The organism is Nafulsella turpanensis ZLM-10, assembly GCF_000346615.1.
GTDB classification, from domain to species: Bacteria; Bacteroidota; Bacteroidia; order Cytophagales; family Cyclobacteriaceae; genus Nafulsella; species Nafulsella turpanensis.
On sequence record NZ_ANNU01000008.1, the window covers coordinates 115,344 to 173,014 of the forward strand.

The window sequence follows — 57,671 nt, forward strand, 5'->3', positions numbered from 1 at the left end:
TTAAGGAGAACAATGAGCACCCAAGCGGGCTCTCCATCCCTGGCATTGAAAAGCCATTCCCTGTCGATGAAGAACTTCTTCGTAAAATAGCCAGGCAGTTCCTGCTGGCTAGCCGGGAAGCAGGAAATATTTACCGGCATATACTTCAGCAAAGAGGGGAAGATAACTTTGTGACCGAAGTTTCCATGGACGAGGTGGAAAATCCCCAGAGCCCGGTCGAACTGTACTTTATCCTTAAAATGCTGAACAAGGCTTCTGTCCCCATTCAAACCATTGCGCCAAAATTTACAGGCAACTTCTATAAGGGAATAGATTATGAGGGGCAGCTGGAGCAGTTTACAAAAGAATTTGAGCAGGATATTCTGGTTATTCGTCATGCAGTGGAAAAGTTCGGGCTACCTGAAAACCTCAAACTCAGCATCCATTCCGGCAGCGATAAATTCTCACTCTACCAGCCCATCAAAACCATCCTCCATAAACACAAGGCCGGCATCCACATTAAAACAGCCGGCACTACCTGGCTCGAGGAGCTCATAGGACTGGCCGAAGCTGGCGGCGACGGGCTTGAGCTGGCAAAAAACATTTATGCTGAAGCTTATAGCAGGTACGAAGAATTAACAGAACCTTATAAACCGGTCCTGGATATACAGGAAGAAAACTTACCAGATCCAGATGAAGTAAATGACTGGTCAGGTAAAAAGTTTGCCAAAAGCCTACGCCATCAGCAGGATGCAGCCGATTTCAACCCCGACTTCAGGCAGCTACTCCATTGTGCCTATAAGATTGCCGGCGAAAAAAAGGCTACCTATACGGCCGCACTTAAGAGGCATAAAGAGGTAGTGGAAAAGAATGTAACGGAAAACCTGTGGGAGCGGCATATCCAACCGTTATTTATTAACAGCTAATACCAAAGCAGAAAAATGATATACCTGGAACAAACATGGCGGTGGTACGGACCTAAAGACCCGGTGAGCCTGGCGGACATCCGGCAGGCCGGGGCGACGGGTATTGTAACGGCCCTGCATGAAGTTCCGAACGGGGAAGTCTGGACAAAGGAAGCGATACTGGAGCGAAAAGAGCTGATTGAGAAATTTCAAGCTCCCGGCACCACCCAAGCTGCAGGCCTTCGGTGGTCGGTAGTAGAGAGCGTTCCCGTACACGAGCAAATAAAAACAGGCGGTCCGCAGCGCGATAAGTATATCCGCAACTACCAGGAGTGTATCCGCAACCTGGGTGCCTGCGGTATTAATACCCTCTGCTACAACTTTATGCCGGTGCTGGACTGGACCCGAACCAACCTTGAATATAGAGTGGAAGATGGCTCTGAAGCCTTATTTTTCGATGCAGTAGCCTTTGCTGCCTTTGAACTTTTTATCCTGGAACGGCCCGGAGCTGCGGCTCATTATACCAAAGAAAAAATTAAAGCAGCGGAAAATTACTTCGCCCGGTTAAGTGAAGCAGAAAAGGAAAAGCTGCAAAATAATATTATCGCCGGCCTTCCGGGCTCTGAAGAAAGCTTTACACTCGCAGAGTTTCAGGCTGTACTGGACACCTATGCCAACATAGATGCACAGGCCCTGAAAGAAAACCTCCGCTACTTCCTGGAGGCCGTTATTCCTGTTGCAGAAGAGGCAGGCGTAAGAATGGCCATTCACCCTGATGACCCGCCACGCCCTATTTTAGGCCTGCCACGGGTGGTAAGCACGGCGGACGATGTGCAGGATTTACTCGCCGTGGTTGATTCACCCTACAATGGTATTACCTTCTGTACCGGCTCTTTTGGGGTAAGGCCCGATAATGAGCTGGTGAAAATGGTAGAGCGCTTTGGCCACAGAATCAATTTTATTCACCTGCGCAGCACCAAACGGCTAGCAGATAACCCGGAAAGCTTTTTCGAAGCCAATCACCTCGAAGGAGATGTTGATATGTACGGAGTAATGAAGGCCTTACTTCTGGAACAAAAGAAAAGAGCAAAAGGAGGCCGCCATGACAAACGGCTACCCATGCGCCCTGACCACGGGCACCGGATGCTGGATGACCTGAACAAAATTACAAATCCCGGTTATTCTGCCATTGGCCGCTTAAGAGGACTTGCTGAGCTCCGGGGCCTGGAAATGGGAATTGCCAAAGGAATACAATAGATAGAAATAAAGTACTGATTATTTAACAGAGAATTATGTCCTTTTTAGACGATAACTTTTTACTGGAAACGGAAACCGCACAGCGGCTATACCATGAGCATGCGAAGGATATGCCCATTATCGACTACCACTGCCATTTACCACCTGATGAAATAGCAGCAGACAAAAAGTTTGAGAACCTGACCCGTATCTGGCTCAATGGCGACCATTATAAGTGGCGCGCCATGCGCACCAACGGTATTGATGAGAAGTACATCACCGGCAATGCCTCCGACTACGAGAAATTCGAAAAATGGGCCGCTACCGTACCTTATACCCTCCGCAACCCGCTTTACCACTGGACCCACCTGGAGCTAAAACGCTATTTCGGTGTCGATAAACTCTTAAAGCCGGAAACTGCCCGTGAGATTTACGATGCCTGCACCGAAAAGCTGCAATCTAATGACTACAGCGTTCGTAATATCCTGCGCAAAATGAAGGTGGAAACTGTCTGCACAACTGACGACCCTATTGACAGCCTGGAGTACCACCAGCAGATAAAAGACAGTGACTTTGAAATTAATGTACTCCCTGCTTTCCGCTGCGACAAAATTCTGGCCATCGACAGTCCGGAAGTTTTCCTTCCCTATGTCCAAAAGCTGGAAGCAGCCTCCGGCATTTCCATCAGTAATTTTCAGCAGTTGCTCGATGCGCTGAAGAATCGACACGACTTCTTCCATGAAATGGGCTGCCGCCTCTCCGACCACGGGCTGGAAACCATGTATGCAGAAGAGTATTCGGCTGGCGAAATCACTAAAATATTTGATAAAGCTTTCAACAAGCAAAGCATCAGCAAGGAGGAGGTATTAAAATTCCGCTCTGCCATGCTGGAGCACATGGCCCTGATGGACCACGAAAAAGGCTGGACACAGCAGTTCCACCTGGGAGCGCTCAGAAACAACAGCAAGCGCATGATGCGCGAGCTCGGTCCCGATACCGGCTTCGACTCCATTGGCGATTTTGATGTGGCCCGCCCCCTATCGCGCTTCCTCGACAAGATGGACAACTCCAACCAGCTGGCTAAAACCATTCTTTATAACCTGAACCCCAGCCAGAACGAGCTCTACGCCACCATGATTGGCAACTTTAACGATGGCTCCACGCCCGGTAAAATTCAATATGGCTCGGCCTGGTGGTTCCTCGACCAGAAAGACGGTATGGAAAAGCAAATGAATGCCCTCTCCAATATGGGGCTTCTCAGCCGCTTTGTGGGGATGCTTACCGACTCCCGCAGCTTCCTTTCTTACCCACGCCACGAATACTTCCGCCGGATACTTTGCAACCTGTTGGGTAATGATGTCGAAAATGGCGAATTACCAAAAAGCGAGCTGCCCTGGATAGGAAAGGTGGTTGAAAATATTTGTTATCATAACGCAAAATCTTATTTTAACTTTTAAGATGGAAAAAAAGGTCATCACCTTTGGAGAAATCATGTTGCGCCTTTCTACTCCGGGCCATTCGCGTGTAGTACAGTCCAACCACTTTGAGGCTACGTATGGGGGCGGGGAGGCTAATGTGGCTGTTTCCCTGGCGCAACTCGGCATACCTGCCGCCCATGTTACGCGCTTTCCCGATAATGAACTGGGCAAAGCAGCAGTAAGCCTGCTGGGCAAGTGGGGCGTAGATACCAGCCATATCCTGTATGGGGGCGAGCGAATCGGTATTTATTTCCTGGAAACCGGCGCCAGTGTACGCCCGAGCAAGGTTATTTACGACCGCAGCCACTCTGCTTTTGCAGGCCTGGAGCCGGATATGATTGACTGGGAAAAAGTTTTTGAAGGAGCCGGCTGGTTTCACTGGACAGGCATCTCTCCTGCTATTTCGGCTGGGGCTGCGGCCTGCTGTAAAAAGGCTATAGAGGTCGCTAATCAGAAAGGCATTCCCGTTTCGGCCGATATCAACTACCGCAAAAACCTGTGGCAGTGGGGTAAAACTGCCCAGGAGGTAATGCCGGAACTGATTGCGGGCTGCGACCTTTTAGTCGCCGGTAAAGGCGATGCCCGCGACATACTTGACATCAGACCCGACAAAGAAGATGATGACAAGAATGTATCAGTTTACCAGCAGATTATGGACCGCTTCCCCCGGGTAAAGAAAATAGTTAATACCAGCAGGGGCTCTTTAAGCGCCTCTCATAATACCCTCTCCGGCAAACTTTATAACGGAGAGCAGCTGCTCGATACCCAAACCTACGACATCACTCCTATTGTAGACCGTATTGGCGGTGGCGATGCTTTTATTGCCGGGGTTATTTACGGGCAGCTTACATTGAATGATGACCAGAAGTCCCTGGACTTTGGCGTAGCCGCTTCGGTACTGAAACATACCATTGAGGGAGATGCCAACCTGGCTACCGTAGAAGAAGTAGAATCACTCCTTTCCGGCAATACTTCGGGTAAGCTGGTGCGGTAGATAGGAGACAACAGACTATAGATAATAGACATTGGATAGTGGGTTCTGAAGGCAGAACAATAAACCAAAGAAACAGAAGTTGGAGGTTGGAAGCTGGAAGTTAACAGCTGGAAAAAGAAAGCGGGCATAGCGGAAAAAAGCGCTGCAAAAGCTGAACGCCCCGGCCATCATTCATGAACAACCGACAACTATCAACCAATAACTAAACCAGATAATGGCCAGATTTAGCAGAATAGAAGTAGCCTTAAAAATGAAAGAAACCGGCATGGTACCGGTTTTCTATCACTCCGATATAGAAGTGTGTAAGCAGGTGGTTAAAGCCTCCTATGAGGGAGGCGTACGTGTATTTGAATTTACCAATCGGGGCGATTTCGCCCATGAGGTATTTGCCGGACTGGTAAAATATGCCGCCCAGCATTTTCCCGAGCTTATGCTGGGTGCAGGCTCGGTGGTAGATGCGCCAACGGCAGCACTCTACATACAAAACGGTGCCGATTTTATTGTAGCCCCCGTCATTAAAGAAGACATGGCCGTGGTCTGCAATCGCAGGAAAATCCTCTGGTCGCCCGGCTGTGGCTCCCTTACGGAGATATCAAGAGCCGAAGAGCTTGGCGCTGAAGTGGTAAAAATTTTCCCGGCCCAGCAGGTTGGCGGACCCAAGTTTGTAGCGGCCGTAAAAGGCCCCAGCCCCTGGAGCAGCATTATGCCTACCGGAGGTGTGGAACCGAAAGAAGAGAACCTGCGTGCGTGGTTCGAAGCAGGCGTCCATTGTGTAGGAATGGGTTCACAGCTCATCAGCAAAGATATTATTGCCGCTAAGGATTATGACCTGCTGAAGGAAAGAACCCGTGAGGCAATGGCAATTATTCAGAAAGTGAGAAAGAAATAATGATACAATACCTTTTAAACATCCGTCGCAAAACCTGCAAACCTTTGCAGCTCCTGTGCCATACGGCACTGGCCACTGTCCTGCTCCTGACTACTTCCTGTAGTGAGGTTGATAAAACCAAGGAAATTAAGCTGGCACATGGCCTGGACACCTCCCACCCGGTACATGAAGCCATGGAATTTATGGCACAAAGAGTAAAGGAAAAATCAGATGGTAAACTCACCATCGATATATACCCTAACGGGCAGCTGGGCTCCGAAAGAGAAAGCCTGGAGCTGCTCCAGATAGGCAGCCTGGGAATGACAAAAGTGTCGGCCGCCGTGATGGAGAGCTTTTCCCCAAACTTTAAGGTCCTGAGCCTGCCCTATGTGTTTAAAGATAAAGAGCACTATTACCGCGTGCTCGAAGGAGAAATTGGTCAGGACCTCCTGGATGAGGGAGAAGAGTACTGGCTCCACGGCCTTACCTATTACGATGCCGGCAGCCGTAGCTTTTATACTACTAACAAACCTATTCGCAAGCCCGAAGACCTGAAGGGACTGAAAATACGGGTGCAGGACAGCCCAACAGCTATCAGCATGGTCGATGCTTTTGGTGGTTCCGCCACTCCCATCTCCTGGGGTGAGCTGTATACCGCTCTGCAGCAAGGGGTGGTTGATGGAGCAGAGAACAACCCGCCCAGCTTTTACCTTTCGCGCCACTACGAGGTAAGCAAGTACTACTCCTTAAATGAACATACCATGGTGCCCGATATCTTAATGATTAGCACAAAAGTGTGGGAAGACCTGACAGAACAGGAAAAAGAATGGCTTACCGAGGCAGTGGAGGAATCTGTTCCTGTGCAGCGGAAACTGTGGGCAGAGGCAGAAGCAGAAGCTTTAGAGGCTGTAAAAGAAGCCGGCGTAGAAATCATTCATCCGGACAAAGAGCCTTTTGCCGAGCTGGTAGAGCCCCTTTACGAAACCTATAAAGATGAGCCTGAAGTTTATTCTCTTATTCAGCGAATACAGGCAGAAGAAATTACAGAAGAAAGTCCATCCCTCAACTAAAACCTCTTAGCATGAAATTAAGAAGAGTAATCGATAAGACACTGTTTTGGCTGTTGGTTGTATTAATGGGATTAATGGTCATAAACGTGCTCTGGCAGGTAGCCTCCCGTTTTATCTTACAATCTCCCAGTTCTTTTACCGATGAGCTATCGCGCTACCTGCTTATATGGGTAGGCATTTTAGGGGCCAGCTATGTAACTGGTCAGAAAATGCACCTGGCCATTGATATTTTCCCTAACAGCCTTAAAGGCAAAAAACAAAGAAGGCTTAATATCTTCATTAATATTGTCGTGGCCCTTTTCGCTTTCTTTGCGATGGTGTGGGGCGGCTTTAACCTAATGTATATCACCCTTAAGCTGGAGCAAACCTCCGCCTCCTTAGGCATACCACTGGGGTATGTGTACATGGTGATACCTCTCAGCGGACTGCTGATTATTTACTACAGCATCGTAAACCTTTTTGAAAAAAATACAGAGCCCGAAGAGCTGGGAGAGACCCTCGCTTAATCCGGTTTACCTCATCTAAAAGAGCGAAAGCTCTGCTAAAAAACTAATCACTGGGTCTGCAGCCCTTATTAAAACACAGGCAAAAATGGAGTTTTTAGAAGTCATTGTACTGGTTGTAAGTTTTGTTGTTTTACTGGTACTGGGGGTCCCCATTGCCTATTCCATTGGCATATCGGCACTGCTCACCATGCTGGTAAGTATTGCCCCCGAACCTGCTTTTACCACCCTCGCCCAGCGAATGGCCACGGCCCTCGACAGCTTTGCCCTCCTGGCCATTCCCTTTTTTGTGCTGGCCGGGCAGTTTATGAACCGGGGCGGCATTGCTTCCAGGCTCATTGAGTTTGCTAAAGGTTTGGTCGGCACCCTTCCGGGTGGACTGGCCTATGTCAATATCCTTGCCTGTATGCTCTTTGGGGCCATCTCCGGCTCTGCCGTTGCCGCAGCCTCTGCCATTGGTGGTATTATGACCCCCCGCATGGCAAAAGAAGGCTACCCCAAGCCTTTTAGTGCGGCAGTCAATATTACTTCTTCCACCACCGGAATGATTATTCCTCCCAGTAACATCCTCATTGTGTATTCTCTGGCCAGCGGCGGCGTTTCCATTGCTGCCCTCTTTGTGGCCGGTTATGTTCCTGGCTTTCTGGTAGGCCTTGCACTCATGCTGGTGGCCGGTTACATCTCTTATAAAAAGAAATTTACGGTAGGCGAAAGAATTCCCCTCAAAGAAGTAGTAAAGAAGTTTTTAGATGCTCTTCCAAGCCTGCTGCTTTTAATCATTGTCATTGGTGGGATTATCGCCGGCATTTTTACGGCTACCGAAGCCTCGGCCATTGCGGTACTCTACACCGTTATTTTGTCGATGGTGGTGTATAAAGAAGTAAAGGTGAATGACCTTCCGGAAATTCTTATCCAGACCGTGATTACCACTTCCATTGTAATGCTGCTGATTGGCACCTCCATGGGTATGTCATGGGTGATGTCGTTCGAGAATATTCCCCAGGGGGTAAGTGAAGCCCTGCTTTCCATCAGCGATAATAAAATTGTGATCCTCATTATTATTAACCTGATACTGCTGTTCGTGGGTATCTTTATGGATATGACACCTGCGGTGCTGATCTTCACGCCTATCTTCCTACCCGTGGTTACTAATCTTGGGGTAGACCCGGTGCACTTTGGTATTATGATGGTCCTTAACCTCTGCATTGGCCTATGTACACCACCGGTAGGTTCGGTGCTCTTTGTGGGATGTGGTGTGGCTGGCGTGAGCATCAGTAAGGTAATTAAACCCCTCCTGCCCCTCTTTATCGCGATGGTTATCGCCCTGCTCCTGATTACCTATATTCCTGAACTCAGCCTCTGGCTCCCAGGAGTTTTTGGATTGTAAAAAATTAGCAGGATTTTCTTCCTCTATGGGCAACGATTGGAGCAGGCTGATTGGAGAAAACAGGCATCTTATCATCTTTGGATTTCTGATGACTTTTTTCTCCAGCTTCGGCCAAACCTTCATGGTGTCGATTTATGTGCCTGAAATTTTACAGGCATTTGAGCTTTCGAATGCCAGCTTTGGCTCCATCTATGCCGCGGCTACACTCCTAAGTGCTTTATGCCTCACATGGGCCGGTCGTTTCATAGACCTGATCGACCTGAAGAAGTTTACCTGGCTGGTGGTGGGAGGCATGGTTGTATCCCTGCTGGTCTTTTCTCAGGCAAGGCATATTGTATTGCTGGTAATTGGCCTGTGGGGAATCCGCCTCTCGGGGCAGGGGCTGATGAGCCATACGGCGATTACCACAATGGGGCGCTATTTCGACCATGTGCGGGGCAAGGCAATCAGTATTACCACCCTCGGTCATCCTGCAGGAAGTGCCGCCTTTCCTGTCCTGATTGCATTTAGCATTTCGTTTATCGGCTGGCGCTCTACCCTGCTCGCTTCAGCCGCTCTTGTTGCCTTTCTTTTACCTCCTGCCATAGCCTACCTGCTCAGAAACCAGCAAACAGATCCGGCTGCTTTCCGAAAAGAAGAGGAGGAGAAGCCTGCAGTAAAAACAACAGAACGAACCATTTCTTACCAAACTATTATAAGGAATCGCTATTTCTGGCTGATTGCCCCCGGCACAATGGCCCTACCCCTCCTCAATACTGCTCTCTTCTTTTACCAGATAGCGATAGGAAATGCTAAAGGATGGACGACGGAATGGGTAGCCGCCTCCTTTATTGCTTATGCCGTTGCCAGTGCCTTCTGCACCTTAGTCGCCGGGCAACTGGTCGACCGGCTGAGTGCTAAAAAGCTTTTTCCCTTCTACCTGTTCCCTCTGCTGCTTGGTATTTTGCTACTCATTACTTCTTCAGCGATTTGGGTCCCTCCTGTTTACCTGACCTTAATGGGAATATCGTCTGGCTTTGGCAATACCACCAAATCGGCTCTTCAGGCCGAAGCATTTGGAATAGAATATTTAGGCACCGTCCGGAGTCTCTTCACTGCCCTGATGGTCATTAGCACCGCCATAGGCCCCGCCGCATTTGGCCTGCTGCTCGATGGGGGCTTTAGCTTTGAAGAGGTGCTTATGATCGCTGCTGTTTACCTCTCTCTCACCATTCTCTGGAACTTTCGGATTCTGTTTGCAAAGCCGGCAGCCAGTTAGTTTTTTATGCAGGTTTTCCCGCCAGAGCCACTTCATTAGCGACTTAAGAAGGGGACTTATTGGAAAGAGGGCTGCTACCTTTTCCTCCTTCTTCCTACTCCTTAGTTAACAGTTTCGGCAAAAACACCGGTGTTTTTTAGTTGCCCCCTCCTTTTTTCCAAAATTACTATAGCCGTAATCGCCAGGCCAACCAAGGCCACAAGGGTAAAAGAGGCTCTCAGGGAGAGCAAATCGGCAATAAAGCCAATCAGCGGAGGGCCGGAAAGAAAACCAAAATAACCGATGGTGGAAACGGTAGCCAGGGCAATGCCACTGGTAAAGCCTTTTACCTGCCCTACCAGTGTAAAGGTTAAGGGTATAACCGAGGAGGTACCCGCCCCTACAAGCAGAAAGCCAATAATACCGGTAATGAGGTAGGGAAAGAGCACTGCAACCAGCAGGCCCATGAAAATAAGCAGTCCGCTGGCCTGAATAATGATGCTGGAGCCAAACCGATTGGTGAAATAGTCAGAAACAAATCTGCCTGTCGCCATCATACCCATAAAAGCCATATAACCGGCTACAACCAAACCCTCTTCTGCCCCAATTACCTGCTCAAAATATACTGCACTCCAGTCGAACATACAGCCTTCGCTAAGCAGGCCACAAAACGCTATTCCTCCAAGTACCAGCAACTGTCGGTTGGGTTTCTTCCAGAGTTTTCGGTTCCCTTTCCGTTCATCTCGCTCATTATTGAGGAAGGGATAGCTCATGAGCAAAGAAATAATAACAGCGCCAGAAACCAGGTAAAAATGGGTAGCTGTGGCCAATCCTGCCGAAAGCGCCAACACCCCTAAGCCAGCCCCGCAAAAGCCAGCAAGGCTCCACAAGCCATGAAAGGAAGACATGATTACTTTCCCATACTTATTTTGAATCAGCAGGGCCTGGGCATTATTCGAAATATTAATGAGATTGGCAGCTATCCCAAATATCAGCAGGCTTCCTAACAAAAAGGGAACTGTTGCCGCAGAGCCCAGGAGAGCCAGCCCCAGGGAAAAGAGCAGAATCCCTGCCGTAGAAGAAAGCTTGCTCCCGAATTTATCGACAATAACTCCAGATAATGGCAAAGCAAATAAAGCACCCACCGGCCTGACGAGCAAAACCGCTCCCAGCTCACTATCGCTAAAATCAAAGCTGTCTTTTATATCCGGGATTCGGGAGGCCCATGTGGAAAAGCACAGACCGCTCAGAAAAAATAATACATTAAGGGCGATTCGTTCTTTGGTTCTTTTCTTCATTAAATCATAAATGCTTAATATTTCCTGGCTTGAAGGAACTCCCCTTCCACCCTCCTGATAAACTCCTGCATTCGCTCATAATGAGAGCCCTTCCAGTACACCCTCCTGCAGGACTGGCATTGAAAAAATTCTTCAAAAAACTGCCTGGTTTTAGGCGGCAGTTGATCGATTACCGCTGCCTTTGGCACTGGCTCTATACGACCATTGCAGGCGATACAGCGACTGAGGGGATTTAACTCCTGCTCTAAAGTAAAATGGCGCACTACTTCCAGTAATTGTTCTTCCGGCTGTTGCGAACGGAGCCAGTAGCCCCACACTATGGATTTATGCTTTAGCAAGCCCCGATCGCGGGTTAAAACAATTCGGGCTTCTTTCTCTGCAATGGCGGCAATTTCGGGGTCTGAATAATTGTTTTCGTAGCAGCAGTTAAAGCCCAGCATTCGCATGGACCGGACCAGCTTCCCAAGGTGCACATCGGCTATGAATTTTGCCGGCCCCACATACTCTGGTCGTAGCCGGTATTCTTTAGTTAGCTGAAGGTGATGTCCTGGAGGATATACTTTTAGCTGATCCCCGGTATTGAGCGGGTCCATGAGCTGTGCCGGCTGTCCATTCAGCAGTATAGCCGCCACTTCGGGGTGTGGCACGCCCAAGGCTTCCATGGCATCTTTAAGGGCCGGCTTATCCTGGAAGGAATAGTGTAGCTGCCTGTTCCGTTTTTCGGGAGGCAGAAAATCATTGAGGGAACCATAAAAGTAAAAACTGGCCGACTGCTGCATATAAGTGTTCCACTAGGGCTGTAAAAGCATCTTCCTCTTATTCAACTGCACAACGACGCGCTGGTTTACTGCAGGAGTAAAAGGAATCAAAAGTTTGGCCATCGCACAAGGAATTAATGAACCGAATGGACAGCTGCTTAAATAAAAAAGAGACTGCCCGCAAATAGGCAGCCTCTTAACAGATATAACAGAAGTGTAATTTATTCTTAGAGTACTTCCACCAACTCCCCGCAGGCTACTGGTAGCGTAGCTACATATTCGGCTCCTTCAGTTCCAGGAGGCACTATCATATTGTCTTTCACATAGGCGCCATGCAGTACTATTACTCTGTCTTCAAGAGAAAGGTTTGCCAGACTTTGCTTTCCGTCATTAGACTTATCAATAGCCATCAACATCGCCTTTAAGGAAGTAAATTCTATATAGCTAATCATGCCGTTTGCATTCGCCATAGGGAATTCCTGCACCGTTAGAGGCACTAATTCACTATCCAAAGGAACTAAAACAGGTCCGTAAAAAGGTAAACCTTCAGGAAGGGTCAATAAGCCATCTTCTCCGGCGGCACTCATTGGCGGGCAAACCGCATTTTTAGGATCTTTATCCATAAAGCCAAAACCGTGGATGTGCTGAGGGTGAACCATGTTGGGAACCAGACCATCTGCTTTAACCAATACTTCAAATTGTCCATCCTTCATGTACTCGATTACTACTTCGCCCGTAACACCTGAGTTATTAAGTCCACCAAGCTCAGCCACGAAAGTTCTTGCTTCCTGCTCTTCCTTTACTTTATCGACTACCTCTTCTACATCGTTAAACTGCTCACAGCTGAACAAAAAGGCGCTCATCATTAGGGCAGTAAAAAGTTTAACTACTTTGGAGGAATGCTTCTTAAAAGCTCCGGGGTAAAAATTGTTCTTCATTTTCATAATGTTTAGAGTTATAATTAAAAAATGTTAAAAAGTTATCTGTTCATAGACCTGAAATTCTAATTCTCTACAGTCCCACCCAGTTAAAATGGCATGTTTCTTTGCTCGTAATTATAAGTTAATATTGATGGTCGAACAGAAGGTTCAGCAGAAGTGTTTAAAAAATTAATCCAATTTGTTGGTATTTTAATTAACTTATAATCAAACGGTTGTAATATATTTAACTAAGAAAAGCGCAACACCAGAGACTGCTATTCTGGCGAAACAATATACATGCCACCAAAAAAGCATAGACGGCATTTAGGAAACTTCACAGGCCATCAGCTAAAAAATATTTTTAGAAATGGATAAAAATCCGGCGAGCCTGATACCCGGTGAAAATACTGGCGTGAAATGGACAGGAGAAATACGGGGAAGGGTAAACTTTAGCTTTGAAGCAGGTGGATTGGCTCAAATCAACAGCCGGATAGGCAAGGTTTATTTCACCTTCCTGAAAATAAACGTTCTTGTATCGGGGGCAGACAAGTGAAAGAATCCTTTACCGCCCATTACATTGCTGGGGTAATTTAAAGGCTCACTTAAAAACTGAATAAAGTCGAGCTGCTGATCTGTCCGCAGCTTCATGAATTCATAATAATCTGCACTGATGCTGGAAAGTGAAACGGCAACAGTATCTCCCAGGCCATAGTTGTATTCGGAAATATCGATTTCCTCACTGTGCCGGCTCTCCTTAAAGGAAGCATCATCCAGAAGAAGGGTAAAGGTATTGGGACTGATGGCATTTCTGATAAAATCTTCCGCAGTAAGGTGCTGAACATTTATCATGTAGTAGTTCTTTTGGGCCGGATCAAGAAAAGAATAGCTCACCTCCGCCAGGGTATCATCATACATATTTACATTGAGTTCCGCTGCAACTGCCTCGAAGCTCACCTGCTCCTGAACAGTAGTGGTGGCCGTTACCACTCCCAAACTTTCACTTTCAACCCTCAGCTCATAGGTTTCTCCTGCACTAAAGGGGATAGAAAGCCCTCCGTAAAGGCCACTTTCCAGATTTTTTAAAGTATCAGTACCTGCAGGGCCGGTTATGGTAACAAGGGCATCGGCTACAGCAATTTGCCTGAGCACTTCCTCAGGGTCACTATCTTCACTTGCTTCCAGGGCTCCAAATGTGCGGGTAAGCCAAATAACAATAGAATTGTCGGGGGTTAGCTGGGTGGAGACTACAATTTCCGGCTTAACGGCAGGGATATCCTCTACTTCTAAAGGGTCAGGCACACAGGCCGTCAGCCACAGCCCCAACAGCAAACTGCACGTAATTCTGAAACATAAGCCTGAAAAAAACTTCTCCATCAATGGTTTATAAGCTAAAAATGAAACCCAAAGTTAATAAACGGCAGCAAACCAAACAGGCCTGGCTGAATGTACCGGAGTGAGCCATCAATTTCATCCTGTTCAATAAAAATGCCAATAGGGCTGGCTCTGTTGTAAAGATTATTAACCCCTGCAAAGAGGTTCCACCTAAACCTGTTATCCGGATTATTCTGATACCTGATACCTAAATCGAGGCGGTGCGTATCGGACAGCTTTACTTCGTTTATACCCGAGTAGAGTGGAATAATATCTACCCCAGATAATACCGGCGATATTACCACATACTGCCCTATAACAGGTGTAAACCTGGAGCCGGAAATATATTCCCACACCATGGAGGCCGACCAGCGATTACTTAGCTTATACTGCATTACCAGGGCCCCGTTGTGCCTCCGATCGTAACGGGACGGAAACCAGTTACCGCTATTAATTTCATTGTACTGCCTCCACGACCAGGCCAGCGTATAGCTTAACCAACCGGTAAGGCTTCCTGCTTCTTTCCGCAGCAGCAACTCCAATCCATAGGCACGCCCTTTTCCCTGAATCAGCTTCGATTCGAAATCCGGATTCAGAACCAGGTTAGTACCTTCTTCAAAACCTATAAGGTCGGTCATGCTTTTATAATAAGCTTCAGCCGACAGGAAAATTTTAGGTTCTGTTAAAAAGTTTTGCCAGGCCATTGATACCTGATGCGCCTTTTGAGGCTGAATACTATCTGTTACTGTGTACCAGATATCGGTAGGTGTTGAAATGGCAGAATTAGAAATCCGGTGCATATATTGCGCCATGCGGGAGTAGCTAAGCTTAAGCGCCTGGTTTTCCTGTAATGCATAACGAGCAAAAAAACGTGGTTCAGGAATAACATATTCCTTTTCCTGTACTAGGCCTGCAGATACTCTAACTCCAGTGCCGAATAGCCATCGATCGGACAGCTGCCAGTCATGCTGCAGGTAGGCAGCCACTTCATGAGCCACAATTCCTTCTGCGACACTGTTGTCTAAAAAATCGGTAAAGAGTCCGGTTGAGCTTACCACATTCGGGCTTACGCCATGACGGATCCACTCGAAGCCTGACTGCAGCCTTCCCTCCTCGCCAGCTGTTTTCTTCTGAAAAGAAAACTTTAATCCATAATCCTCTATATTGGAAAAAGCCTTTAACTGATCCTCCTGAAAAATATTGATGATGCTGTAATCAAAAGAGGTGTGGAAAAGCGAAAGATCAGTATTCCAGCCCCCGGGGTTCCAGTGGCGCCACCGGGCTACCTGACTTTTACTGGCGGCAGTATAGGTAGAGGTAAAGCCATAGTTATCCTCATCTTCGGCCTGGGAAAGGTTTAGGTTATCCTCTCCTCTAAAGTAGCTAAAGGAAAACTGATCATAATTGGTAGGCTGGAAAATTACTTTCCCGTTAAGGTCGTAAAAGTAATAAGGGAGCTCCTGCCCGGTTAGTTTAATCACCTGGTCGACATAGGTTCTCCTCCCGGCCACCCATATACTTAATTTGTCTTTAAGCAGGGGTTGCTCCACAAACAGGCGGGAGGCAATCAGTCCAATATTCCCGGCCACATGCGTTTTTGGAGCCACTTTATTGCGCGAAGTAATGTCCAGGATAGAAGATAGCCTTCCCCCGTATTCAGCAGGAAATCCACCGGTAATGGCCTCCGTTTTTTCGAGCACATCAGGATTGAACACAGAGATAAACCCGAAAAGGTGACTGGTATTATAAATGGGAGCCCCGTCTAATAACACAAGGTTTTGGTCGGCAGCACCTCCCCGAACAAAAAAGTCGCTGCTCCCCTCCATTCCCCGAACGGTTCCGGGCAGCAATTGTACGGTTTTAATAATATCTGCTTCCCCTCCCATAACAGGTATAGCGGAGATATCTTTCCTGGATAAAGTAGTGGTGCCTGTACGGCCGGAACGAAGCAGGTTTTCCAGAGAGTAAGGGTTGGCAGTGACGGCCACTTCCCGTAGCTGCCCGATGACCGGGTTTAGAAAGAAAGCAACCGATGTATCCTTTGAAAGTAGCAGGTTAGAGAAGTAGCTCTCATAGCCAGTATAGGACACTCTGATGGATTTATAACCGGCTTTTAATTTAACAGAAAAATAACCCTCCAGATCAGAGGGTATAAATATGCTGTCTGGCAGAATAAAGATAGTGGCGTGCGGTAAGTTCTCCCCACCAGCCTCTTTAACCACCCCTTTCAGCTGAACGGTTTGCCCGAAAAGAAGGACAGGAAACCATAAAAAAAGAAGGAGGTTAGCAAAAGTAGCAACCTTCATACTCCTGCTGCTCATTGATTGAATCCTTCCGGAGCATTTTTCTGCTGGCGTAGAGAAAGTCGTTGCTAATTTCATGGGCTTAGGGCTACCACATAAGAACAGTGCCTGCTAAAGGATGTTTTAAAGAAGAAGCTTCCAGCTAATCAAAAGAAGCCTCCTGCAAAATAGCAAAAAACAGAAACATTCAGCTTGTAATGAGGCATCCGGTCTTCCCGGTAACAAAATTGATGGCTTTAAAGCAGAATTCCCTTCCTCCAGATTTCTTTACATAAAGCGATGAAGATCTTTCAGAAGACTTGGCCAAGGATGGTTCACCAGACGAAACCCTTTAATCCGAAATTTCACCCTTAACATAAGGAGCCAGCACTGACTGCCATACTTTATACCCCTGCTCATTCATATGAAGTTTGTCTTTCTTAAAGATGTGTTTATATACCTCCCCTTCTTTATTGAGCATGGGCGTCCATATGTCTGCAAAAAGAGTTAGTGGCGTTTCTTCAGCATATTCCTTTAGCAGGCTGTTAAATTCCTCATACTGCTCTTTCATTTCCCACCTTGCCACACTCGGTTTTACAGAAATAAATACCACCGGCACCCCTGGAAGCTCTTCTGCTATTCTTTGGCGAAGTTCTTTTGCTTCATTCAAAATATCCCCTGGCTTTTCATCATACCATAAATCGTTATCGCCTTCGTAAACAAAAATTCTGGAAGGCTTATAAGAGTAGATAAGCCTGTTATCGTAATAAAGGAGGTCGGAGAACTCTGAGCCACCCATCCCTCTGTTCAATATCCTTTCTTCAGGAAAATCATCAGCAAGAGTATTCCAATGGGCAATGGAGGAGCTGCCTACAAATAATATTGCTCCTTCTTCTGGAGGACTCTTCTTATCCAGGGCTTCAAACTGCTGAACAGTTTCTTCAAATCGTTTTGGTCCTAATTCGCTGCTATCCATGTCTCCGCAGGCTTGAAGTAAAAAAAATACCGCAACAAGAGTTATTAAAAACTTCATAAGAAATTTCCTTTTGGGCCTACCCTGAAATTTAGCACATAAAGAATGAGGGCTATGCAAGGCAGATTTAAAATTAAAATTTTTAGAGAAAGAAAAGAAAGGTGTGTAGCGTGAATTAAACGGAAGCACAACAGGCATAAGGCCGGATGAAATCTATCAACTATATACTGCCATGCTTATACGGTAAAACTCACATATTTTCCGGGCCTGTTTGAAGGAATAAGTATCTAAAAAAGAAACGGGAAAACTTAGTACATGTTTTCAAAACTTTATCGTTAGAAGTAAGTAGTTGAATATGGAATCGGACACAAACTGAATACAACTGATAGTTACTCCAATGTGAACAACTAGCTAAATATCCTCCCTTTTTAAACGCACCAGGCGCTTTTTCAGTCCGATTTTATCCTGCTTTTTCTAAGTGTTTTCAGAACCCACCTAATCGGTATGGTGTGCACCCACTTACCTTGTGCAGGAATACAGAAATTCAATTCTATCTATATGCTAAGCAAAGACATTCTGATGGCTTTGAAGCGCCCGATTACCTTACGAATAAGGTATTATAAGCGACAAATCCAGTTCTTTCAACAGAAAGAAGCACTCCCTCTTTTAGAGAAAACTGCAGCTAATTTAAGCAAGGGGCGCTTTTCCCTTCTCACTGTGGAAGAAGTCCGTTCGGCCATTGTTCTCTATTATCAGGAAAGAATAAAATTGCTAACGAAAAGACTAGAGGGAAATACTGCCATAGAAAACTTCACCTGTCGTAAATGCAAAGAACATATTATTCCGATTACACGGCTTTTCCAGGAACCGGAACGTGAATATTGTGATCTCTGCGAACCTTATGATACGCAGGAAGTGAAAGTAAACATGACAGCAGAAGAACCCTCTGCCCCGCCAAACTTAAGAACACCGATTATCATGAAGAATATTTTAACTGCCGTAGATGCGGATGAACGAACCATTCAACTTGTTGACTATGCTGCTGAGCTTGCCTCCCGTTTTTTTGCAAAAGTGTGGATTCTCCACATCGACACAACAGCCCCGGGATTTATTGGCTATGAGATAGGCCCTCAATTTATAAAATATTTTAAACCGGAGGAATTACGGCAAGAGCATCAGCACCTTCAGGCTTTTGCCGACAGGCTGAACAGCCAGGGAATAGAGGCAGAATCTTTATTCATACAGGGCCCAACTGTTAAAATGATTCTGGAAGAGGCACGGAAACTACAGGCCGACTTACTTATCATCGGCTCCCATTACCACAGCTTTCTTTACCAGGCTTTTCAGGAAAGCACTTCTCTACAGCTTTTTAAACAGTCGAAAATCCCCTTGTTAACCATTCCCCTGGACGACTAAACATTAATTTTTTTACCACATTGATTTTTCCGGCAAAATGCCCGAGCAAATCCTCCTGCTTTCTCCTGCAGGCTTGCCAGAATGCGCATGAGCCTGGTGAGGTCGACCCAAAACATGGTTTCTTCGTCAGCCTCTATAATTTGCCGGCGGCCGGTGTAGCTGTTTCTTTTAAAACCTCCCGTATAGCATCTATTAGTTCTTCAATGGTTTCAGGTGTTTCTTTTTCTTCCTTTGCCTGGCCAAGAACTGCAGGAGAAAGCAGGAGGAACAGCAGCAATAATAAAAGGACTGGGAAGGACCGGATCTGTTTCATCTTTAACTGGCGGTTTAATTCTCTAACTGTTGAACTTTTACAACTTGTCAATCATATCCCCAAGGTCGCTTACCCCTAAAGTGAACATGATAATGATGATGCCCAGAATGATTTTTACTACGGCCGGAATCGGGAAATTAAACTTTTTACTTAGCCAACCATTTGTTGCAGGAAGATAAAAGATGGCAAGGAGAAGGTATATAATACCAGGCACCGGGTGCACCAAAATCATGTTTAATATACCGGTGACCGCCATAACTACGGAAAATACTCCACTGAATATATTTCCGGCATTTAGAGTATTATTCATAGGTCTTGTGCTTAAAATTTAGCTTTTTCATCTGGTAAAGGATTAGCAGTTTTTTTTGAGAAGAGCCTGCTTTGCTGTTTTTATTCAAAGCCAAAAATCAGCGGGAAAAGAAAGAGGACGATAAAGACCCAGATACCATAAACAGGCAGAAATGTGGCTATAGTTCTCCCTGCATCTGCTATATCGGACTTCCTGCTAAGTGATTTAAAAAGCCGTACAGTAATAAAGAGCAGGTTTAGCAGCATGAGTAAGTTACTCCCCAGCACAGCCAACCTGTTAGGGGTAATGCCCCATTCTGCTATCCGGAACAAAATGGCCGACAGCGCAATGCCGTTTACTACAATGGTTACTGCCGACAAGAGGAAAAGAACCCAGGTAGTAGCAGTGGTATTTCTGTCTGTTTTGGAGCTTTCGGCCACTGAAAAGAAAATGATAGCCATCACTCCAAGCAGGAGTAAATTGAAAATTATCAAAAATTCGCGGTCATTATAAGGATCTTTGCCTGAATAAATGATGGCAAAGAGATAAATGACCAGGGTTACCAGCACCAGCGGGCTGAATATTTTCGCTATTACCGGGGAAACCTTATTAACCAGTTGCGGATTCGTCTGGGTAAGGTAAGTACCAACAATAGGCGCGGCCGCTGCTCCAAAAATGCCAATATATTCTGCGTAGAACTCCTCGATCTCGAATCCGATGAGCGAAAAGAGCCCGATGGTGAGTCCGGTCATAATCCCACCGGCAATCAGGATAAGGGTGGTCATTACTACCAAATCGCCATTGTACCTTAAAAAGCTGAGTCGCTTATTATCATCTCCCAGTTTATCACCAACATAGGCAGTTCCTAACAGTACCCACAACAGCAGGGGCAAATGAATACAGGCCAATAGTAAGGTGTCGCTCTGGTCGGATGCAGGAAGAACATTGATATAGATAAGTGAAAAGAGCATTACACCACAGATTGCAGCAATTTGTTTAAGCGGCAGGCTGTTCTTCCATGCGAAATAGGCCGTAAGGAGTGGCAGAAAAATGAAACCAATATTTCGCTGGTAGAAGAACTCTTCGCTTACCGATAAAACTGCCGGTAGCTTTGCGATAAAACCTGCCAGCAGAGAGGCAACGACTACGAATAAAAACTCCCTGCCCGTGCCCCAGTTAATCTCATCGCTTTCGTAGTTCAGTCTTTCATTCCAGAAATCAGCGAGTGCGTTGCCCTTAAGCTCCGGATACAGGGTACTGAATTCCTGTTTAAAAGGGCCTCTGTTGCTGCGGTACAGCTTTTCGAGCTGAGCAGGATTATTCAAATTGGAAAGTATGGTGTCTTTCATGATTTTTATGCTTTAATGTTGCACTTCATACCCGTCGTTACTGACTGATTAATTCCACATCGTGCCGTCTAACCCCAAAACAACTCCAAGCCACAACCCTACGCAGTATACCACTACGCTCAGGAAAATAGCCAGGCCTCGGTTAAAACCGCGGGAACTCTGATAATCCATGAAAGCGTAAAATGCACCTCCGGCTGCACCGGCTAAAGGGGTTATAATTAAAGGTCTAATCATCCAGTACTTTCCCCATTCCGGAGCAGCTTCGTCCACCCCTGTAACAAAGAAGAGGATCACGGCTAAAGCAATTCCAGCACCCACTAATATGGGTTTAACTAATGATACCTGCTGAGCTGGCTGGTTCTGTAATTCGTTTTTTTGTGTCATGATTGTGTAGGTTTAGATGTTTTAAATTGTTTTATATACATATAAAGTACTTTGAAATGCAAAGCAAAAGAATAAAAAAATTTTGTCCTGTTTTTTTGAAAGGAAGCAGCTAATCAGCCACCCCCTTAATCAGTTTCTCCAAAGCATTTAAATGCTCGTCAAACGCTTTTTTGCCCTCTTTAGTCATAAAGTATTTTGTATTAGGCTTTCTGCCCACAAATGTCTTTTCCACCCCAATAAAATCTTCTTTTTCCAACCCCCTAAGGTGGCTGGCCAGATTACCATCCGTTAAATTAAGGTATTCCTTCAGTGCATTGAAATCAAGCTTATTATTTACAGCCAGTGCCGACATAATGCCCAGTCTGATCCTGCTCTCAAATGCTTTATGTAAACCATTTATGGATATCTTCACCGTTCGTACCTAAAATGCATATAAAGCCCATATACAATATGGACAACCCCAAAACCAACCGCCCAAAACAGCAAGCTATATTCAATAAAGTAAGTACTTATCAACCCCAGGCCAATTTGAATCAGGCCCAGATACTTTACATCTTCATAGGTATACTTGCTCGCATTATACAGGGCAAGGCCATAAAACAGTAGCGTTAATGGCGCTATGAGCCCTATAAGGTCTTTTGAAAATAAAATAAGAATTAAAATCCCTCCAGCCACTAAAGGAACAGCCATGTTGGATAAAAGCTGTCTGGATGTGGGGTTCCACGCTTTTTCACCTCTTTTTTCAGCCTTCTTGGAGGAAAGGTAAATAGCTGTACCTACTGCCAGTATCAAGACAACCATAGCTAAAACCATCACCTTTAGGAAGCCAGAAGATAAACTGTCTGCTTCTACCGTACTGTAAATAATTTGATCAGGATTAAACTGGAAAACTTCGTAGGCAACATAGGCTCCCAACAATCCATAAATACCTGCCATGATGCCCGCCCAACCCGAAAGCGACAGAAATTTGGACGAACGTTCCATCATGGAGCGTATCTCAGCCAGGTCCCGAATATAATCCTGTTCTTTTTTCATTTAAAGTACTTTGTGTTTCAAAGTTAAAAAAGGAAATGAATATTAAAAATTTTTTCAACTTCTTTTTTAACATAACCAAGAGAAAACTCAAAACGGGATATAAAATAATGACGTAAGCCCACTGGCTTTCACAAACTTACCTCTTTAAACATTGATTCTGCAGGTTTAGGGGAAAGTATTCTAATCGTACTGGTAATTTGGCCCCAGCTCACCCGCAGCAAAATGCTAAACCGCAAGCGCAAGATATACCTGAACCAAAGGCTGATGCTTTTTTTACAAAAGCACAACTGCCGTTCATGGTCTGACGATTGCTGCTCTGTTTGCTATGCAGGGTGAGTATCAGATTGAGAACCCGAAACTGTTTTACCTGATGCTGATACCTGCTCTTGCCTTTTTCCTGATCAACTTTTTTAGTCAGTTGAAAGAAGGGCTCATTAGCACTTTCCGCCTTTCCAGATCAATCACTTATTGCCCTGGCGCTTATTATAGGACTCTTAACTGAACTTCCAGTCATTGTTGTAGTAAGCCAGACTTTTCTTTATCTTAAAAAGAAAGTGAGTTTTTCCTCACTCATTCAATTTTTGTATTACTGTTTGCTTTATTCAACTTAAAACTCAGCTTAAGTCTAAGACTTTATTTATCCAGAAAGCCCAAACACTTTCTTTGTACTTTTTCTTTTTGTATAAGACAGGCAGGATATCTGCTTCCCATCTTTAAAAAGTCTATGGATAAACCAAGATACTGGAGAGCATGCTTCAGCGGCATCATTGCAACTTACATTATGACTGTGTCCGCCTACTGGGTGAGTAGCATTGGTCTTCCTCCCACTGATCCAAGTCGCCTAATGGCTTACTCTTTTGGGCAGGCCCCTTACCTTTTCGGTCTCGCAGCCCATTTCATGAATGGCATCATTGTAGGCCTTATGTATGCGCGCTTGCGAAGCTTTGTGCCCGGGCATTCAATTTGGATAAAGGGCATTGTAATTGGGATACTAATGACGCTTGCTGCCCAGCTGCTAGTGGGTCCTTCTGTTGGACCAAAGGGTTTCTTTTGGCAACAGGCCCAGCCATTAGCCGTTTTAGCCACCAGTACTATTGCCCATCTTGTGTTTGGCCTTGCTTTGGTTGCCTCATACGAGGAATAGCGACAATTTTATTCAGCGACACTGAAGCGGGAGGAACCAACCGCTTGGACACCATCGAGCATTGCTTTTATCAGGGCAACATCCAGTAACATTTCAGGGATGAATTTATGCTGAAAAGCTGTAAGGATGAGTTTAATTTCTTCCCTCTGCCCTGGCTCAACCCCTGGTTTTTCTATTTCCAACACCGGCAAATTCTTAATTCCGGCCAGAGCCTGTTCAATAAGTTCCTGCTTTCTTTCTTCATAAGCGGCAGAGCCAACCAATGGCTTAATTCGGCTCCAGGCTTCTTCGAGAAAATCAGGCCAGTTGGCGATTCCGCGATAATAAGAGGATACCAGAGGATGGCCGTGGGTATCCTTTATGGAAGAAAAAAGATCCCTGACCCGCTCGGATGCTTTTTCAGGATCCACCATCTTTACTTTGCCTGTTCCTTCTGCTATGCCTAAAGGTATTTCGGAAGAATCATGCTCTTTAGCAGCTTTCCCCTCCTCTGCGGACCTACTGTTAAAGCTTGTTTCGTAAAAAGCGGTGGTTACCAGTAAAAGCTTTGGCAGCACATAAAAAATCGTATCATTGAAAGCCCGCAAGCGGTCCATTTCACCTATGTTTTCCCAATTCACCCCTGAAGAAGCGGGAACCGGCTCTAAAAGAGCCATGCTATGTAGATAATCGGCTTCTTTTTCAAAGACCCTGGAGCGGAAAGCAGGTCGTAGTGCTTTCCAGGCATTTTCAAGGTAGTCCGGGTAATTGGCTAAGGTCCTGAAAATGAGGTTCACCAGTGGAACCCGTAAAGTTTGCTGAATATCTTCAAAAACAGGACTAATTTGTTCGCCTGCCTGATCGGGCATAATATCCGGCTTTCCGGCGGCTAACTCCATTCCTCTTTTAATTTCTTCTTCCTGATTCATTTGACCTTCCATAAGTATTTGGTTTTTCATCCAACCCTTTTAAATAATCAATCATCTTCTGATTGTGCTGACCTACTTCAATGATATATCCATCAAAATCTCGTATGTAGCACCTCATTTCCCAGATACCCATATGCCTGAAAATTAAAATGTTAGATTCCTATCAAACCCGAAAGAAGTCAGGCTGTTTAAACAAAAGCACCTTCATAACTATCATCTTCTAAAGAATTCGCCTTGTATAAAGTATTATCCATCCCTCCCCCGGTTTAATCGCGCATTTCTTCTTTTGAGTTTGTTCTGCTTTTTAACTTCCATTTACTACCCTTAGCCTGGCATTAAGCTGCTTTTCATACGATTCATAGGCCCCCTTTCCAAACCCGGAACACAAACAAAAGCTACTGACCACCGTTAGATTTTTCAGTACTGCCCACTCCTGAAATCAGAAGTTCGGAAGGAGAAATTGAGGGAGAAACAGATTGAGCCGATAGGGAAGTCTTGTTCTAAAAGAGCCTCTAAGCTTAAGGCCACCATCTGTTTGTGGTAGAGGGATAGAAGAAACGAATTTCGATTTTATAACAGTTAAAAGAGAAGAGTTATGGCAAAAGAAATGAGAGCCGCAAACTACAGCGAATTTGGCGGTCCGGAGAAGGTGAAAGTGAGTTCTATGGAGGTGCCGGAACTAAAAGAAGGCGAAGTATTGATCAGGGTAAAAGCTGCGGGAGTTAATCCGGTAGATGCGGTGATCCGGGAAGGCTACTATAAAGATATGATGCCACATTCTCTGCCGGTGATTCCGGGTTGGGATGTTTCTGGTGTGGTGGAAGAAAGGGGCCATGCCGCCAGAAGGTTTGAAGTGGGAGATGAGGTATATGCCTATGCCCGCAGGCCCGAAGTCAAATGGGGTACTTTTGCAGAATACATTGTCATTCCTGATAGCTATTTAGCCCGAAAACCTAAAAATATTTCCCATGATGAAGCCGCCGGAATTCCGCTGGCAGGTCTCACCGCCTACCAATCACTTTACGGTGCCGGAAACCTACAGGAAGGTCAGCGGGTGCTGATTATTGGCGCCTCAGGGGGTGTTGGAAGCTTTGGCATTCAACTGGCAAAAATAAAAGGGGCCGAAGTAGTAGGGGTGGCCAGTGATAAAAATCATGCCTATATGCGGGAGCTAGGGGCCGACCATACCATCGACTATAAGAATCAGCACATTGGCCAGGCTGCCAAGGAGATTTATCCTGATGGTGTGGATCTTATCTTTGACTGTACCAGCGGAGAAAGCCTGCAACAAGGCCTGATGGCCCTGAAGCCATCCGGAAAGCTGGTCTCTATCCTGAACCAGGGAGAAGGCATAGACCCTGGTATTGATTTTCAGTGGGTATTCGTGGAGCCGAATGTAAGGCAGCTGGACCATCTGCGGGAGCTGGCGGAAGCAGGAAAATTAAAAGTGCAGGTAAGCCAGACTTACCCACTGACAGAGGCCGCTGAAGCCCTGAAGCAAATCCACACCCTGCATACTACAGGAAAAATAGTGGTGGTTCCCTGAGCTGAAGTAAGTTAAAACAGAGCTGTTTTGAACAGTTTCACTTTTTAAAATTCAAAGACAAATTATGCCTGATCAACATCCTGAATACCCACAACTCTTCTGGAGCATGAGCCTGGGAAACCTGATTATTAAAAACAGGGCTGGCCTTGCCCCCATGACACGCACCTCTGCCGAAGAAAACGGAGTACCCTCTGCCCAAATGGTTCAGTATTACAGTCGTTATGCAGAGGGCGGTTTTGGCCTGCTGATTACAGAAGGCACCTACCCCGACGAAGCTTATAGCCAGGGATACCTTAATCAACCTGGAATCGCCAACAGGCAGCACATAGAAGGCTGGAAAAAGGTTATTTCCAAAGTACATGGGGCAGGTGCCCGTATTTTCTGCCAGCTCATGCATGCCGGAGCACTCTCGCAGGGAAATATTTATAAGCAAGAAAACATTGCCCCTTCGGCCATTCAGCCTAAGGGGGAGCAGTTAGGTTTTTATGGTGGAGAAGGCCAATATCCCGTGCCTGAAGAAATGAGCAGAGAAGATATTCAACAGGTCATAAATGGCTTTGCAAATGCGGCCCTTAATGCACGTGATGCGGGCTTCGATGGGGCAGAAATTCATGGAGCCAATGGATATCTGCTAGACCAGTTCCTGACGGACTACACCAATCAGCGAACGGATGAATATGGTGGAAGCACCGAAAACAGGGTACGGCTGCTGATAGAGGTATGTCAGGCCGTGCGGGAAGCGGTAGGCGATGATTTTCCAGTAGGTATTCGCATATCACAGGCAAAGGTGAATGACTATACTCATAAATGGGCCGGAGGAGAAGAGGATGCCCGCATCATATTTAGCAGCCTGGGTAAAGCAGGCCTGGATTTCCTGCATGTAACGGAGTATCAGGTAGGTGAAGCAGCCTTTGCAGCAGGTGGACCCAGCCTTGCTTCACTGGCAAAAAAATGGGGGAGACTGCCTGTTTTCGCCAACGGCAGCATCACTACAGGAGAGCAGGCCGAGAAGCTCCTGGAAAAAGAGGAAGTAGATTTGGTGTGCATCGGTAAAGCAGCCCTTGCAAACAAGGATTGGCCTCTGAAAGTAGCCCGTGGAGAAGCCCTGGAGCCTTTTAAACCCGAAGCTTTCTTTAACCCCAATGCAAAACTAAAGGAATTTGAACTGTAGAAATGGAGTGGAAAATAAATAATTGTATTTATTCATTATCTAAAACCACCTGATCCTTTAAAATTCAGAAACAGAACGTACACCCTCCTTCGCAACTATTTGCCCTTGAAAAAGAGCCTTTTCAGCGAAACGGGCAAAACAAATTTTAAACAAAACTATTCCGGAACAAGAAGGCAAGGAGTCTTTAGCTTCTCCTTGCCTTTTCTACCGTTTAAGCTTCTCCCCTGGCTGGATAATCATTTTGTTTAATGTATTGCAGCCCCTGCAAAAGCTCCTCCAGGTTAGGTCTGGTAAAAGGCATACTTTGGATTGAATAAGCATAAAGGCTTTTATCAGGCTTAATTAAAAAAAGACCCGGCTCGCTAAAAACATCAGGCTCCCCCTCCTTTATTCCATGAGAAACGGATAAGCCCCACTTCCTTGCCTCTTCGATGGATAAACCATAGGCCAGCTTCAATTTATCAAGCCCCCATTCTTGATAGGTTTTTTCGGCCCGTTCTTTGGAGTCTGAACTCGCTGCTACCACCCGGATGCCCATATTTTCAAACTTCTCCACCAACTTAGCCAGCTGCGGCACATATGACCTACAAACAGGGCAGTGGTAGCCACGGTAGAATAGCAGTAAAGTCATAAAATCTGCTTCATTCGCCTGTTCCGTACTCCAGCTTTCTCCATTTATCAGCTTTAAGCTTAATTCTGGTACTTCTTCTCTTGGTCTCAACATAAAACAATAGTTTATTGACTGAAAATATTGTTGTTTAGATACTATTTGGTACGACCCTTCGTAAAGCGTGGTTTGGCAAAAGGACCCAAAAGGAAAGCGAGCACAAAGACAATGCTTATACTTGCACTGATGAGCTGAACTTTAAAAAGTTTTATCTTTCGGTAAAGAACTTAATTGTTTGGTGACAAATGGATTTGTAAATGAAGAAAAAAGTAAGCCTATCGTGGTCGGGAGGAAAAGATTCGGCCTTTGCCCTGTATAAAGCATTACAGCAGGAGAAGTTGGAGGTACTAAACCTGCATACCAGCTTTAACGACCAGCTAAAAAGGGTGGGAATGCATGGTACACCCGAAAGTCTCATCGAACTGCAGGCAGCCGTAATTGGCCTACCACTCTACAAAATATACATTCCGGCCGCCAGCAGCAATGAGGCGTACGAAGCCGCCATGCTTACCTTTTACCGGCAGCAAAAAAAAGCAGGTATCGAAGCCATTGTTTTTGGCGATATTTTTCTGGAAGATTTAAGGGCGTATCGTGACCAGCTTTTGAAAAAAGCCGGACTGGAGGGTATTTATCCTCTCTGGCAGCAGGATAGCCGGCAACTGATCCAGGATTTTATGGCAGCAGGTTTTAAGACAACCATCTGTGCAGCCGATGCAAAATATTTTGGAAGAAGGGCCGCAGGACAAGTTATTGACCAGCCGTTTATCGACCAGCTACCGCCCGAGGTAGATCCATGCGGAGAAAGGGGCGAATTCCACACCTTCGTGTCGGAAGGCCCTGTTTTTAAAGAGCCTGTCCCATTTAAAATAGGCGAAGTACTGGGCAAAAGCTATGGAATGGGGAAAGGCACAACACAGAGTATCGACTTTTGGTTTGCTGATATTAAACCGGTGGAGGAATAGTATTCCGCTGGGCTCAAACTAAAAATCCGGGAAAAGCAGGGAGATATAGATCCCCCACCGCTTTTACCCGGACTCCGTTCACCACTAATTTTTTATTCCAAAAAAAGCCTCTTCATCAGCTAAAGCCCGGCTGCTTAGCGTATCAGCAAAACGTCACCTATTTTATTGATGGTTTTCCCGTCATTCAGCTCTGCTGAAATTTTATAAATATAGGTATCTGAATTACAGAGGCGACCTTTATAATAGCCATCCCAGCCCTGGTTTACATCATTCGTACTGAAGACAAGCTCTCCCCATCGGTTAAATATCTGGAACCGGTAACTAGTCACGCCTCCTTTTATATGCGGATGGAAGACATCATTCTGGCCGCCTCCATTGATATGCCCACCATTGGGGCCGCTGGTATTAGGTGTAAAGGCATTGGCCATCTTCACCTCGCCACCACCTACAGCCCGAACAGCACGCTCGACCACTACAGAGTCCATACAACCCTGTTCACTGCGCACCAGCAGCTTAATTGTATATGTACCCGGCTGCTGGTAATAATGAACAGGCTCAAACTGGTCTGCCCCTTCGTAGATGGTTCCGTCGCCAAAATCCCACTGGTACCAAACACCGCGCTCTGAATAGTTGGCCACATATACTGGTTCTTCGGGCACATATACCTGCTCCTTGCGCACCACAAAATCGGCTGTTGGTTTAGGATATACCCGCACCACCTCCTCGGCCGTTATACTTCCGTTGGCCGTGGCCGTACGGTTATAAGCATGTAAAGTAACATGGTAAATACCGGGTTTATTATAAGTATAACTTGGATTGATAGCCGTAGAAGTACCGACTCCGTCTCCAAAATCCCAGAAGTAGGCTTCCTCATCTGTATATTCAGAAGTATTGGTAAAGTTAACCGTTACCGGCCAGCAACCTTCTGTTTGTTCCATACTGAAGGACAGCTGCGGCGCGGCATCATCGACCTGCACATTCATTGAATAGGATTCAGAGCAGAAACCATTCGAAATGGTCATGGTAATGGTAAAGGCTCCGTAAGTGTTGTAGGTGTAGCTGCCGGGCTGCGTTTTTTGCATTTCCTTTCCGTCGCCGAAATCCCATGTGGTGGTAAACTTATCAGCATTGGGGGTGGTATTGGTAAGCTGGTAAGCTGCATTCGGCAGGCTTTTATGTAGTCCATCCAGGGTAAAGGAAGGAGGCAGGGCCGGATATACTACCACCTCACTGCTAATGCTGTCTTTGTGTCCCTGTGCAGTTGTTCCTACATATATCACTTCATAAGTAAGCGGATTACCGGTGGTATTGGTAAACAAAGTGGCATCATACACATCGGAGAGCTGACGGCTGTAATCGACCTGTCCTTTTACACCTGCATACCAGTAGCCGTTACTTACATTTGTCTTTTGCAAAATAAATTCCGGAACTTCCGGTAAACAGAGGGTATCTTTTTTCGGCGTCAGGCTCAGGCGGATGGCAGGATAAACTATAATAAGTTGCTTACTGCTACTCGTACATCCGTAGGTGGTATTATGGGCCGTAAGAGTAACTTCATAAAATTTACTGGCCTCGCTTGTGTTGGGGTAGCGGTGAGTCACTTCCGCCGCACCGCTTTTAAGGGGTGCGGAGCCATCGCCCCAGTTCCAGGTATATTCTACTCCCGGAATACGGTTCGTGTTAACAAACTTTATTTTCTGATTACTGTAAACTTCCGTTCCTGGTGCTACTGTAAAAGAAGCACCCACGGCAGGCTGTACGGTTATTTCCTTTACAACAGAATCGGCACAGCCACCGGCATTTCCGGCTTTGTACATAACAGAGAAAACTTTTTGCTGTGCAGTTTTATTTTCGAAAACATAATGCAGCATCGTGCTTCCAACAAAGGCATAGTCGGCTGCTCCAGCTTCTTTTATATACCAGCCACTATGGTCCTCCACCGCGCCCAGTGAGCGATTGGTAAAGTTAACTGCCAGCGGAGCACAGCCTTTTAGCACATCGGCATCGAAATCTGCTTTTACTTTGGGGTGAACAATTACCCGCATGGAGGAGTCGGCGGTACAGCCATTGGCAGAGGTAGCAACCAGCCGCAGGTTGTAGTGCAGCGGGCGGCTGTAAGAATCGTTCCGGTAAGTGTGGGCCGGAGGATTCTTTCCTTCCGAAGTAGTCCCGTCGCCCCATATCCAGGTATACTGCATGTCTGCCGCATTGCCTGCCGTCTGGTGCTCCACTTCCACCACAAAAGGCTCGCAGGCATCGGTTTTAATATTGAAGTAAGGTTTTGGCTCCGCAAATACGGTTAGCTGCACACTATCGGCCGTGCTGCAGCCAGCGGCATTTTCGGCAATCAGTTTAATCTGGTAGTTTTTCGTCTGGCTGGTTTCGTTCGTGAGTGTGTAGCGCACAAAAGTATCATCGGCAGCGGCTGTTTTGCCGGAGCTGTAAATCACTTCGCCGGTCTGCACATCACTTACAATCCAGCTGCGGAAATCGCTGTCGAGCTTTCTGCCGGAAATCATGGCATCAAGGCTACCGCAGGCTTCTTTTGGATAAACCTCGAAAGTGGCTACGGGGTCTTTCTTTACTTCTATGCTTATACCTTCGGAAAGAGATCGTACACATTCGCCCCCTTCTATTTCGGCGCTGACTTTCAGGTACACCTTAAACTTACCCGATTCGAGAAAGGTATAACTAAAAGCATTCTTTAAGTTGCCTTCAATCAGTCCCGGCTCCACCTTTTGTAAAGAAGCGGTGGCTACATTTTCGATATACAACTCATAGGTAGCTTTTGCAGAATCGCCCACGGTTAAGTTCTTAAAACTGGCCTTCAGCGGTCGACAACCATTGCCTTCCAGTGCGGCCAGTTCCAGGACCGGCTCATGTACCACAACCGGATTTACAACTACCTTCTCTGTCCACTCGCCCACACAGCCATAGAAGTTAGTGGCAGACAGGGTAATGGTATACTCTTTCGGCGCTTCGCCATAGGCTGGCCTGTTGTAGGCCACATAGAAATCACCATCCATTACACCTGCTTCGGCAGCATTGGAGGGCTCTTCTGAAAAGCTCCACTGGTAGTCGCTGATACCGGCTGGTAAATTTACCTTCAGCTCAAATACGGCAGAATCGCAAGCCTGCAATACGGGTTCAGCAGAAAACTGCGCCCATGGATTTGGATATATTCGGTAGGTGTTTATTGCAGGAATAATGCAAATTCCTTCCTTTTCGGCCGAAAGTACCAGCTGGTAGTCGAGGTATTTAAAGCTGGTATTTTTAAAGGCATAATCCAGTGTATCGAAAGCTGCTTCGCCTCCACGTTCCCGGCTAATTTCGTCTATAATTTTTCCGTCCAGTAAAACCGTCCAGGTATAGCGGTCGGCCTGTAGCTCCCGGGTGGCTTTGTTAGTGGCAAAGCGAATGGTTTTAGGCGAGCAGTTTGGCTCAAAAGGGCTGTAGGTTGGAATCGTTAGGTATCCGGCTGCCGCACCTGAACGTACTTTTACCAGCACAGGTTTGCTATCGATAGCACAGGTGTTAGGCTCATTGGCTTGTGCCCGCAACCAGACAGTATAAGTCTCGACACTATCATTCGGATTATAGAAATTGCTATAATCGACATACTGCTGGCCCTCCTGCAGGGGAATTTCCTTGGTAGCCACACTGTCGGATATGTGCAGGGTATAGGAAACACCTGCCGGGAAACGACTGGCCGGGTTCAGCGAAAAAGACTCGTTTGAGAAGCGAATAGTATCGCCGGTACAGACAAGGCCGCCTGCATAATTGTTCCCCAGTTTGGCAACAGGCAATTCCATCAGCTCCAGCGTATCGACTTTAATGGAAGAGCAACCGGCATGGTTCGTTACCTTAAGTGCCACCACATGAAGACCGGCTTCCTGAAAAGTCCAGTTGATTTTACCTTTCCCGGTTTTATCGGCATCGAAAGTGCCGCTGGCCTGATTTTCGGAGGTATAATTCATATCCCACTCCCAGCTTTTAATTTTGTCGCCGGGTACGGAAGAAGCCTTACTTTTGTCTACAAAGGTAGTCGTGAGACCGGCACAATAACCTTCCGTGCTAAAGTCAGATAGGGGGTCTTCTAAAATTGAAACCGTGTTTTCCTCGACTGTACTACAGCCGGTGGCATTATTCCTCGCCACTACCCGAACACGGTAGCGCCCTGGCTGTGTAAAAGTGGCCGTATACACATCTGCTTTCTCTAGCAGCTTTACTCCTGCCCCGCTCTTTATCGCCTCCCCTTCCAGGCTGTCGGGGCTATTTGCTGTACTGTTTCTTTTGTAGAGCTGATAGGTATAGGTGAAATCTTCGTTACTGCCCATCGTGTGACTAAAAGCAGCTGTAAAGTTTAGCTGCCCCAAATCTCCTGCACAAATATCCAGCTTATTGCCGGCTACACCATTTATAGAGGATGACACAGATGGCGCGTCAATCAACTCTATATATTGCTCCTCCACACTGGCACACGCGGCACCACTTACCTTTAGGTTCGTTACCTTCAGGCGCACCAACTGCTGGCCCGGCTTAGGAAAACCAGCAGGGAGAATTACTATCTGCTTATTATGGATTTTCTGTATCTCTCCACTTGCCACATCCACAATTTCCCAGTCGTAGCGGACATCTTCCGGTAAAATAATTCCGGCGCCCACACTGTAGCTGCCGTGCAGCTGCACCTCTTCATTCGGACAGAAGGCTTCCTTTTCATTTTCTTTTTTATTTGTAATCGTGATTTCTGCTTTCGGCTGAGCAACTACTTCTATAATGGCTCTTTCCTGTATAGGATCATTCCCGTCGGCCAGCGGATTGCAGTAATTCCAATTATTGAGGGTTACTTCAAAGCGCTCCCCTACTTTCGCCGTAGCCGGTATAATAATAGTTGCAGTTTTATTGTAGGGTGCAGATGGTCCCTGTGCCTTCTCTTCATATTCTTTTAAATCGCCTTCCAAAGGATTGTCAGTCACAATCTGATTACCCACTTTTACCCCTCCGGTAATAGTATTTTGGGTACCATAGACAAACTGTGTGGTACGCGATGGCCAGTTAAAATGGCTTTTCTCTTTTGGTGGAGTACAGTTCCAGCTGCTGTTATCTTCAAAGTTCACCTCCACTTCGGAGCCTGCACATACGTAGTATTTTGTTGGATTGAGCAGCAGGCTACCACCATTGGCATTATCCTTATCCCACACGATAACGGTACCAGACTGTTTAGGAGTGCTGCAAAGTTTATTATTAACCACCGCCTGAACAGTAACAGGATAGCTACATTTTGCATTTGCCCGGTCCGGGCCATATTCGAAGGTTGCTTCGCGCATTCGGTAAACATAAGCCTTCAGGTTCTCATCATAGCCAAGGCTGTCTATCTGGTTGATATCATTCGCTCCACCATAGCGCTTCTTGCCCATTCCCCAGTTAATTTCTACCTGCAGTGCGGTACGTGGCACTGCCTTTAATGTGTAGAAAGTAAAATATTTTACCCTGCCGGTTACAGGTGCACAAAAGCCTAACTGGTCGAAGCCTGCATCACTACCGGGCGCAAGTATACTACAGTCGTCCTGTTGCTGGGCATTAGCGCTACCCAGCTTTACCATGCTTAAAATACAGAATATTAAAATAAATCGTAGATGTTTCTCCACTGATGCTGCTCCTTCTCTTCTTGTCACTTACCAGTTCAGGAAACCATTCCTGAACACTTTGTAAAAATAGCCCCAACCAGCGCGTTTAAGCAGACCGCATCGGGCAGACAACTTACAGGGATCATAAAACAGCTATATTTTAACCTGATTGTATCTTTCTGATAATCAAGCTTTCTGCTTCTACTAATTATTACTAAGCCGGACAGGAAGGCTTAAGAAAAGGCGAAAGGAAAATTAAGCAATTTACCTATTGAAAATCAGGCATTTGTTACAGCAGAAGCTTTATTGGCTAAAAGGGCTTCCGTCGGGAGTGGGAGAAAAAAGCCTGCAAAGGAGGTTTTTAGCGTTGAAAAGAAGAAAAAGTACATGAAGGAGACCAAAAAACAAAGGAAGAGAGAAACCGTCTTCCCCTCTTCCTCTGTTTAAGCTGGTTAATTTCCGAATGAATAAGGGCTGAATTTAGCAGCAACCGCCCCCATTATAATGATAAGTCGATTCAGAAATAAAAATATCTTCCCGACCTAAAGAAGTAAGGGCGGCAGCGGTTTTATCGCAGACCGCCAGGGGCTGATTAAAGAGGAGCGTATGGCCTTTACGGTCGTCGAAATACTCCTCATCGCCAACATAAATGGCCGTTTTGCCGGTAAACACACAGGGGCCGTCGGCTGGCATAGGGTCTTTGATGGCACAAACTTCCACACTTTCAATCAGGATGTTCTCTTCGACTGCATAATGATTCGGAGAAAGTAAACGGTAAGGTCTCCTGGCACGGATTTCAATAGTTCCAAAACCTACGGAAGTAATCAGGTCGATATACTGCTGCAGAGGTAGGGAACCACTCAGGCATAATGCCCGCAGCTGCTCATCTTCCTTCAGCGCTTCCGGCATCGCTGTTTCGCAAACAGGGTCCGAAAGTACTAAACGGCCATGAGGCTTGAGCACCCGGTACATTTCTTTCAGGGCCCTCTTCAGCTCTTCCTCCTTAAAAATATTAAACAGGCAGTTTTGCGCGGCCACATCTACCGAAGCATCGGCTACCGGAAGGTGCAGGGCATCTCCTTTTTCCAGCCGTACGAAATCGGAAGAGAACCAGGGGTTCTGCTCCTCGGCCTCCTTAAAATTCTGGCGGCTGGCCTCCAGCATTTCATCTACCACATCTACGCCTATTACCGCACCCGGCCTCCTGCTAAAGTAGGCAAACTGAAGCAGCTCCATGCCACCCCCTACGCCAACATACAATATAGAAGGATTATTGACCAGGTCGCGCGGGTGCACCGTACTGCCACAGCCATAATTCATTTCCAGCATTTTCTTCGGAATACTCAGTTCAGGCAGCTGCCAGATGGGAGTAGTCGTACAGCAAAGCCCTACCTGCGGACTCAGTGCCGCCTGGCGATATAATTCTTCGGTAGCATTTAAATAGCTCATGATTCTTTTTTTGTACAGGCCTGTATTTTGAGGCCCTTCTGTAAAGTAGTAAGAGCAGGGCGTATATTCAAAATTACAATAAGTTTTGCCGGTTCTATTTTACAGGCAGCTCCTCAAACTCTGCTATCACAAGACTGTTGTTTTCCATGTCGTACACCACTCGCCGACCTGCCGGGGGCATATTGGCCGGTAAACTGTCGGCCCGATTGAGGCGTCGAAAGTCCCGGACTATTCGCCCACCCTTAAGGTAAATACTATCGTGGCCGCCGTAATCAGCGCCAAGTGCTTCGCTCAGGGGCGGGAGGTTGATGGTCCGAATGCTAAAATCACCCGTTAGCTCATGCAGCTGCAGCTTTGCATAGCCATTATTTTCCTTTTCCTGCACTACCACCCCTACTTCGGGCCAGCCATCTTCATCTAAATCGCTTATCCAGGAATTTTCCAGCGTTCCTTTCCTGAAGAAAGAATCGCCAATATAGCGCTGCCGGGCACTGTCGGCCATCAGGAGAAGGTAACTTCCGATGGACTTCCCGCCCCAGCTCAGGATCTTTACCTCCAGGCTGTCGCCTGTTTCCAGATGCTCCTGCTGATGAAAGATTTCCTCCTTTTTGTTTTCCGCCAGCTCAATAGTCTCCTCCGGCGCTCCCGATTCATTACAGGAACTTAAGGAGGCCAGGAGAATGGTACAACTGATTAAAAAATTCTTCACCTTTTCATTTATTTTAGTTCAGTAGTTCGTTTAACACGAACCGCTTCGCTTTGTCATTCCCCCGGGCCGCGCAGGCAGGAAATCTGTTCCCGCAACAGCTACTTTAAATACTTTGAGATAAAAGCAGCGACTATTCCCCTTCAATTCATTAACTCCCTGCCCTCAACTCTTCAGATGCCCTACGGGCATGACAAAAGAACTGTTACTGCGAAAAATAGCTTTTCATCTATTACAAGCCGCCTGCCTGAGCTTTTGGTTAAGCCACCGTCTTCACAGACACAGCAAGATCAGCATACCTTCAATCTGTAACTAAGCTTTTTGTTCAGCTTTGGAGAGTGTTTTGGTAGTATTCGAAAAGTTTTCGGGCTGCACTCAGGGCGGCGGTTCTTCCTTCTTTTACTTCTTCTTCTACCGCTCCCAGCTGCGAACGCACGCTGGAATGACTATAGAATTGCTGCTTAAGGAGGTAATCCACTGCGCTGTGCATCCAGCTGAGGTTCTGGCTTTGCCGTTGCTGCTCAAACCAGCCTTTTGTTTTAGTGTGGCGTTCATACTCTTCCAGCACCTGCCAGATATCGGCCAGTCCGCTGCCCTCCAGGGCAGAGCAGGTTAACACCCGGGCCTGCCAGTCACTTTCGGCTATAGGAAAAAGGTGGAGGGCATTCTGATATTCTGATTTTGCCTTGCCCGCCTCTTTCTTATTATTACCATCGGCTTTAGTAATGGCTATGGCATCGGCCATTTCCATAATGCCTTTTTTAATACCCTGCAGCTCGTCACCAGCCCCGGCCAGCATGAGCAGAAGAAAAAAATCAACCATATTGCGCACGGAAGTTTCGCTTTGCCCTACCCCTACGGTTTCAATAAATATAACTTCAAAGCCGGCCGCTTCGCACAGGAGCATACTTTCGCGCGTTTTAGCGCCGACCCCTCCCAAAGCACTTCCGGCTGCAGAAGGGCGAATATAAGCCAGCGGGTCGTGAGAAAGCTGTTCCATACGGGTTTTATCGCCGAGTATGCTGCCCCCGCTACGCTGACTGCTGGGGTCAATGGCCAGCACAGCCAGCTTCTTTCCAAGGCCGGTAATATAACTGCCAAAGCTTTCAATAAAGGTACTCTTTCCTACGCCAGGTACGCCTGTTATGCCAATGCGGAGCGACTTGCCTGTATGAGGCAAAATACCATCAAGCACCTCAGTAGCCAGCGCATGGTCGGCAGGAAGGCTGCTTTCCATAAGGGTGATGGCCCTGCTCAGCACCACCCGGTCGCCCTGCAACACCCCCTCAATATATTCTTCCGGACTTAGCCGTCGTTTGCGTTTTGTATTCATCTTCCTAAAACTAAAAAGCCCGGGCCAATTTGCCAAGCTTAATGGCTTATATGCTTTTTTCTGGACAGCCTGCGCAAAAAATTGTACCTTCACCCGCAAATAATGTATTCCCATGCTATCCCTCAACAAATCTCTAGGGCTTGCCTTCTTCCTGCTCTTTCTATGGAGCTGCGATACTCCCGAACAAAGAGCTGAACAGCCTATCTCTTTAGCGGCTGATACCACTTTTCACCAGACTAACATCCGCTATGCCAAACAGTTTAAGGTAGCGTATGCCGATGGGTATAAAATAGTGGAGGTGCTGCAGCCTTTTCCGGGAGCCGAAAAAAGCCAGCGATACCTGCTGCTTCCTCATGGAATGGAAAAACCGGAGGGAATAGAGGCCGATGCCGTGGTACGGATTCCGGTCGATGATATGGTCATGTTCTCCACCACGCATATTCCTTCGCTTGACCTGCTGGGGGCCAGCGAAGTACTCACCGGATTCCCTACCACCGATCATATTTCTTCTGAAAAAATGAGGGAACGTATCGAGGCAGGAGAAGTACAGGATTTGGGTGCCAGTAATGGCCTTAATATTGAGAAGCTGATGGCCCTTTCGCCTGATGTGGTAATGGCCTATGGCATGGGACCACAGGACAAAAGCCTTCGCAGCCTCCAACGTACGGATATTCCGGTCGTGCTCAATGCCGATTTTCTGGAACAAAGTCCGCTTGGCAGGGCAGAATGGCTCAAGTTTACAGCCCTTTTTCTGAATAAGGAAGAGGAAGCCGATTCGGTTTTTAATAGAATCGTACAGCGCTACGACTCGCTTAGGGCCCTTGCCGCCACGGCCGAAGTACAGCCGGAAATATTTACCGGACTGGTATACAACGGCACCTGGTTTATGCCCGGTGGGGATAGCTGGGCGGCCCGCTTTTTTGAAGATGCGGGAGGTGACTTTCTGTGGAGCGATACGGAAGAAAGCGGGAGCTTACAGCTCAGCTTCGAATCGGTCTTTAACAAGGCTCATGATGCGGACTTTTGGATAGGCACCGCCAATTACGAAAGCCTGGAAGGGCTGAAAAAGGCGGATAGCCGTTATAGTCACTTCGATGCCTGGCAGGAAGGAAATGTATATACCTATACCGCCCGCACCGGCGCTAAAGGAGGCAACGAATACATGGAACTTGGTTACAGCCGCCCGGACATTGTACTCGCCGACCTTATTAAAATTCTTCATCCGGACCTGCTGCCGGACTATGAGCTGTATTTTTATGAAAAGCTGGAGTAAAGCCGTAGAACTGTAAACCCACTGCACATGGACTGGATCATCTTAATTATTGCAGGCCTTTTCGAAGTGGGCTTTGCCAGCTGTTTAGGAAAAGCAAAAGAAACCAGCGGAACCACTTCCTCCCTCTGGTTTGCAGGCTTTATTCTATGTCTGTCTGTAAGCATGCTGCTGCTTTACCGCGCCACGCAAACCTTACCTATCGGAACTGCTTATGCCGTATGGACGGGTATTGGTGCGGTAGGAACTGCCATTGTCGGCATAGCCTTTTTTAAAGAACCAGCCGATTTCTGGAGACTCTTCTTTATTACCACCCTCATCTGTTCCATTATTGGGTTAAAGTTCGTTTCAAATTAAGAATCAAGCAGGACTATGGAAGCCATTATTTTCTGCGGTATACAAGCCTCAGGCAAAACTACTTTTTACAGCCATCATTTCCTGCAGACTCACCTGCGCATTAGTATGGACCTGCTGCGGACCCGGCACCGGGAGAAAAAGTTTCTGGACCTATGCCTGCAGGCGGGCCAGCGATTTGTTATTGATAATACCAACCCTACTGCTGAAGAACGGAGGAGGTACATAGAACCGGCGCTTGCCGCCAGGTTCCGGCTAACTGGATTTTATTTTGAAACCAGTATGGGAGAGGCCATACGGCGCAATGCCGGCAGAACAGGCAAGGCACGTATTCCCGCAAAAGGGATTGGCGGCACGCGCAAGCGCCTGGAAGTGCCCCTCCTGAGCGAGGGCTTCGAACGGCTCTACAAAGTGCAGCTACAGCCGAACAACTTCTTTTCTGTAGAGGAACTATATCAGTAAGGCACAAAAAGAGGCTCCCCTAACGGAAGCCCTTCCTGTTTTTCAGATACCAGCATTTTCATTTAAGCCGCTTTTTCTTCTCCCTTTTCCTTCTTCTGCAAAAGGGGCACAATCTGCTGCTCAAGCCTTCCTTCCACAAAGCTTTCCTGTAAATAAGCAGGCAGGCTCTGCACAAACTCCCGGTAAGCCTCCAGCCCGAGTGCTTTGGCCACATATGCCTCATGCACAAAGTTCAGGTAACTGACCAGGTACTGCAGCGATTGCTGAAACAGCTTAAAATCAATATCAGCTTCTACAAAGCGGGTAATCTCGCGATGGTTGGCCGAAATGCGCAGACGCAGCAGGAAGCTGAAGATATTGGTATATCCTAGCCGCCAGCTCAGCTGCCGCCAGTGTTCATCTGTAAACCGTTCCAGCACTTTTCCTGTGCGTGGGCTTCGCAGCGCTTTGGCAGGATTACTTTGCACCTGCTGTCGAACACCCTGGGCCTTTGCTTTTCGGGTTGTACGAAGAAACTGCCCCACCTGGGCTTCAGCCTCTGTACGCATATCAGCCAACTGCAGGCTGGGTCTGTAGTGTCCGTAAGAGAGGCCATGGAGGTAAGGGCGCAGTGGGTGGCCACCGGCATAAAATGAAACTGCCTTCGGATAAGCGCCACCGGCAATCAGGTGCCCGGCCTCCCATTGCAGCTGCTCAGGCTGTGCCCGCCGTACACCATGCAGTCGCAGAAAGGCCTGCAGGCTCTCGAAAACACTGTAATAAGCCTGCGGAAAAGTCCAGTGCAGGGCATTACGCAAATAATCATCGTGCCCCAACTGGGCCGTGGCCCGTAAGGCATACTCGGTATTCCAGGCATTCAGCAGGTGCTGCCGAATGGCAGATTTATCATTTTCCGTCAGAACAGCTTCAAAGTGCCTGAAGTAAGGAAGTTTATTTAGCTGAAAGGCATCCGCTGCCTCGCGGATCAGGTAATGCAGACTAAAGAAGTAGTTCAGGAATATTTGTGCGGGGATGGACCGCTTCCAGTCCATGCTTTCCTCCTGCTGTTCAACAGCCCGGTTTTGTTCTTTTGTTTCCATATAAACAGAACAGAATCAGAGGCTTACACGTTCCTGAAAAATTGAATTATTATCATAAACACTCCTTTAAAAACAGCCACCTGTTCATCCGGAAAATATTGGCCACATTTCATTTAAACAGCTTTTTCTTCTGACATCCCCCTTCCTACAAAAATATTACTTTTACAACAACCAGCCTTCACCGGCAGAAGTTACAAATTCCCAAAGGAGGGCTCTCATTTTCAGTAAATGAAGCTAAACAATGCAAGCGGAAGGGTGTTGAATTTGTAGTTTCAAATATTAAACAGCAAAGCTATGAAAAGAGTAAGTGGAATGTTTTTAAGCTTATTAGGCATCCTGATGTACGCCTGCAGCCCTGTAGTATACACCGATACGGCTCCTGAAGCTGACTTTGGCGCCTATGAAACCTATGCCTTCCTGCCAAGTGGCGAAGATGAGGGTGATGGCACTATCTATACTGAAAAAATCATTAATGAGGTACAGCAGGAAATGGAAGCCCGTGGATATGAGCTGGACCCGGAAAATCCCGACCTGCTGGTAAATGTAAACACCATGTATGAAGAGGAAGAGGAGCTTCAAAGGGTGCCGGTAGCCACCACCTATCCCTACTACACCGACGGCTTCTATACCCCTGCCACACTTGAGCCTTACTATTACACCGGCTTCGCCACCATTCCGGAAATTACCGGCTATGGCATTCGGGAGATAGAATACACTGAAGGTACTTTCGTAGTCGATATTATTGAAGCGGCCGATCGGGAAATCGTATGGAGAGGCTGGTCCGAAACTCCCATCGACCCTGAATATATTGATAATTCCATCCGCGATTATATCGACAATATTTTCGAGGAATACCCGGTGGAACCCGTCAGGGAGTAGAGGAATCACCTGACGCCCGGGAAGTTTTACAGACAAATAATTTTTCTGTCGGAGGGCTGAAAAACCTTTGTTTTTCCGGATTACATTTGCGCGATTTTCACGAAAATATGTCAATAGCGCGCAAAGTGCGGGCAGTGGAGAAAGTATACCATCAGCTCGAACAGGAAATAACAAAATTTAAGGAGCAGGCCCCTTTAAAATGTTTAGCCGGCTGTGGCACCTGCTGCCAGAAAGCCGATATTGAAGCCACCGTTCTGGAGTTTCTTCCACTGGCTTACCACTACCTGCTGGAAGGCAGAGCAACGGAAGTGCTGGAAAAGCTACAACAGGAGTCCGGCCCAACCTGCTCACTCCTGAAGCTGGCCATCTCTGGCGGCAGCAGCGGGCTATGTTCAGAATATGCCTATCGGGGCCTCATTTGCCGGCTGTTTGGCTATGCAGCCTCCCGCGACAAGTGGGGGCAGCTACAGCTGGTTACCTGCAATAAAATTAAGGAAGGGCAGGCGGCTCTTTACGCCGAGGTGCAGGAAAGAATGAAAGCAGGCCTGGAAGTGCCGGTTATGGGCAGGTACTACAGCCGCCTCAGCGCCATAGATCCGGAGCTGAGCCGCAAGTTTTTCCCTATTAATGAAGCCATGGAAAGGGCGCTGGAAATTGTTTTACACTATTTCGCTTACCGCCCCAAACCCAGGAGGAAGCTCAGGATGGCAGGCTGATTTACAGAAAGTACAGAAGAGAGTTCACAAAGGGAACTCTCTTTTTATTTTTCAGCACCTTGTAAAAGGGGAACAAAGTGTGCTTTTGCTAATTTTTCAATAAGTTTACAGCCCTATGCAGGCATCCGCTCCCGACATCTGGCAACGCAAAAACTGGTTAGGTAAGCTTCTCGGCCTTGGAATAGCTGTAGCAGGTCTTTTCCTGCTCAACCTAAGCCTGGGCTCGGTAGCCATACCACCCGGTCAGGTGGCTAAAATTCTGCTGGGCCTGGAGGCAGGACAGGAAGCATGGCACCATATTATCTGGGAATTCAGATTACCAAAGGCCCTTACGGCCCTGCTCGCCGGCAGTGCCCTGGCCTGCTCCGGCCTGCAAATGCAAACCCTTTTCCGTAACCCACTGGCCGGTCCTTTTGTACTTGGTATCAGCTCCGGCGCCAGCCTTGGCGTAGCACTGGTGGTAATGGCCGGCTCCCTCCTGGGCGGCTGGCTGTTAGCCGATGTGCAGGGCCTGATTATCCTGGCCGCCACCATCGGTTCTGCCAGCGTGCTCCTCCTGGTGGTGCTGGTATCGATGAAGGTGCGCGATGGTATGACTCTCCTCATCATCGGCCTTATGTTTGGCAGCCTGGCCAGTGCGGTGGTAAGTATTCTGCAGTTTTTCAGCGAAGCAGAGCAGATACAGGCCTACCTCATCTGGACCTTCGGCAGCCTGGGCGGCACCACCCGGGAAGAATTGCGGCTGCTGTTACCCATAGTACTGGCCGGCCTCCTCCTCGCTCAGTTCCTTGCAAAGCCCCTCAACGCCCTGTTACTGGGCGAGCGCTATGCCGAAAGTATGGGCGTATCCCTGAAAAAATCCCGCTTCCTCATTATCCTGAGCACCAGTTTGCTGGCCGGCAGTGTCACCGCTTACTGTGGACCTATTGCCTTTGTAGGATTGGCCGTGCCGCACTTGTCCCGTCTGCTGTTTCCTACCGCCGACCATCGCAAGCTCCTCCCCGCGGTAATGTTCGGAGGCGCTATCCTGCTCCTGGCCTGCGACATACTGGCCCAGCTGCCCGGCAGCGAAAAAGTTTTGCCCATCAATGCCGTAACTTCCCTGCTGGGTGCGCCGGTGGTTATCTGGCTGATTGTGCGGCGCCGAAATATCAGCAAAAGTTTTTAGCATGAAGAAAGTGAGCCCTACCCTCCAGGCACAGCAGCTCAGCATCGGCTACCGGAATAAGAAAGCCGATAAAATAGTGCGTGCGGGTTTGGACCTGGAGGTATATCAGGGCGAGCTCCTTTGTCTGATGGGGCCGAACGGAGCCGGCAAATCCACCCTGCTCCGCACCCTCGCCGGCGTACAGGAACCACTGGCAGGACAGGTTATAATGGAAGGGCAGCCCATTCACCAGCTGGCGCAGCAGGAAAGGGCACGCCGCATCAGCCTGGTGCTTACCGAGCAGCTTAGTGCCGGCAATATGAATGTGCTGGAGCTGGTGGCGCTAGGTCGTTACCCCCACACCGGATGGGGTGGCAGTTTAAGCCCTGCCGATAAAGAAATGGTGCTGCAGGCGCTCAATGACCTTGACATTGGAGAGCTGGCAGGGCGGAAGCTCTACGAGCTCAGCGACGGACAGCGGCAGAAGGCGATGATTGCCCGCGCTCTTGCCCAGGATGGACAGCTGATGATACTCGACGAACCCACTGCCCACCTCGACCTCATTAACCGCCTTCAGATAATGCGGCAGCTTCGTCTGCTGGCTCTCCGTCGCCAGAAAGCCATACTGGTCGCTACCCACGAACTGGAGCTGGCCCTGCAGTCGGCCGACCGCCTCTGGCTCCTTCCCCAGGAGCAGGAAGGATTCCTGGCGGGTATGCCCGAAGACCTGGTGCTGAACGGCTCCCTGGCCAAAGCCTTTAACAGGAGTGGCTTCCATTTCGACCTGAGCAGCGGCCGCTTTGTAGAAGAAGTGGAGCATTGCGTGCCGGTATATCTGGAAGGGGAAGGCCCCGCCCGCCACTGGACCGAAAAAGCCCTGCAACGCTATGGCTACGCCCTTAGCCATGATAAAAGTACCCCTCTTTCCATCCGAATTACGGCTGAACACGAAAGCTATCACTGGCAGCTTTTTGCACCCGAAGGAGAAAAAGTGGCCGATTCGCTGGAAGCGCTGGTAAAATCGCTAATGACAGAACGATGAGTCTGCCTCCTGCATCCTCTTACTACCCCTCAAAATATCGCCCCTCCTCAAACTTTATCGGTATACAAGAATTCCCTATCTTAAAGCCTTAATTTAGCAGGAATGAAACAGGTGGTCATTATCGGTAACGGCATTGCAGGCATTACGGCAGCGCGGCACATTCGCAAGCGGAGCAATTATGCCATCACGGTCATTTCCGGAGAATCTGACCATTTCTACTCCCGCACCGCCCTCATGTACCTCTACATGGGCCATATGGCCTACTATAATATAAAACCTTACGAAGACTGGTTCTGGCCGAAAAACCGGATAGGACTGGTCCGCGACTGGGTTACACAGGTAGACACTAAACACAAAAAGCTTCGGCTGCAGGAAAAAGGCGAGATTAGTTACGATATCCTGCTGATTGCTTCCGGTTCTCACCCCCGAAAAGGTGGCTGGCCGGGCGAAGAGGCCCCCAATGTGCAGGGGCTCTACAGCCTGCAGGATTTGGAGCGAATGGAGCAGCAGACGAAGGGTATTGAGCGTGGCGTGGTGATAGGCGGTGGCCTGATAGGTGTGGAAATGGCCGAAATGCTGCATAGTCGCAATATAGCCGTTAGTCTTGTCGTGCGGGAAAAGGAATACTGGTCAAATGTTTTACCTCCGGAAGAAGCTGCTATCATCAGCCTACACCTCCGCCGGCAGGGAATAGACCTGCAACTGGAAAGTGAGCTGGAAGAAATTATTCAGGATGAAAAGGGGAATGCGAAAGCGGTTCGTTTAAAGGGAGGAAAGCAAGTCGACTGTCAGTTTGTGGGTATCACCATAGGCGTAGTGCCGAATATTAGCTTTCTTGAAGGCAGCGGCATCGAAACCAACAGGGGTATACTGGTCGACTCCTGCTTCCGCACCAACCAGCCCGATGTATATGCCATAGGCGATTGTGCAGAATACCACCAGCCGCCAGCAGGCCGAAAGTCTCTTGAGCAAATCTGGTATACCGGCCGCATCCATGGCGAAACCGTGGCCTCGACTATTTGCGGCACGCCACTGACCTATAAGCCTGGCCCCTGGTTTAACTCCGCCAAGTTCTTCGACATCGAATACCAGGTGTATGGCGAAGTACCAAACCTACCGAAAGAAGATACAGAAACTCTTTTTTGGCAGCATCTGGAGCATGAGCAAACGATTCGCATTGCGTGGAATAAAAGCAGCGGAGCGGTAAAGGGATTTTCCCTGCTCGGCATCCGCTATCGCCACGAAGTCTGCGCCCGATGGATAAAAACCAGCGCCACTATCGACAGCATCTTACCCGCCTTGGGAGAAGCGAACTTCGACCCGGAATTCCACCGTCGCCACGAACAGGAAATAAGAGACCTGTACGAAAAACAAACCGGCCGGACTTTAGCAACGCCCGTACGCAAGAAATTCTGGAAGATATTCGGCTAAACCGGCATTACCGGCAACTACTAATTTTTAGGAGCCAGATTAAAACTTTAATATTTTGGGAAACCATAAAGAAACTTATCCACTCATTCGCCACCTGGGCCTCCTGCTTTTCCTGGCAGGCTTCGGACTTTTTATCGGCATCTTTTTTCTTTCCGACTATCGCTTAACGGAAGAAGCGCTGCAGGAGGCTTTCTCCTATAAAGAAGAAGTGGCCCCTATGGCGGTGTCGCAAACCCTGCCCGACGATACCCGGCCGGCCACCCCACCTCCGCTTTACTGGCTGATGGTAAAGGAAGCCGAACCCATGATGGGAGAAACCTATAACTGGAATTTCAGCTTTGTGGACAGGCTAAACGACCTCTTCGAGCGGACCAATGAGCGGGTGCTGGCTATTTATGGCTTGTCCGATGATGAAATTGAAAAGATTATCGAGGTCTCCCGTCTGGAAACAAATTTAGAATACAACACCACGCTGGCTCTGGCCCAGCTCGAAGGAGAGGGTCAGCTGCTGGAAGAAAGGCAGCAATTGCTCCGCGATTATACCGGCTGGATGGAAGGTCGCACCTATGAAACCTCCGAAGCCCTGGAGCAGGAGCTCCGCAGCACACTGGAAGGACTGGAGATGGGCATTACAGAAGGGGAAGGTATTAGCTCCTATTCTGCCAAAGGCTATCTCACTTCATTGGTGAAATACTCCACCATCGGCTGGATTGCCAACTACACCTGGCTTTTTTTCTGGCTTGCCTTCGGATTGAGTACTGCAGGAGCCTTGATGTACATTCTGCCGGGCCTGGGCACCGTGGCAGGTATCAAGCACAACAATATCTTTTTCAGTTCTCTCAAAAACCGGGGCTGGCTGGGTGTACTGCTGGGTACCTTCCTCATCCTGTTCTACATCATCCTGTACTTCTACCCTTATTATATGACCAACTGGATTTTGCTGGTCGAGCCTTTCTGTTACTGGATGACGGGCAATCCTGCCAGCGAATTCTTCCTTTATGGCTTTCTTTACACACTGGCAGTACTGGTAATGGGTGTGCGCATGCTGATAAAATACCGGCACAGCAATTACCACAAAATCCGCACCGCCTCCCTCATGTTCTTTCAGCTGGCCTTTGCCTTTATCATCCCCGAAATTCTGGTCGCCCTCAATAAACCCTATTTCGATTTTAAGAACATCTGGCCACTGAACTACGACTTCTTTTTCGACTATCGGCTGGATGAATTCCTGGCCAACGGGACGCTCGGACTGTTTATGCTGGGCTGGGGCATTGCCCTCATTATTATTGCCGTGCCGCTTTTCACCTACCTCTACGGCAAGCGCTGGTACTGTAGCTGGGTGTGTGGCTGTGGTGCCCTGGCCGAAAACCTGGGCGACCCTTTCCGGCAGCTTTCCAATAAAAGTGTGGAGGCCTGGAATGTCGAACGGGCCCTTGTGCATAGCGTATTGGTTTTTGCCGTAGGCATGACCATTGCGGTGCTTTACACCTATTTCACCGCTAGCAGCGAGTTTCTGGGCATCAGCACCTATACCCTGCGCGAAATTTATGGCTTTGCCATCGGGGCGGTTTTTGCCGGCGTGGTGGGTACAGGCTTTTATCCACTCATGGGTAACAGGGTCTGGTGCCGCTATGGCTGTCCACTGGCGGCTTATATTGGCATCATTCAGCGTTTCCGCTCCCGTTTCCGCATTACTACCAATGGCGGCCAGTGCATCAGCTGCGGCAATTGCTCCACCTATTGCGAAATGGGCATAGATGTGCGCTGGTATGCCCAGCGGGGCCAGAACGTAGTACGGGCCAGCTGCGTAGGCTGCGGCATCTGTGCCTCCGTATGTCCGCGTGGCGTACTCAAACTCGAAAATAAAGACCCAAAAGGCCGTTTCGGTAACCCTATTTTAATTGGCAATGAACATGTTTCTGTAATTGAATAATGCATTTGGTGGCTGGTGCCCTGTTTCGGCTGTTCAGAATCCTTAATGGTTTTGTCATTGCGAGGAACGGAGCCCAGCGGAGTGAAGTGGCAATCTCTCGCCCAATTGTACTACACTACCCCAGGATTTCCCCTTTGACACTCCCTTTCAACTCGAAAGAGATTGCCGCGCTGTTCCACAGGGGCTGCACTCGCAATGACAGTAATTTATAAGCTATCTTTGCCCCTGAACCCAAAGCGGTCCTGTGTCTTAGGTCCTATGTCCTACATCTATTGTCCATTGTCTAAAATCTATTGTATCCCAATTCCCGTCTAAAAAATGCTCATCGATGTTATCATCCCCGCTTTTAATGAAGAAAAGTCTATTGGCAAAGTGCTGGCTGATATGCCCTGGCAGCTGGTGCGGGAGGTTGTGGTAACAGATAATGCATCGAAAGATAAAACGACCAAAGTGGCACGGGCAGCAGGTGCTACGGTGCTATATGAGGGGCGGAAAGGCTACGGATGGGCCTGCCTCAAAGCCATGGATTATATTGCACAGAAAGAGATAAAGCCCGATATTGTGGTTTTTATGGATGGCGATTATGCCGATAACCCGCAACAGCTGCCGGAGGTGGTAGCACCTATTCTTGCCGGCCAGGCCGATTTGGTGATTGGCTCCCGGGCGCTGGGCCGGAAGGAAAAAGGATCTCTCACGCCTCAGCAGCGCTTTGGCAACTGGCTGGCCACTTACCTGCTCCGCAGGATGTACAATACCAGCTTTACCGACCTTGGACCTTTCAGGGCGGTTCGATACCAGTCCCTGCTCGATATACAAATGCAGGACAAAACCTATGGCTGGACGGTGGAAATGCAGGCAAAAGCAGCCCGCCTGAACCTTCGCTGCACGGAGGTGCCCGTCAACTACCGCAGGCGGATTGGCGTATCGAAAGTAAGCGGAACGGTAAAAGGTACACTGGGAGCCGGTTATAAAATTTTATGGACGATTTTTAAGTATCGATGATGGTTTCTGTAGTAGTGGTCCTTTATAGCCTGAGCCTGCTCTTCCTCTTTCTGTTTAGTCTGGGGCAACTCCACCTGGCCTGGCACTACCGGCAGTCGCTTAAAAAGCAGCCCTCTCCGCTAAAAGCTTTTTCCAGTTCTGCAGAACTCCCGGCTGTAACCATACAGCTGCCGCTCTACAATGAGCGCTATGTGGCCGAACGCTTACTCGAAGCCATAACTGCACTTGATTACCCTGCAGAGAAGCTGGAAATTCAGGTACTGGACGATTCCACCGACGATACCAGTTCCATTATAGCCGCAAAAATAACCGTACTCGGGCCAAAAGGTCTTAATATCCGGCACATCCGGAGAGAAAAGCGCGAAGGTTTTAAAGCCGGAGCCCTGCAGGATGGTCTGCAACAGGCCAAGGGAGACTTTCTCGCCATTTTTGATGCCGATTTTCTCCCGCAGCCCGACTTTCTGCAAAAAACCATTCCCTACTTTGTCGATAAGGAGGTAGGGGTAGTGCAAACCCGATGGGGTCACCTGAACCGTAATTACAGTCTGCTTACCCGCCTGCAGGCTTTCGGGCTCGATGCTCATTTTACCGTGGAGCAGGGTGGGCGCAGTCATGCCAACAGCTTCATCAACTTTAATGGCACTGGTGGTATATGGCGCAAAAGCTGTATAGAAGAAGCCGGCGGCTGGTCGGCCGATACACTTACCGAGGACCTCGACCTGAGCTACCGCGCCCAAATGAAGGGCTGGAAATTCCGCTACCTGGAAGCGGTAGAAGCCCCTGCCGAGCTGCCTGTGCTCATGCCGGCTATTAAATCGCAGCACTTTCGCTGGAATAAAGGGGCCGCTGAGTGTGCCCGTAAGAACCTTTGGAAGGTTTTAAGGAGCCCGGAGCGGAAGCCCATCCACAAAGTTCACGCCCTCTTTCACCTGCTTAACAGCAGTATATTTATTGCCATTCTGCTGGCTGCCCTGCTCAGCATTCCTATGCTGTTTCTGAAAGCCCATCGGCCGGAATTAAACTGGCTGTTCCATGCCGGCAGCATATTCCTGCTGGGCTTCCTTTCCATTGCTCTCTTTTACTGGATGGCCAGCCGCCGCCTGCAACCCGAACATACCGGCCGCTATTTCTGGAGCCTGTTTCCGCCCTTCCTGATTATTTCCATGGGACTGGCCGCCCATAATACCATGGCCGTAGCCGAGGGCTGGCTGGGCAAAAAGTCCTCCTTTATCCGTACACCCAAGTTTAACATCCGGAAAAAAGGCGACAGCTGGGCAGATAATATCTATATCCGCCCGCAGTTTAGCTGGCTGAGCTTACTCGAAGGGCTGCTGTGCCTGTACTTCATCTTTGGCGTGGGTGCCGGCATATACCTGCAGGATTATGCCCTGCTCCTCTTCCACAGCATGCTGGCAACTGGCTTCGGACTGGTATTTTACTATTCCCTTAGATGAAAGAAAATGCCATAGCCGGTTTCTCTAATCATCCAAAGCAGCTTTGGTTTATCGTTATTGGCCTCCTTTATGCTGTGGGGCTGGCATATATAGGCTATTTCTTGCAAAGAACGGATACGCTTCCGCTGCTGCTCAACTACAGCGGGCTATTCGGCCTTTGCCTGCTGGCTTACCAAAAGTTTGAGCGGGCGAGCGTCCGGCAGTGGCTGCTGCTGGCCATGCTGCTGCGACTCCTTTTGCTACCTTCCTTTCCGAATTTGTCCGACGATTTTTACCGCTTCATCTGGGACGGGCGGCTGATACTGGCCGGTGAGCATCCCTTTGCCCATACGCCCGAATGGTATATGCAGGAAGAAGCTCCGGGCATAAAGGGTATATCAGAGGATTTGTACCGGCAGCTCAATTCTCCGCACTACCACACCATTTATCCACCCCTCCACCAGGCAACTTTTTCGCTGGCTGCTTTTGTGGGGCAGGAAAGTATCTGGCAAAGTGTGCTGGTACTGCGCCTGCTGAATATCCTGGCCGAAGTACTCACCCTCTGGCTGCTCCTGAAACTATTACGCCATTACCATCAGCCCCAAAAAGCACTGCTCCTGTATGCACTCAATCCGCTCATCATTTTAGAACTGACCGGCAACCTGCACTTTGAAGCCTGGATGATTGCTTTCCTGCTACTGGGGCTGTGGAGCTTTGAGAGGTATAAACAGGAAGAGAAGAAAACCTGGCTGGCAGGCACTGCCTTATCGCTGGCAGGAGCAATAGGCAGTAAGCTTCTGCCCCTCATGTTCATTCCGCTCTGGTTCAGGAGGTTTAGTCCTGCTCACCTCACCTTATTTTTAGCAACAGGCTTTGTGGCTGTACTCCTGCTCTTTTTTCCGCTCTATGATGCAGCTTTATTCCATGGCATGCAGGACAGCCTTTCGCTTTATTACCAAAAATTTGAGTTCAATGCCAGCCTGTATTACCTCGTGCGGGAAGTCGGTTTTTGGCTGAAGGGTTATAACACTATCGGCCTTGCAGGCCCCTGGATGGCAGGTACGGCCACACTGCTCATCCTCCTTTTCAGCCTCAGCCGAAAAGCAAAAGCACTTCCGCTCCCCCAGGCCATGCTGTGGGTATATTGCATTTACCTGCTGTTTTCGCTTACAGTGCACCCCTGGTACATCACGCCACTGCTGGCCCTCTCGCTGCTCACCCCCTACCGCTTTCCCCTGCTGTGGTCGGGACTGGTGTTTTTCACTTATGCCGGTTATAATCCTGCAGGCTTTGAAGAGCAGGTGTGGGTGCTGTGGCTTGAATATGGCCTCAGCGGGCTTTTTGCACTTTGGGAAATCAGGAAATACAAAATCTGGAGCCATGATGAGGTGCCTGTTTCGGCATAATTCCCTAAATTACAGCTTTCTGAAAACCTTTATTCTACACAACAACTTACTTTTTAATATTACAGCACCATGGAAAAGACTTATTATAAACCCGAAGATTTAGGAAAGTTTGGCAATATCGCGGACTGGCAGCCGGAACTGGCTAAAAAGTTTTTTGATTACTATGGAGAGGTTTTCAAGGAAGGAGAGCTCAGTGAACGCGAAAAAGCCCTGATTGCCCTGGCCGTTTCTCACGCGCTGCAGTGCCCTTACTGCATTGATGCCTATAGCACCGGCAGCCTCGAAAAAGGCGCAACCGAAGGTCAGATGATGGAAGCCCTGCACGTGGCCGCCGCCATTCGTGGGGGCGCCTCCCTGGTACACGGCGTACAAATGATGAATAAGGTAAAGGAAGTGTCGATGTAGAACATAGTAATGGGTAATGAGTAGTGGGTACTGCAAAATCCTTACTCATTACCCACTACTCAATACTCAATACTAATTTAATGACTTCTCTTAAACGACAGGAACACCGCCTGGCCAATTCTCTTATCCAGCTGGAAGTGCTGGAGGCGCCCCGGCAGAATGGCGAACAGTTTGCTCTTTTCCAGGATAAGCTGGAGGCAGCTGGTCTGTATCCGCTACGGCCAACGGGCGTGGAGATACTACAGATTAATGTAGGAAAGATGTGCAACCAGACCTGCAAGCACTGCCATGTAGATGCGGGGCCGGACCGCAAAGAGATTATGGCGCGCGAAACCATGCAGCACTGCCTGGATGCGTTGGATGCGGCCGGGAAACAAATCCATACTGTTGACCTCACAGGCGGCGCCCCGGAAATGAATCCGCACTTTCGCTGGTTTGTGGAAGAACTGAGCCTGCGCGGCAAAAAGGTGATGGTGCGCTGCAATCTTACCATCATTCTCGCTAACCCTAAATACCATGACCTGCCTGAGTTTTTCCGCCAACATGGTGTGGAAGTGGTGAGTTCTCTCCCCCACTTCTCTGCCCGCCGGACCGATGCACAACGGGGCGAGGGTGTATTTGAAAAATCCATTAAGGCCCTGCAAATGCTGAACGCGGTGGGCTACGGAAAGCACGGAAGCGGACTAGACCTTCACCTGGTGTATAATCCTGCCGGGGCTTTTCTACCCGGTTCGCAGGCATCGCTGGAAAAAGAATTTAAGCAGAAACTGCTGAAGGATTTTGGCGTGGAATTCAATAACCTCTATGTAATCACGAACCTGCCCATCAGCCGCTTTCTTGATTACCTGCTGCAAAGTGGCAATTACGAAAGCTATATGGAGAAGCTGGTCAATGCCTTCAATCCGGTGGCGGCAGCTGGCGTGATGTGTCGCAATACACTCTCCGTTGGGTGGGATGGTGCTCTTTACGACTGCGATTTTAACCAGATGCTCGATATGAAGCTGGAGAAGACTGCCCCTGAGCATATATCAGACTTTCAGCTGAATTCAATCGACCAGCGGGCTATTCGGCTGAACCAGCACTGCTACGGCTGCACGGCCGGCGCTGGTTCCAGCTGCGGAGGTGCCACTACCTGATATGCGAACCCCTTTCTTCTTTTTACTGTTCTGCTGCTGCATGCTGAATGCCTGCAAAGAAAAAACTTACCACAGCCAATTGGCACTGCTGTATAAAAATACCGTGCCCCTCATTGAGCCTGATAGTCTGGCCGCTATGCTGAAGCAGGAAGACACCCTGCTCCTGCTCGATACCCGAGCCCCTGAAGAATGGCTGGTAAGCCGCCTGCCGGGAGCCCGGTTTGCCGGATTCGAAACTTTCGACAGCAGTGGCTGGATGCTGGCACCCAAAGATATGCCGGTAGTGCTGTACTGTTCCATAGGCTGGCGCAGCGAAAAAATAGGCGAAAGAATGCAGCAGGCCGGTTTCAAAAAGGTATACAATTTATACGGGGGTATAATTGAATGGAAGAATCTGGGCCACCCGCTCCTTGGAACCAATGGTGAGCCCACGGAAGAGGTACATACCTACAACCGCTACTGGGGTATATACCTAACGAATGGAATACGCGTGTATGAAAAATAACCACCTGATTATATTTGTTAAAAATGTTATTCCGGGCAAAACTAAAACCCGCCTGGCTGCAGGAATAGGACCTGATAAAGCATTGGAGGTGTATGAGCAGTTGCTCCACCACACCCACAAGACCACCCGCTGCCTTCCCTGCCAGAAAAATGTTTACTTCTCCGAAGTAACAGAGCCGGACGGTGTATGGGGCGATGGTAATTTTAGCCTCAGTCTGCAGCGCGGCCATGATTTAGGCTTCCGCATGGAGCAGGCTTTTGAAGAACAGTTTGCCCGGGGGGCCGGGAAGGTTTGCATCATCGGTTCCGATACCTTTGAGATTACCCCCTCCATTATTCAGCAGGCTTTTAATGCCCTGGAGCATAAAGATGTGGTACTTGGACCGGCTCAGGATGGCGGCTATTACCTGCTGGGCATGAAGGAACTACAGCCCGAGTTTTTCAGGAACAAGGCCTGGAGTACTGAAAGTGTGCTGGAGCAAACACTTGAAGATGCACAGCGCCTGCAGTTAACGTACCACCTGCTCCCGCTGCTCAACGATATCGACCAGAAAGAAGACTGGCTGGCCCACCAGCGAAAGGTAAAGGAAGTATGAAAAACTCTTTCAGCCGCTTTAGCCTCCTCCTCCTCATCCTGCTGCTTTGTGTAGCAGCCTGCAGGAGGGTTGTGGAAGAGAAGGAGGGAAATATAGCACCCTCTTATATAAATGCTCTATGGGCCACTGATACGCTGTGGGACGATGGACTGGCTGAGGTGGCTGTATATGATGCCGAACGGGAAGTGTATGGCAGGACCAGGGACTTTGAGTATACCTTTATACTGGTAAAAGAAGATTTTAATCAGGCCTACAATGTTAAAACAGATGACTATAGTCGGGAAGACCTGTTTCCGGTAATGAAGGTGAATAAATTTGCTCGAATTCCCACACAGAAGTACCCCTACCATTACCTCAGCAGTCTGTTCTTTAAACGCGAGGCCCCGAATACGCTGCATAAAATGACCCAGTCCAGCCAGGAGTGGTGCGGCAATACCTTTAAACTTTTTGAACATACCGGCGACCATTATCGCTACGAATACACCAGCTATTGGGACGGCCAGGGAGATGGCGAAATGCAGCTGCCGGATACACTCTGGTTCGAAGATGCACTCAGCTATACCCTTCGTGCTCTCCGCTTCGAAGTAGGGCTTACTTTTGACCAGACAGTGCTGGAAAGTCAGGTTACCAATTCTGCTCCGGAGCCGAAAGTATACCAGGCTCAGTTCAAGGTTTCTGAAGATGAAACTGTCCTGTCCGACACTGTCCGGCCGGCCTGGCGGGTGGAAGCGCAACTGGAGGAAGGAAAAACCAATACCTACTGGTTTGCAAAGGAATACCCGAACATCCTTTTAAAGCAGCAAAGCTGGGATGGCCGTAATATGGAGCTTAAATCAGCTACCAGGGAAGCCTACTGGGCTGTAGAATAAGAAAAAGGCCTGATTTACCAGGCCTTTTTCTTATTCTACAATAACTCTTCGGGCAACAATCCCTTTTTCGGAGGTAAGCTTTAAATAGTAAACTCCTTTTGCCAGTTTGCTAACATCAATCTGGTGGGCCTCCCCATCCTGGCTTGCTTTTAGCTGCTGGTGCAAAAGGCGCTGCCCGCTTAAAGAGTACAGGCTAATGGCGTTTACCTTAGCAGGACTGTTCCTGTAGGAAATATGGAGGGTTTCTTTGGCAGGATTAGGATATATTTCCAGCTTTTCGGCCAGTTCTTTATCCTCAATTCCCGTAATCGGTGAAATCGTTTGGGTAAATACGGCTGAACCGCAATCATTCGAAACTTCCAGACGAACCTCGAAAGGTCCATGGCTCGTGTACTGATGCGTAGGATTTTCCTCTTCCACCGGCTCAGAACCATCACCGAAATCCCATGTATAAGAAGTTCCGTTCGTGGAAAGGTTCGTGAATATTACCTGTCCGTTTTCCTCTCTGTACTCAAAGGCTGCTTCCGGCATCCCGCTAAGCGAAAGACTGGCATCTTCTGAAAAATAAGATTCACCACCATCGGCTTCGGTCATTTTTAACCGGTAGGCAGCTCCTTCCATTTCGGTGCTTATCTCATTAATCCTTAGCTTCGGAGTGTTTACATTACTATAGACGGAACCATTCTCCAGGTCGACATAACTTTCCCCCTCTTTTTTCTGCCACTTGTAAGTCAGGTCGAAGCGGTTTGGATATACCTGAAAAGTCGCCTGCCCACCTTCGCAGCTAATTACATTTTCTGCTTCTTTTCCTACCAACCCCAAAGTTGGCTGCAGAATGTAAAGGCCGTGAGTAATATCACTCACAATTACCACCCCACTCTCAAAGAAGGGGTAATTGCTCCATGCCCCTTTAAACTTAACATCATTATCTTCAGGGTGCGTATCGAAGTAGGCGATCTCCTGCAGGTTAGCATTTTTAATATCTGAAATATTCAGCACCCGCAGGCCTGTAGTATAATTGGCTTCATAGGCAATTGCCTCTTTAATGTAGAGGTTATGGTCAATAGAGCTAAGATTGCTGACATACTCCCCAATCAGCACCGGGTTATCGAGGTCCTGCATATCCCATATGTAGCTGGTGGTATTCACACCTGTATAGTATTCGTCGAGCTCATCATTGGAAATAAAATAGCGATGGTCTTCCGTAAGCCAGCCCTGGTGAGCGTAAGCCGCATGCTCGTAAGGGTTAACAGAAATTAAAGCAGGATTGGCTTTATCTGTTACATCGACCAGGGTAATGGCATCTTCATTGGCATTAAAGCAAATTTCCTGTCCCGCATAATCAGGATCAGGTCCTTTGTAAATTACGCATTGCGCATCGTGGGTATAGCCATCGGCATCGAAACAGCCGGCAAATACGGGCTTCGCCGGATCCTGTATATTAATGATGTGCAAGCCTCCCATATTACAGTCATAGCCGGGGCTGTTGGCCCCTACGGCGTAGGCAAAGCCTGTTTCTTCGTTGATGACGAGATTATGGGCCTTGCCAATTCCCTGATAATTGGCCGTTTCGGCAAACTCCACAGGTGCGTTCGTTACATTTCTTAACTGTGTAAGGTCAAACACCTGCATACCGTGTCCTGCATCTTCACTCACAATAAAAGCATGGTTTTTATAAACCTTTATATCTCGCCAGGCGGATTTTCCTCCCTCATGCATTCCGGCTTGCTGCCTGTTCTTTCTCGCTCCCTCCGCCGCATGGTGCTCCGGCAGTATGCCCAGCACTACTGGCCTAACAGGGTCGCTGATATCGACAAAAGAAGTACCATTCGACATTCCCACCAATGCATATTCCTTGCCTGTCTCCGGATCAGTCCATCCCCAGAGGTCATTAAGCCATATCCCATCATGCTCTTCTGCTAATAGCTCTTCTGTACCCACATGTGCAAGTAAATCGATTTGGCTACAGGGATAATTACCTGCGTTTCCATCCACACAGGGGGTTTGAGCCGCAGCAAAAGTGCTGCAGAGGAATAAAGCAGGCAGCAGTAATCTAAATTTTAATGAAGAGCCGGGCATATATGGGATACAATTAAGCTTAAACATAAATATTAACACAATTTACAACAAAGTTGGGATACTGCAGCGGTAGCTTGGCAAATTAAAAACAGCTTAAGCCTGATTGTCAGGGCTTAAAGAGAGCTTTCTCAGGTCAAACAAATTTCTTCTGCAGAAATTCCCTTCAGCAAAGCCTGATGAAGGTTAAAAATTTTAAATTGCCACATGCACAACTCTTCCCTCCAACTATCTGAAATATGGATATACCCCATAAAGTCTCTGGCTGGCATTCAACTGGAGGAAGCCCGGCTATGTGAGCGGGGCCTGCAATGGGATCGCCGCTGGATGCTGCTGGATGAGAACGGCCAGTTCATGACCCAACGCCAGATGG

52 protein-coding genes (2 of these 52 cut by a window edge) are annotated in these 57,671 nt (G+C 48.0%); 32 read left to right on the plus strand and 20 right to left on the minus strand.

The window, feature by feature from the left end; all coding sequences use genetic code 11:
- The 9 genes from F752_RS0104295 to F752_RS23435 form a co-directional block, all read left to right on the plus strand.
- Nucleotides 1-905, plus strand: the 3' portion of a protein-coding gene (locus tag F752_RS0104295; protein WP_026135510.1) for a tagaturonate epimerase family protein. 349 nt of this gene lie to the left of the window's left edge; the window shows 905 of its 1,254 coding nt (coding positions 350-1,254); its start codon lies beyond the left edge, outside the window; its stop codon occupies nucleotides 903-905.
- Nucleotides 906-920: 15 nt separating this feature from the next.
- Complete coding sequence (uxuA, locus tag F752_RS0104300) at nucleotides 921-2,141, plus strand: mannonate dehydratase (RefSeq protein WP_017730499.1); 1,221 nt, start codon at nucleotides 921-923, stop codon at nucleotides 2,139-2,141.
- Between the two features lie 35 nt (nucleotides 2,142-2,176).
- The gene (gene uxaC, locus F752_RS0104305; RefSeq protein WP_017730500.1) at nucleotides 2,177-3,577 is read left to right on the plus strand and encodes a glucuronate isomerase; all 1,401 of its coding nucleotides are present in this window, start codon (nucleotides 2,177-2,179) and stop codon (nucleotides 3,575-3,577) included.
- A 1-nt stretch (nucleotide 3,578) separates the two neighbouring features.
- Nucleotides 3,579-4,592, plus strand: coding sequence for a sugar kinase (locus F752_RS0104310; protein ID WP_017730501.1), 1,014 nt, complete (start codon nucleotides 3,579-3,581; stop codon nucleotides 4,590-4,592).
- A 214-nt stretch (nucleotides 4,593-4,806) separates the two neighbouring features.
- Entirely contained in the window at nucleotides 4,807-5,481 is a 675-nt protein-coding gene (locus F752_RS0104315; protein WP_017730502.1) for a bifunctional 4-hydroxy-2-oxoglutarate aldolase/2-dehydro-3-deoxy-phosphogluconate aldolase, read from the plus strand.
- Nucleotides 5,481-6,530 carry a TRAP transporter substrate-binding protein gene (locus F752_RS0104320; RefSeq protein WP_017730503.1) on the plus strand — a complete coding sequence of 350 codons (1,050 nt, stop codon included), beginning with the start codon at nucleotides 5,481-5,483 and terminating at the stop codon, nucleotides 6,528-6,530. The genes F752_RS0104315 and F752_RS0104320 overlap by 1 nt, the downstream gene beginning before the upstream one ends.
- A gap of 11 nt (nucleotides 6,531-6,541) precedes the next feature.
- Nucleotides 6,542-7,036: a TRAP transporter small permease gene (locus F752_RS0104325; RefSeq protein ID WP_017730504.1), complete on the plus strand. Its 495-nt coding sequence runs from the start codon at nucleotides 6,542-6,544 to the stop codon at nucleotides 7,034-7,036.
- Nucleotides 7,037-7,121: 85 nt separating this feature from the next.
- Nucleotides 7,122-8,420 (plus strand): TRAP transporter large permease, encoded by a 1,299-nt coding sequence (locus F752_RS0104330; RefSeq protein WP_017730505.1) that lies wholly within the window; start codon nucleotides 7,122-7,124, stop codon nucleotides 8,418-8,420.
- A 25-nt stretch (nucleotides 8,421-8,445) separates the two neighbouring features.
- Nucleotides 8,446-9,678 carry an MFS transporter gene (locus tag F752_RS23435; protein ID WP_017730506.1) on the plus strand — a complete coding sequence of 411 codons (1,233 nt, stop codon included), beginning with the start codon at nucleotides 8,446-8,448 and terminating at the stop codon, nucleotides 9,676-9,678.
- A 101-nt stretch (nucleotides 9,679-9,779) separates the two neighbouring features.
- Here the strand turns inward: F752_RS23435 and F752_RS0104340 are convergent, their stop codons facing one another.
- The 6 genes from F752_RS0104340 to F752_RS23445 all read right to left on the minus strand — a co-directional run bounded on the left by F752_RS0104340 (nucleotide 9,780) and on the right by F752_RS23445 (nucleotide 17,319).
- On the minus strand, nucleotides 9,780-10,955 hold the full coding sequence (locus tag F752_RS0104340) for an MFS transporter (protein WP_017730507.1): 1,176 nt from the start codon (nucleotides 10,953-10,955) through the stop codon (nucleotides 9,780-9,782).
- A 14-nt stretch (nucleotides 10,956-10,969) separates the two neighbouring features.
- Entirely contained in the window at nucleotides 10,970-11,734 is a 765-nt protein-coding gene (locus F752_RS0104345) for a Mut7-C RNAse domain-containing protein (RefSeq protein WP_017730508.1), read from the minus strand.
- A gap of 206 nt (nucleotides 11,735-11,940) precedes the next feature.
- On the minus strand, nucleotides 11,941-12,651 hold the full coding sequence (locus tag F752_RS23440; protein WP_152425024.1) for a hypothetical protein: 711 nt from the start codon (nucleotides 12,649-12,651) through the stop codon (nucleotides 11,941-11,943).
- 483 nt (nucleotides 12,652-13,134) lie between these two features.
- Nucleotides 13,135-14,007 (minus strand): DUF4249 domain-containing protein, encoded by an 873-nt coding sequence (locus F752_RS0104355; protein WP_081604506.1) that lies wholly within the window; start codon nucleotides 14,005-14,007, stop codon nucleotides 13,135-13,137.
- Nucleotides 14,008-14,021: 14 nt separating this feature from the next.
- Nucleotides 14,022-16,325, minus strand: a complete 2,304-nt coding sequence (locus tag F752_RS0104360) for a TonB-dependent receptor (RefSeq protein ID WP_017730511.1) — start codon at nucleotides 16,323-16,325, stop codon at nucleotides 14,022-14,024.
- A gap of 313 nt (nucleotides 16,326-16,638) precedes the next feature.
- Nucleotides 16,639-17,319, minus strand: a complete 681-nt coding sequence (locus F752_RS23445) for a GDSL-type esterase/lipase family protein (protein ID WP_017730512.1) — start codon at nucleotides 17,317-17,319, stop codon at nucleotides 16,639-16,641.
- Nucleotides 17,320-17,817: 498 nt separating this feature from the next.
- Here F752_RS23445 and F752_RS26575 point away from each other — a divergent pair, with 498 nt between their 5' ends.
- The gene (locus tag F752_RS26575) at nucleotides 17,818-18,675 is read left to right on the plus strand and encodes a universal stress protein (protein ID WP_017730513.1); all 858 of its coding nucleotides are present in this window, start codon (nucleotides 17,818-17,820) and stop codon (nucleotides 18,673-18,675) included.
- Nucleotides 18,676-18,808: 133 nt separating this feature from the next.
- On the opposite strand, the gene F752_RS25995 is transcribed toward F752_RS26575, so the two are convergent.
- The 6 genes from F752_RS25995 to F752_RS0104405 all read right to left on the minus strand — a co-directional run bounded on the left by F752_RS25995 (nucleotide 18,809) and on the right by F752_RS0104405 (nucleotide 22,045).
- Nucleotides 18,809-18,988 (minus strand): hypothetical protein, encoded by a 180-nt coding sequence (locus F752_RS25995; RefSeq protein WP_017730515.1) that lies wholly within the window; start codon nucleotides 18,986-18,988, stop codon nucleotides 18,809-18,811.
- Nucleotides 18,989-19,025: 37 nt separating this feature from the next.
- Nucleotides 19,026-19,298 (minus strand): hypothetical protein, encoded by a 273-nt coding sequence (locus F752_RS0104385; protein WP_017730516.1) that lies wholly within the window; start codon nucleotides 19,296-19,298, stop codon nucleotides 19,026-19,028.
- An 80-nt stretch (nucleotides 19,299-19,378) separates the two neighbouring features.
- Nucleotides 19,379-20,626, minus strand: a complete 1,248-nt coding sequence (locus F752_RS0104390) for a DUF4153 domain-containing protein (RefSeq protein WP_017730517.1) — start codon at nucleotides 20,624-20,626, stop codon at nucleotides 19,379-19,381.
- Nucleotides 20,627-20,674: 48 nt separating this feature from the next.
- Nucleotides 20,675-21,010: a hypothetical protein gene (locus F752_RS0104395; RefSeq protein WP_017730518.1), complete on the minus strand. Its 336-nt coding sequence runs from the start codon at nucleotides 21,008-21,010 to the stop codon at nucleotides 20,675-20,677.
- A gap of 109 nt (nucleotides 21,011-21,119) precedes the next feature.
- Complete coding sequence (locus tag F752_RS0104400) at nucleotides 21,120-21,422, minus strand: winged helix-turn-helix domain-containing protein (RefSeq protein ID WP_026135513.1); 303 nt, start codon at nucleotides 21,420-21,422, stop codon at nucleotides 21,120-21,122.
- Nucleotides 21,419-22,045, minus strand: a complete 627-nt coding sequence (locus F752_RS0104405) for a hypothetical protein (protein ID WP_017730520.1) — start codon at nucleotides 22,043-22,045, stop codon at nucleotides 21,419-21,421. Before F752_RS0104405 ends, F752_RS0104400 begins: the two co-directional genes overlap by 4 nt.
- Before the next feature lie 724 nt (nucleotides 22,046-22,769).
- Here F752_RS0104405 and F752_RS0104410 point away from each other — a divergent pair.
- Nucleotides 22,770-23,189, plus strand: a complete 420-nt coding sequence (locus tag F752_RS0104410) for a DUF6789 family protein (protein ID WP_017730521.1) — start codon at nucleotides 22,770-22,772, stop codon at nucleotides 23,187-23,189.
- An 8-nt stretch (nucleotides 23,190-23,197) separates the two neighbouring features.
- Here F752_RS0104410 and F752_RS0104415 read toward each other — a convergent pair whose 3' ends face one another.
- On the minus strand, nucleotides 23,198-24,127 hold the full coding sequence (locus F752_RS0104415) for a halocarboxylic acid dehydrogenase DehI family protein (RefSeq protein ID WP_017730522.1): 930 nt from the start codon (nucleotides 24,125-24,127) through the stop codon (nucleotides 23,198-23,200).
- A gap of 565 nt (nucleotides 24,128-24,692) precedes the next feature.
- Between F752_RS0104415 and F752_RS0104420 the strand changes: the two genes are divergently transcribed.
- Together F752_RS0104420 and F752_RS0104425 are read left to right on the plus strand one after the other, a co-directional pair.
- On the plus strand, nucleotides 24,693-25,643 hold the full coding sequence (locus F752_RS0104420; protein ID WP_017730523.1) for an NADP-dependent oxidoreductase: 951 nt from the start codon (nucleotides 24,693-24,695) through the stop codon (nucleotides 25,641-25,643).
- Between the two features lie 64 nt (nucleotides 25,644-25,707).
- Nucleotides 25,708-26,814 (plus strand): oxidoreductase, encoded by a 1,107-nt coding sequence (locus tag F752_RS0104425; protein WP_152425025.1) that lies wholly within the window; start codon nucleotides 25,708-25,710, stop codon nucleotides 26,812-26,814.
- Nucleotides 26,815-27,025: 211 nt separating this feature from the next.
- On the opposite strand, the gene F752_RS0104430 is transcribed toward F752_RS0104425, so the two are convergent.
- Complete coding sequence (locus F752_RS0104430; protein WP_017730525.1) at nucleotides 27,026-27,538, minus strand: redoxin domain-containing protein; 513 nt, start codon at nucleotides 27,536-27,538, stop codon at nucleotides 27,026-27,028.
- A gap of 200 nt (nucleotides 27,539-27,738) precedes the next feature.
- Here F752_RS0104430 and F752_RS0104435 point away from each other — a divergent pair, with 200 nt between their 5' ends.
- Nucleotides 27,739-28,443 (plus strand): Dph6-related ATP pyrophosphatase, encoded by a 705-nt coding sequence (locus tag F752_RS0104435; protein ID WP_017730526.1) that lies wholly within the window; start codon nucleotides 27,739-27,741, stop codon nucleotides 28,441-28,443.
- A 134-nt stretch (nucleotides 28,444-28,577) separates the two neighbouring features.
- On the opposite strand, the gene F752_RS0104440 is transcribed toward F752_RS0104435, so the two are convergent.
- The 4 genes from F752_RS0104440 to meaB form a co-directional block, all read right to left on the minus strand.
- A complete protein-coding gene (locus F752_RS0104440) occupies nucleotides 28,578-34,046 on the minus strand; it encodes a T9SS C-terminal target domain-containing protein (protein WP_017730527.1) in 5,469 nt (1,822 codons plus the stop codon).
- Nucleotides 34,047-34,550: 504 nt separating this feature from the next.
- On the minus strand, nucleotides 34,551-35,519 hold the full coding sequence (arsM, locus tag F752_RS0104450; RefSeq protein WP_017730529.1) for an arsenosugar biosynthesis arsenite methyltransferase ArsM: 969 nt from the start codon (nucleotides 35,517-35,519) through the stop codon (nucleotides 34,551-34,553).
- A gap of 94 nt (nucleotides 35,520-35,613) precedes the next feature.
- Entirely contained in the window at nucleotides 35,614-36,228 is a 615-nt protein-coding gene (locus F752_RS0104455) for a hypothetical protein (protein WP_017730530.1), read from the minus strand.
- A gap of 322 nt (nucleotides 36,229-36,550) precedes the next feature.
- Nucleotides 36,551-37,558, minus strand: coding sequence for a methylmalonyl Co-A mutase-associated GTPase MeaB (meaB, locus tag F752_RS0104460; RefSeq protein ID WP_040664259.1), 1,008 nt, complete (start codon nucleotides 37,556-37,558; stop codon nucleotides 36,551-36,553).
- Nucleotides 37,559-37,670: 112 nt separating this feature from the next.
- Between meaB and F752_RS0104465 the strand changes: the two genes are divergently transcribed.
- Genes F752_RS0104465 through F752_RS0104475 form a run of 3 tightly spaced genes read left to right on the plus strand, consistent with a single transcriptional unit; the run spans nucleotide 37,671 to nucleotide 39,644 of the window.
- Nucleotides 37,671-38,831, plus strand: a complete 1,161-nt coding sequence (locus tag F752_RS0104465; RefSeq protein ID WP_017730532.1) for an ABC transporter substrate-binding protein — start codon at nucleotides 37,671-37,673, stop codon at nucleotides 38,829-38,831.
- A 27-nt stretch (nucleotides 38,832-38,858) separates the two neighbouring features.
- Nucleotides 38,859-39,185, plus strand: coding sequence for a DMT family transporter (locus F752_RS0104470; protein WP_017730533.1), 327 nt, complete (start codon nucleotides 38,859-38,861; stop codon nucleotides 39,183-39,185).
- A gap of 15 nt (nucleotides 39,186-39,200) precedes the next feature.
- Nucleotides 39,201-39,644 carry an AAA family ATPase gene (locus F752_RS0104475; protein ID WP_017730534.1) on the plus strand — a complete coding sequence of 148 codons (444 nt, stop codon included), beginning with the start codon at nucleotides 39,201-39,203 and terminating at the stop codon, nucleotides 39,642-39,644.
- Between the two features lie 62 nt (nucleotides 39,645-39,706).
- Here the strand turns inward: F752_RS0104475 and F752_RS0104480 are convergent, their stop codons facing one another.
- Nucleotides 39,707-40,723 (minus strand): hypothetical protein, encoded by a 1,017-nt coding sequence (locus F752_RS0104480; RefSeq protein ID WP_017730535.1) that lies wholly within the window; start codon nucleotides 40,721-40,723, stop codon nucleotides 39,707-39,709.
- A gap of 294 nt (nucleotides 40,724-41,017) precedes the next feature.
- Between F752_RS0104480 and F752_RS0104485 the strand changes: the two genes are divergently transcribed.
- The 14 genes from F752_RS0104485 (at nucleotide 41,018) to F752_RS0104550 (ending at nucleotide 55,222) form a co-directional block, all read left to right on the plus strand.
- Nucleotides 41,018-41,602 carry a DUF4136 domain-containing protein gene (locus F752_RS0104485; RefSeq protein ID WP_017730536.1) on the plus strand — a complete coding sequence of 195 codons (585 nt, stop codon included), beginning with the start codon at nucleotides 41,018-41,020 and terminating at the stop codon, nucleotides 41,600-41,602.
- A 107-nt stretch (nucleotides 41,603-41,709) separates the two neighbouring features.
- On the plus strand, nucleotides 41,710-42,318 hold the full coding sequence (locus F752_RS0104490; RefSeq protein ID WP_026135515.1) for a YkgJ family cysteine cluster protein: 609 nt from the start codon (nucleotides 41,710-41,712) through the stop codon (nucleotides 42,316-42,318).
- Between the two features lie 115 nt (nucleotides 42,319-42,433).
- On the plus strand, nucleotides 42,434-43,486 hold the full coding sequence (locus F752_RS0104495) for a FecCD family ABC transporter permease (protein WP_017730538.1): 1,053 nt from the start codon (nucleotides 42,434-42,436) through the stop codon (nucleotides 43,484-43,486).
- Nucleotide 43,487: 1 nt separating this feature from the next.
- Complete coding sequence (locus F752_RS0104500) at nucleotides 43,488-44,507, plus strand: ABC transporter ATP-binding protein (RefSeq protein WP_017730539.1); 1,020 nt, start codon at nucleotides 43,488-43,490, stop codon at nucleotides 44,505-44,507.
- Nucleotides 44,508-44,609: 102 nt separating this feature from the next.
- The gene (locus tag F752_RS0104505) at nucleotides 44,610-45,938 is read left to right on the plus strand and encodes an NAD(P)/FAD-dependent oxidoreductase (protein WP_017730540.1); all 1,329 of its coding nucleotides are present in this window, start codon (nucleotides 44,610-44,612) and stop codon (nucleotides 45,936-45,938) included.
- 55 nt (nucleotides 45,939-45,993) lie between these two features.
- Nucleotides 45,994-47,871 carry a 4Fe-4S binding protein gene (locus tag F752_RS0104510; protein ID WP_017730541.1) on the plus strand — a complete coding sequence of 626 codons (1,878 nt, stop codon included), beginning with the start codon at nucleotides 45,994-45,996 and terminating at the stop codon, nucleotides 47,869-47,871.
- A gap of 318 nt (nucleotides 47,872-48,189) precedes the next feature.
- Nucleotides 48,190-48,873: a glycosyltransferase family 2 protein gene (locus F752_RS0104515; RefSeq protein ID WP_017730542.1), complete on the plus strand. Its 684-nt coding sequence runs from the start codon at nucleotides 48,190-48,192 to the stop codon at nucleotides 48,871-48,873.
- Nucleotides 48,870-50,327, plus strand: a complete 1,458-nt coding sequence (locus F752_RS0104520) for a cellulose synthase family protein (RefSeq protein WP_017730543.1) — start codon at nucleotides 48,870-48,872, stop codon at nucleotides 50,325-50,327. Before F752_RS0104515 ends, F752_RS0104520 begins: the two co-directional genes overlap by 4 nt.
- Nucleotides 50,324-51,712: a polyprenol phosphomannose-dependent alpha 1,6 mannosyltransferase MptB gene (gene mptB / locus F752_RS23450; protein ID WP_017730544.1), complete on the plus strand. Its 1,389-nt coding sequence runs from the start codon at nucleotides 50,324-50,326 to the stop codon at nucleotides 51,710-51,712. Before F752_RS0104520 ends, mptB begins: the two co-directional genes overlap by 4 nt.
- A 69-nt stretch (nucleotides 51,713-51,781) precedes the next feature.
- Nucleotides 51,782-52,117 (plus strand): arsenosugar biosynthesis-associated peroxidase-like protein, encoded by a 336-nt coding sequence (locus F752_RS0104530; RefSeq protein WP_017730545.1) that lies wholly within the window; start codon nucleotides 51,782-51,784, stop codon nucleotides 52,115-52,117.
- Between the two features lie 80 nt (nucleotides 52,118-52,197).
- Nucleotides 52,198-53,253, plus strand: a complete 1,056-nt coding sequence (gene arsS, locus F752_RS0104535; protein ID WP_017730546.1) for an arsenosugar biosynthesis radical SAM (seleno)protein ArsS — start codon at nucleotides 52,198-52,200, stop codon at nucleotides 53,251-53,253.
- A gap of 1 nt (nucleotide 53,254) precedes the next feature.
- Nucleotides 53,255-53,758 carry a rhodanese-like domain-containing protein gene (locus F752_RS0104540; protein WP_017730547.1) on the plus strand — a complete coding sequence of 168 codons (504 nt, stop codon included), beginning with the start codon at nucleotides 53,255-53,257 and terminating at the stop codon, nucleotides 53,756-53,758.
- Nucleotides 53,748-54,353, plus strand: coding sequence for a TIGR04282 family arsenosugar biosynthesis glycosyltransferase (locus F752_RS0104545; protein ID WP_017730548.1), 606 nt, complete (start codon nucleotides 53,748-53,750; stop codon nucleotides 54,351-54,353). Before F752_RS0104540 ends, F752_RS0104545 begins: the two co-directional genes overlap by 11 nt.
- On the plus strand, nucleotides 54,350-55,222 hold the full coding sequence (locus tag F752_RS0104550) for a hypothetical protein (RefSeq protein WP_017730549.1): 873 nt from the start codon (nucleotides 54,350-54,352) through the stop codon (nucleotides 55,220-55,222). The genes F752_RS0104545 and F752_RS0104550 overlap by 4 nt, the downstream gene beginning before the upstream one ends.
- Nucleotides 55,223-55,252: 30 nt before the next feature.
- Here F752_RS0104550 and F752_RS25180 read toward each other — a convergent pair whose 3' ends face one another.
- Nucleotides 55,253-57,217, minus strand: coding sequence for a choice-of-anchor B family protein (locus F752_RS25180; protein ID WP_160164082.1), 1,965 nt, complete (start codon nucleotides 57,215-57,217; stop codon nucleotides 55,253-55,255).
- A 288-nt stretch (nucleotides 57,218-57,505) separates the two neighbouring features.
- On the opposite strand from F752_RS25180, the gene F752_RS0104560 reads away from it, so the two are divergent.
- A protein-coding gene (locus F752_RS0104560; RefSeq protein WP_017730551.1) for an MOSC domain-containing protein crosses the window boundary here: on the plus strand, nucleotides 57,506-57,671 show its 5' end (the start). Its footprint extends 677 nt past the window's final position; only the first 166 of its 843 coding nucleotides appear in the window; the start codon lies at nucleotides 57,506-57,508; its stop codon lies beyond the right edge, outside the window.

Coding starts and splice junctions, on each gene's coding strand:
- uxuA (WP_017730499.1), top strand. CDS start 921: ATGATATACCTGGAACAAACATGGCGGTGGTACGGACCTAAAGACCCG.
- uxaC (WP_017730500.1), top strand. CDS start 2,177: ATGTCCTTTTTAGACGATAACTTTTTACTGGAAACGGAAACCGCACAG.
- F752_RS0104310 (WP_017730501.1), top strand. CDS start 3,579: ATGGAAAAAAAGGTCATCACCTTTGGAGAAATCATGTTGCGCCTTTCT.
- F752_RS0104315 (WP_017730502.1), top strand. CDS start 4,807: ATGGCCAGATTTAGCAGAATAGAAGTAGCCTTAAAAATGAAAGAAACC.
- F752_RS0104320 (WP_017730503.1), top strand. CDS start 5,481: ATGATACAATACCTTTTAAACATCCGTCGCAAAACCTGCAAACCTTTG.
- F752_RS0104325 (WP_017730504.1), top strand. CDS start 6,542: ATGAAATTAAGAAGAGTAATCGATAAGACACTGTTTTGGCTGTTGGTT.
- F752_RS0104330 (WP_017730505.1), top strand. CDS start 7,122: ATGGAGTTTTTAGAAGTCATTGTACTGGTTGTAAGTTTTGTTGTTTTA.
- F752_RS23435 (WP_017730506.1), top strand. CDS start 8,446: ATGGGCAACGATTGGAGCAGGCTGATTGGAGAAAACAGGCATCTTATC.
- F752_RS0104340 (WP_017730507.1), bottom strand. CDS start 10,955: ATGAAGAAAAGAACCAAAGAACGAATCGCCCTTAATGTATTATTTTTT.
- F752_RS0104345 (WP_017730508.1), bottom strand. CDS start 11,734: ATGCAGCAGTCGGCCAGTTTTTACTTTTATGGTTCCCTCAATGATTTT.
- F752_RS23440 (WP_152425024.1), bottom strand. CDS start 12,651: ATGAAGAACAATTTTTACCCCGGAGCTTTTAAGAAGCATTCCTCCAAA.
- F752_RS0104355 (WP_081604506.1), bottom strand. CDS start 14,007: ATGGAGAAGTTTTTTTCAGGCTTATGTTTCAGAATTACGTGCAGTTTG.
- F752_RS0104360 (WP_017730511.1), bottom strand. CDS start 16,325: ATGAGCAGCAGGAGTATGAAGGTTGCTACTTTTGCTAACCTCCTTCTT.
- F752_RS23445 (WP_017730512.1), bottom strand. CDS start 17,319: ATGAAGTTTTTAATAACTCTTGTTGCGGTATTTTTTTTACTTCAAGCC.
- F752_RS26575 (WP_017730513.1), top strand. CDS start 17,818: ATGCTAAGCAAAGACATTCTGATGGCTTTGAAGCGCCCGATTACCTTA.
- F752_RS25995 (WP_017730515.1), bottom strand. CDS start 18,988: ATGAAACAGATCCGGTCCTTCCCAGTCCTTTTATTATTGCTGCTGTTC.
- F752_RS0104385 (WP_017730516.1), bottom strand. CDS start 19,298: ATGAATAATACTCTAAATGCCGGAAATATATTCAGTGGAGTATTTTCC.
- F752_RS0104390 (WP_017730517.1), bottom strand. CDS start 20,626: ATGAAAGACACCATACTTTCCAATTTGAATAATCCTGCTCAGCTCGAA.
- F752_RS0104395 (WP_017730518.1), bottom strand. CDS start 21,010: ATGACACAAAAAAACGAATTACAGAACCAGCCAGCTCAGCAGGTATCA.
- F752_RS0104405 (WP_017730520.1), bottom strand. CDS start 22,045: ATGAAAAAAGAACAGGATTATATTCGGGACCTGGCTGAGATACGCTCC.
- F752_RS0104410 (WP_017730521.1), top strand. CDS start 22,770: ATGGATAAACCAAGATACTGGAGAGCATGCTTCAGCGGCATCATTGCA.
- F752_RS0104415 (WP_017730522.1), bottom strand. CDS start 24,127: ATGAAAAACCAAATACTTATGGAAGGTCAAATGAATCAGGAAGAAGAA.
- F752_RS0104420 (WP_017730523.1), top strand. CDS start 24,693: ATGGCAAAAGAAATGAGAGCCGCAAACTACAGCGAATTTGGCGGTCCG.
- F752_RS0104425 (WP_152425025.1), top strand. CDS start 25,708: ATGCCTGATCAACATCCTGAATACCCACAACTCTTCTGGAGCATGAGC.
- F752_RS0104430 (WP_017730525.1), bottom strand. CDS start 27,538: ATGTTGAGACCAAGAGAAGAAGTACCAGAATTAAGCTTAAAGCTGATA.
- F752_RS0104435 (WP_017730526.1), top strand. CDS start 27,739: ATGAAGAAAAAAGTAAGCCTATCGTGGTCGGGAGGAAAAGATTCGGCC.
- F752_RS0104440 (WP_017730527.1), bottom strand. CDS start 34,046: ATGGTAAAGCTGGGTAGCGCTAATGCCCAGCAACAGGACGACTGTAGT.
- arsM (WP_017730529.1), bottom strand. CDS start 35,519: ATGAGCTATTTAAATGCTACCGAAGAATTATATCGCCAGGCGGCACTG.
- meaB (WP_040664259.1), bottom strand. CDS start 37,558: ATGAATACAAAACGCAAACGACGGCTAAGTCCGGAAGAATATATTGAG.
- F752_RS0104465 (WP_017730532.1), top strand. CDS start 37,671: ATGCTATCCCTCAACAAATCTCTAGGGCTTGCCTTCTTCCTGCTCTTT.
- F752_RS0104470 (WP_017730533.1), top strand. CDS start 38,859: ATGGACTGGATCATCTTAATTATTGCAGGCCTTTTCGAAGTGGGCTTT.
- F752_RS0104475 (WP_017730534.1), top strand. CDS start 39,201: ATGGAAGCCATTATTTTCTGCGGTATACAAGCCTCAGGCAAAACTACT.
- F752_RS0104480 (WP_017730535.1), bottom strand. CDS start 40,723: ATGGAAACAAAAGAACAAAACCGGGCTGTTGAACAGCAGGAGGAAAGC.
- F752_RS0104485 (WP_017730536.1), top strand. CDS start 41,018: ATGAAAAGAGTAAGTGGAATGTTTTTAAGCTTATTAGGCATCCTGATG.
- F752_RS0104490 (WP_026135515.1), top strand. CDS start 41,710: ATGTCAATAGCGCGCAAAGTGCGGGCAGTGGAGAAAGTATACCATCAG.
- F752_RS0104495 (WP_017730538.1), top strand. CDS start 42,434: ATGCAGGCATCCGCTCCCGACATCTGGCAACGCAAAAACTGGTTAGGT.
- F752_RS0104500 (WP_017730539.1), top strand. CDS start 43,488: ATGAAGAAAGTGAGCCCTACCCTCCAGGCACAGCAGCTCAGCATCGGC.
- F752_RS0104505 (WP_017730540.1), top strand. CDS start 44,610: ATGAAACAGGTGGTCATTATCGGTAACGGCATTGCAGGCATTACGGCA.
- F752_RS0104515 (WP_017730542.1), top strand. CDS start 48,190: ATGCTCATCGATGTTATCATCCCCGCTTTTAATGAAGAAAAGTCTATT.
- F752_RS0104520 (WP_017730543.1), top strand. CDS start 48,870: ATGATGGTTTCTGTAGTAGTGGTCCTTTATAGCCTGAGCCTGCTCTTC.
- mptB (WP_017730544.1), top strand. CDS start 50,324: ATGAAAGAAAATGCCATAGCCGGTTTCTCTAATCATCCAAAGCAGCTT.
- F752_RS0104530 (WP_017730545.1), top strand. CDS start 51,782: ATGGAAAAGACTTATTATAAACCCGAAGATTTAGGAAAGTTTGGCAAT.
- arsS (WP_017730546.1), top strand. CDS start 52,198: ATGACTTCTCTTAAACGACAGGAACACCGCCTGGCCAATTCTCTTATC.
- F752_RS0104540 (WP_017730547.1), top strand. CDS start 53,255: ATGCGAACCCCTTTCTTCTTTTTACTGTTCTGCTGCTGCATGCTGAAT.
- F752_RS0104545 (WP_017730548.1), top strand. CDS start 53,748: ATGAAAAATAACCACCTGATTATATTTGTTAAAAATGTTATTCCGGGC.
- F752_RS0104550 (WP_017730549.1), top strand. CDS start 54,350: ATGAAAAACTCTTTCAGCCGCTTTAGCCTCCTCCTCCTCATCCTGCTG.